This is a genomic window from Paractinoplanes pyxinae (assembly GCF_026626335.1).
Taxonomy (GTDB): Bacteria; Actinomycetota; Actinomycetes; order Mycobacteriales; family Micromonosporaceae; genus Actinoplanes; species Actinoplanes pyxinae.
On record NZ_JAPNTZ010000004.1, the window covers coordinates 1 to 55,559 of the forward strand.

The window sequence follows — 55,559 nt, forward strand, 5'->3', positions numbered from 1 at the left end:
GGGGTGGGGGGGGGGGGGGGGCGGGGGGGGGGGGGGGGGGGGGGGGGGGGGGGGGGGGGGGGGGGGCGGGGGCGGGGGCAGGAAGGGGGTTCGGACCCGCCCGGGGGGGCCCCGGGGGGGGGGGGGGGGGGGGGGGGGGAGGGGGGGGGGCAGCGGGGTCACCGCGCCCAGGCCACTCTGGGAGAGCAGCCAGCCCAGGCCGTGCGGCTCGCTGTCGTCCTCGGCCGGGGCGGGGGCGGAAGACGCCGGCATCGCGGACGTGGGCGGCGTGGTGGGGCCGCTCTTCTTGGTGGCGGCGTCCCAGATGGAGCCGCCCGGTGCGGCCCCGGACGACGGTGCCGCGGAGGACGGCGCGACCGAGCCGGCCGCGTCACGGGCATCGCCGAGGTCGGCGTCGGCGCGTTGCGCGTGCTGGTCCGAGCCGGTGGACGGCGACACCGACCTCGATGGCGCCGGGAACTGGCCCGGAGCGGCCGATGTGGGCTCGGCCGGGCCGGCGTGCTCCGGCTGCGGGTAGCCGGGCGCCTCCGCTTGAGGACGACCCGGCTGAGACGTCGGACCGACGGCCGGGGCCGCTTCGGGCTCGGTCGAGCCGGGCCGGAAGTGTTCCGGCTGCGGGTAGCCAGAGTGCGACTGGGACGACTGGGGGCGGCTCGGTTGGCCAAATTCCGAGTGGCTGGTCTGGGCAGGCGCCGCTTGCGGGCCGCCGGGCCGGGCGTGCTCGGGCCGTGAGTAGCCCGCCCGCGCGGAGGAGGGCTGCTGGCGGCCAGGCTGGGCCGGCGAGGTGGGGTAGCTGGGCTGCGCCGGCGAGGTGGGGTGGCTGGGCTGCGCAGGGGACTGCGGCGCTTGGCCGCGCTGCTCCGGCGACGTTGGCCGGCCGGCCTGCGGCGGGTAGCCGGGCTGCGCCGGCGACGTCGGGTGGCCGGCCTGTGCAGGGGACTGCGGCGCGTGGCCGGGCTGCGCCGGCGACGTCGGCCGGCCGGCGTGCGGCGGGTGCCCGGGCCGTGCCGGCGACGTCGGGTGGCCGGACTGCGCGGGCGAAGTCGGGTGGCTGGGCTGCCCCGAGGTGGGGTGGGCAGGCTGCGCCCAGGACGGCTGTGAGCGACCGGGCTCGGACCACGGTTGGCTCGCCCACGCTGACGGCGGCTGCCGGCGGCTGGGCTGCGGGCCGTCCTGCGGGGCGGACCGCTGGTCCAGGACGGGCTGAGCCGCAGCGGACTGCTCCGGGCGATCGGTGTGCGCGTTCGACGCCTGCGGCCGGCCGGGCTGGGCTGATGCAGGCTGCAGGTGCGTCGGCTGCGGGTGACCGGGTCCGGCCTGAGCTTGGCGGTCGTGGCCGGGCTGGACCGGCGGCCGCTGAGGGTAGGCCGAGTGGTCCGGTGCTGTCTGCGGGCGGCCGGGTTGCGCCGAGCCGGGGACGGACGGCGAACCGGGGCCGGCGGCCGGTGGTGAGACCGGCCGCGCCGGCGTGTGGGGGTAGGTGGGCTCCGGCCCGGACGGGCGGGCCGGCGTGACCCGGGTCGGCTGGGGTGCGGGCCGAGCCTGGGCTGGTGTGCCGCGCTCGGGGGGCGCCGGGCGGAGGTCGAAGGGGACGTCGTCGCGGCCCTCGCGCTGGCCGGGGGCGGGGCGTGCGCCGGGGCGGGACGGGAAGGCGTCGGCCGGTGCGGGGCGGGCGCTGCCGTACACGCCGCTGGCCGGGGAGACGGGGCGGGGGCCGCGGTGCTCGTCGGGGGTGGGCCGGCGTCCGTAGACGGGATCGCCGGACGTCGGTCGCGCGGCGCCGTAGACCCCGGACGATGCCGGGGAGACCGGACCGCTGGGCGTGGCCTGGCCGGCCCCGGTGGAAGAAGGACCAGGTGTGACGGGCACCTGGCCGCCCGGCCGGGACGGCTGCTGCCGGGGGCCGGACTCGCGCATCTGCGCCTCGCGGAACTGGACCGCATCCCGGTAGGAGCCGCCCGTCTGGTGGTCGGGCTGGCGGCCGTACACCGGCGCCGCCCCACGCTGCTGGTCGGAGGAGCCACGCTGCTCGGGCAGCGCGGCCGCCGGCCGGTTCCACAGCGGCTCGTCACGCTGAGCCCCGCCCGCGGAGCGACCAGGCGAGTCAGCGGAGCGAGAGGGCGCGGGAGTGTCAAAGGAGCGGCCCGACGACGAGGAGGAGCGGGCCGGACCGACGAAAGTGCGCCCTGGCTGCTGACGCGGGTGGGCGTCGTCCCCTGAGGCCTGCTCCCGGCGGCCGGGCGTGCCGTCGTACCGGGAAGGATCTTGACCCTCGGGACTGCTGCCGGACGCCTCGTAGACCGGCGTGTGCACGGCCTTGCGGCGGCCGGGATCGCCGGGATAGCGCTGCCCGGGCTGCGGCTCCCATTCCCAGGTGACCTCGTAGACCCAGGCCGGCTGTTCGCCCCAGCCGTCGCCCAGGGAGCTCCAGCCGTTCATCGGGCACCCAGGGTCAGGCCCGGCGATTGGCGACGCTCCGTCACGGCGAACTTCCACTTCTGGTCGAAAATGCGCGGCGGTCCCGCGGAGACCCGGTTAGAGTCGCCGGCTCCGGCACTAGGGGTACAGGGAGTTTAGGGAAGGAGATTAACGGCGTGGACGCGCTTGACGCCAGCGTGCCGGCGATCTCTCCCAGACGTCCGATTAGCGCCTCCGTCGCTACGTTCCGTGCACTGGTGGGGTCGGGTTTCCGGCGCTACGCGACCTATCGGCAGGCCACGCTGGCCGGAACGTTCACCAACATAGTCTTCGGCTTTCTTCGCTGCTACGTGCTACTTGCCGTAGCCGCCGGGGCAGCGGGCGGGGCACCCGGCGGCTACGATGCGCGCCAGCTCGCGACGTTCGTCTGGGTGGGCCAGGGACTACTCAACGTGGTCGGAATCTGGGGCTGGGCCGACCTGGCCGACCGGATCCGTACCGGCGACATCGTGGCCGACCTGGTACGCCCGATCTCCCCGGTGACCGCCTATCTGGCCGCCGACCTGGGCCGGGCGTGTCATGCGCTGCTCACCCGGGTCGGGCCGCCGGTGCTGGTCGGCGCCCTCTTCTTCCCGCTGGCCACGCCGTCTCGCTGGCAGACTGTGCCGCTTTTCGCGGTTTCGGTGCTGCTGGCGGTGATCGGGTCGTTCGCCTGCCGCTACCTGATCAACGCGACCGCGTACTGGCTGAACGACGCCCGCGGCCCGCTCGCCTTCTGGACGCTGGGGTCGGGTGTGCTGGCCGGCCTCTACTTCCCGCTGCGCCTGCTGCCGGAGTGGGCGACGGTCACCCTGTGGGTGGCGACCCCGCTGCCGGGCCTGTTGCAGACGCCGCTGGACGTGCTGATCGAGCGGGATCCGCCGGCGCTGCAGGCCGGTCTGGTCGCGCTGCAGGCGGTGTGGGCCGTGGTCATGCTCGCGCTGGCGCGCTGGGTGCAGCGCCGGGCCGAGCGGCGGCTGGTGGTGCAGGGTGGGTGAATGGCGGGCGTACGCGGCATTGTTCGGCGGGAGGCTGCGCTCAGCCACGGCGTACCGGACGTCGTTCGCCGTTGAACTGGTGACCAATGCGGCGGGCACCTTGATCGACGTGGTCACCGTATTCGTGCTCTACCGGGCGGCCGCGTCGGTGGGCGGGTTCACCCTCGACGAGGCGTTGATGATGACCGGCATCACCGCGTTCGCGTTCGTGCTGGCCGACCTGACCGTGGGAAACATCGACCAGCTCGAGACGTACGTGCGGACGGGGCGCCTGGATGCCGTGCTGGTGCGCCCGCTGGCCGTGCTGCCCCAGCTGATGCTGGCCGACCTGCCGCTGCGCAAGCTCATGCGGCTGGCGGTGGGGATCAGCGTGCTCGGCCTGGCGCTGGGCCGCAACGACATCGACTGGACGCCGGCACGGGCCTTGCTGCTGGTGTCCGCGCCGGTCAGCGGGGCGGTCTTCTTCGGGGCGATCTTCGTGCTGAGCGCCGCCACCGCCTTCTGGTGGGTCGATTCGGGCAAGCTGGGGCACGGGTTCACGTACGGCGGCCGCGACTTCACCTCGTACCCGATCACGGTCTACGGCTCGTGGTTCCGCACCGCCTTCGCGTACGCGCTGGGCTTCGGTTTCGTCAGTTACCAACCCGCCCTGACGCTGCTCGGCCGGCCGGATCCGCTCGGCCTGCCGAGCTGGGCGGGCTATCTGTCACCCCTGGTCGCGCTGGCCGCCGTCAGCGTCGCGGCCGTCGTCTGGCGGTCCGGCGTCCGTCACTACCGGAGCACCGGCTCATGATCGAGATGCGCGAACTGCGCAAGAATTTCACCGTACGGGTCAAAGCCGGCCGCCTCCGCCGGGAGAAACGCGAGGTGGCGGCCGTCGACGGGGTCAGCCTGTCGATCGCCCGGGGCGAGATGGTGGGCTACATCGGCCCCAACGGCGCCGGCAAGTCGACCACGCTGAAGATGCTGACCGGCGTGCTCGCCCCGACCAGCGGCGAGGTGTCGGTGTGCGGCCTGCGCCCGGTTCCGCAGCGCACCCGGCTGGCCCTGCGCATCGGCGTCGTGTTCGGGCAGCGCTCCCAGCTGTGGTGGGACCTGCCGCTGCGCGAGTCGTTCCGCCTGCTGCGGCACGTCTACCGCGTTCCCGCGGCCGAGCACGCGGCCCGCTTGCGGCGCTGCCAGGAGCTGCTCGATCTCGGCGATTTCCTCGACACGCCCGTACGCCAGTTGTCCCTGGGCCAGCGGATGCGGGGCGAACTGACGGCGGCCCTGCTGCACGGCCCCGAGGTGCTGTTCCTGGACGAGCCGACGATCGGGCTCGACGTGGTCAGCAAGCAGGCCGTGCGCTCGTTCCTGGGCGAGCTGGGCCGCGCCGGCGACGTCACGCTCGTGCTGACCACGCACGACCTGGCCGACATCGAACGCCTCTGCCGCCGCCTGGTGGTGATCGACCACGGCCACGTGGTGCACGACGGCACGATCGAGCAGCTGCACGCCCGGTACGGTTCCCGCCGCCGCCTGGTCGCCGACCTCGACACGCCGCTGCCGCCCGGCTTCACCCTGCCCGGCGCCACGCTGACCTCGACCGAGGCCGACGGCCATCGGGTCACCTTCACCCTCGAGTCGATCGCCGCCGGGGCCGCCGTCGCCGCGCTGGTCGGCGCCGTGCCGGTGCGTGACCTCTCGGTGGTCGAGCCGGAGATCGAGGACGTGGTGGCCCGCCTCTACACCGACGTCAGCGGTGCTCCATGACGAGGACGGCCCAGGACGGTTCGAGCGCCTCGTAGTGGTGGGGGACGTCGCCGGGGAAGGTGATGTAGTCGCCCGGGCCCAGCTCGACGGTGTCGCCGTCCGGCCCGGTGCGGATGCGGCCGCCGCCGACCACGATGTGCTCGACGCTGCCCGGGATGTGCGCGGCGGCGTCGCGGGCCGGCCCCGGCTCGAGCTCCATCACGTACAGGTCGCGCCGGGTGTGCGGCGAACCCGCGGCGAGCAGTGTGGCCACGAAGTCGGCCTGGTCGGCCCGCAGCCGGGTCCCCTCGCCGGCTCGGACGACCCGCACCTGAGTTTCGGGTGGCTCGACCAGGCGGCTGAACGGCACGCCCAGGGCCACCCCGAGCGACCACAGCGTCTCGATGCTCGGGTTGCCGGTGCCCGCCTCGAGCTGGGACAGCGTCGACTTGGCCAGCCCGGCCCGGCGGGCCAGCTCGGCGATGGAGATGCCGGTGCGTTCCCTTTCCCGGCGCAGGGCGGCGGCGATGGTGGCGAGCGGGGGCGCCGGTTGCTGCATGTTCGCTCCGTCGATCGATTCGTTCGGTTTGACGAACGCTAGCGACATCGTTCAGTATTTAGAACCATGCGTACGATACAGCGAACGCAAGCCTTCGACCGGGCCCAGGTCCGCGACGCCGTCGCCATCGCGGCGGCCATGGTCGCGGTGGGCGCGTCGTTCGGCGCTATTGCGATCGCGTACGGGCTTCCGACGTGGGTGCCGTTTGCGATGTCCACGATCGTGTTCGCCGGGGGCGCGCAGTTCCTGGCGGTCGGCCTGCTCGCCGCGGGCAACCCCATCGCCGCCGTCTTCGCGGGCCTGCTGCTCAACGCCCGCCACATCCCGTTCGGCCTGGCCATCGGCGGCGCCATGGGCGCCGGCTGGCGCCGCCTGATCGGCAGCCACGTGATGACCGACGAGGTGGTGGCGTTCACCCTGGCCGAGGACGACCCGGCCCGCCGCCGGCGCACCTACTGGCTGATGGGCATCACGCTGTTCACCTCGTGGAACATCGGCACGGCCCTCGGCGTGCTGCTGGGCTCCGCGGTCGGCGACTACGAGGCGCTGGGCCTGGACGCCGCCTTCCCGGCCGCGCTGATCGCCCTGATCCTGCCGTCCCTGCGCGACCGGGCCACCCGCGTCGTCGCCCTCACCGGCACCGCGGTCGCGGTCGTCGCCACGCCTTTCCTGCCGGCCGGCCTGCCCGTGCTGTGCGCGCTGCTGGGCCTGCTCACCTTGATCCGCTTCGGCCGGAGGTCCTGATGCTGCTCGCCGCCATCCTCGTCCTCGGCATCGGCACGTACACGATGCGCCTCGGCGGAGTCATGCTGCGCGAACGCCTCACCCTGTCACCCGCGCTGCAGCGCCTGCTCCCGATGGCCGCCGCCGCCCTGCTGTGCGCCCTGGCCGGCACGGCCACCCTGATGGCCGGCAGCAGCTTCGCCGGCCTGTCCCGCCCGGCCGGCGTCGCCGTAGGCGCCTTGCTGGCTTGGCGGAAGGCGCCGTTCGTCGTCGTGGTGGTCGCCGCGGCCGCGGTGGCCGCCCTACTCCGTCTGGCCGGCGTCAACTAACCGGCGAGAAGCCGGCGCACTCCTCCGGCACCTCGGTGACTTCAGCCGGGCGACTGCCAAGGGCTCGCCGAAGCCCGAGATCAGAGCCACGGTCGCGTAGGTCGGCAGCGTGACCTTCGGTTCGGTCAGGTAGCCGCCGCCATCCACCGTCGCCTCGTACGTCAGGGACTGCGGCGCACCACCGTTGCCTGCAATTGCTCAGCCGTTGCCGGCAGCAGCCCCGCGACTCCCGGCCTTCGCCTCGCCGAGTTCCAGCGTGCCCGTGTAGCGCCATCGCGAAGCTCGGACGCCCGACCGTACCGGCGGCTCACCGCAGCGCCCGTCGTAGCCGTCAGGGGCAGCGGCAGACCGGCCGGGTCGACGTGCCCACGATCTCCGCGTCGGCGCCCTGATCATTACGTGGCCCGGAACGCCTTGGCTCTTGGCGCCTGCCTCCCGCCGTCCCTCGTAAAGCACGGATCTGCGTCAACGGCCCATCGGCAGAGTCGGTGCCGGAATGCCTGTCCCGGCCGGGCGAGTCGCATCTTCCGGCCGTTGTCAACAGGCCGACGAACGCCCATTGCGAAACAGCGCCCGACCCTTGCCAGTCGACGAACAGGGGAAAGTGCAGTCGGTCCCACACAGAGCCCACCGGTCCCACACAGAGCCCACCGGTCCCACACAGAGCCCACCGGTCCCACACAGAGCCCACCCTTCCCAAGGGGGAGCCCCCGCAGTCCATTGTCGTCTTGAGCGCCTTGATCAGGTCACGGCCTGTGGACAACCCCGGAATGTGGATAACTTCGGGCCTAGCGGCGGGCCAGCCAGACCGTGCGCTCGGTGCGGACGCTCAGGTCGGTCCGGCCGGGCAGCCCGGTCACGATCCGGTCGAGGGTGGCCAGCTCGGCGGCGGGCAGCCGGTCCTCGAGGCCGTGGCGCATGCGGCTCAGCGTCACCTGGGCGTAGCGGGCACCAGTCGGGGGCAGGGGCGCGGGCAGCGCGATGTCGAAGTGCCGCTCGGTCACCTCGGCGAAGCCGGCCCGGCTGATCAAGGCGCCCCAGTTCTCGTGCATGTGCAGGCCGGCCTCGTGGCGGCGCTTGTCCATGGCCACGTGGCCGGCGTCCTCCACGGGCTCGTCGGGCGTACCGGTCAGGAAGCGGGGGAACGAGTCGAGCTCGGCCACGACCAGCAGGCCGCCTGGCTGCAGGACGCCGAAGGCCGACGCCAGCGCCCGGGCCGGGTCGGCCATGTGGTGCATCGAGGACGCGGCCCACACGACGTCGATCGGGCCGAGGCCGGGCCAGGGCTGGTCGAGGTCGGCCTCGACGGTGCCGATGCGATCGCCCAGGCCCTCGGCCTCGGCGCGGGCGCGCAGGTGGGCCAGCATCTCGGGGTCGACGTCGAGCGCGGTGACCCGGGCGCCGGGCAGCTCGCGGGCGAGGGCGAGCGAGCCGGTGCCGCTGCCGGCGCCGAGGTCGGCGATGCGGGGCTGGCCGGCGGCCTCGCGGCCGACCCAGGCGATCACTTCGCTGTGGTAGTCGTGCAGGACCTCGGCGTCCAGGTCGAGCATTTCGATCATGTGGTTGTGGGCCATGTCCCGAAGGTAGCCGCGCCTTGCGCCCTTCGCATAGCATCTTGCGTATGAAGCAAGACCAGGATCTGGAGGCGGTCGTCCGCCAGCGCATCCGCGGGCTGCGGGTGGCGCGTGGGTGGTCGCTCGACGAGATGGCCGCCCGTTCGCTGCTGAGCCCGTCGACCCTGAGCCGGATCGAGACCGGCCACCGGCGCATCGCCCTCGACCAGATGGCCGCGATCGCCCGGGCGCTGGGCACCTCGATCGACCAGCTGGTCGAGCCGGTCGGCGACGAGGACGTGGTGATCCGTCCGCACAACCATCCGGAGCGCGGCATCACGACCTGGGTGCTGTCCCGCGGCAGCGGTCAGACGGTGGCCAAGATGCGCATCACCAGAAAGGTGCCGAGCGAGCTACGAGTGCATCCGGGGCACGACTGGTTCACCGTGCTGTCGGGCACGATCGAACTGCGGCTCGGCGACCGTACGATCCTGGTCGGCACGAATGAGGCGGCCGAGTTCTCGACGATGGTGCCGCACGCCTTCGGCGCCCACGAGGGGCCGGCCGAAGTGCTGTGCATCCTCGACCACGAGGGCGAGCGCAACCACTTACAAGGCCCCGAGCGAGACCTCTAGACGGCCTGGCCCAGCTCGACGCGCGGCTTGGGCACGCGCATGCGGCGGAAGGTGAGGCCGCGCATCACGCCGTAGATCTGCAGCGAGCCGACCCGCTGACTGGTCTTCGGGAAGCGCTCGTTGACCAGGCGCTTGACCTTGCGCGAGATGAGCACGCTGTCGATCACCACGCCGACGGCCAGCAGCAGCCACAGCAAATTACTGGCCAGCTGTACGGCGGGGATCTGCACGGTCGAGCCGATGAGCACGATCAACGCGCCACCGAAGAAGTACGTGCCCACGGTGCGGCGGCTGTCGATGATGTCGCGGACCAGGGCGCGCTCCGGGCCGCGGTCACGGGCCAGCAGATAGCGCTCGTCGCCCGCCTTCATGCCGGCCGTGGCCTCGGCCCTTTCCTGCCGCTGCCGCTCGCGCATCTGCTTCAGCTGCTCGCGGCGGTTGGCCGGGGCGGCTGCCTCGGCGCCGACCCGGCGGCCGGTGGCGACCCGCTTGGGTGTGGCCTGGCCGAGCTCTTTCTTGCTGGGCGTGTAGCTCTTCGGGCGCGCCGACGGCGTCACCTCCTCCTCGACTTCCTCGGGAGTGGCGACGTCGGACTGCTTGCGGCGAAAGAGCGAGGGCACGCTCAGAGAGTAGCCAAACGGCGCGGTGTGATTCACACCGCGCCGCTGATAGTGATGAAACTGAGGTGCGTTACAAGCGCTCGACGTGCGCGCCGAGGGCGGCCAGCTTGCCCTCGAAGTCCTCGTAGCCGCGGTTGATCAGGTCCACCCCGTACACCCGGGAAGTGCCCTCGGCGGCCAGCGCCGCGATCAGGTGGGCGAAGCCGGCCCGCAGGTCGGGGATGACCAGGTCGGCCGCGTGCAGCTTGGACGGGCCGGCGATGACGGCGGAGTGCTTGAAGTTGCGGCGGCCGAACCGGCACGGCGTGCCGCCCAGGCAGTCGCGGTAGACCTGGATGGTGGCGCCCATCTGGTTGAGCGCGTCGGTGTAGCCCAGCCGCTGCTCGTACACGGTCTCGTGCATGATCGACAGGCCGCGGGCCTGGGTCAGCGCGACCACCAGGGGCTGCTGCCAGTCGGTCATGAAACCGGGGTGCACGTCGGTCTCGAGCGCGACGGCCTGCAGCTCGTGGCCGGGGTGCCAGAACTTGATGCCACCCTCGACCGGGGTGACGCCCGGCCGGGCCACGCGATCGTCGGTGATCTCGAACTCGCCGCCGATCGAGCGGAAGACGTTGAGGAACGTCATCATGTCGGCCTGACGGGCGCCGAGCACTTCGATCTCGCCCTTGGTCGCGAGCGCGGCGGCGGCCCAGCTGGCGGCCTCGATGCGGTCGGGGATCGGCTTGTGCTTGTAGCCGTGCAGGCGGGGCACGCCCTGGATCTCGATGACCCGGTCGGTGTGCACCGTGATGATCGCGCCCATCTTCTGCAGCACGCAGATGAGATCCATGATCTCCGGCTCGATGGCCGCGTTGCGCAGCTCGGTGACGCCTTCGGCGCGGACGGCGGTGAGCAGGATCTGCTCGGTCGCGCCGACGCTCGGGTAGGGCAGCTCGAGCTTGGCTCCCTTGAGGCCGTTGGGCGCGCTCAGGTGCATGCCCTCGGGCGTCTTGTCGACGACCGCGCCGAATTCGCGCAGCGCCTGGATGTGGAAGTCGATCGGGCGCGGGCCGATGTGGCAGCCGCCGAGGTCCGGGATGAACGCGTGACCGAGGCGGTGCAGCAGCGGGCCGCAGAGCAGGATCGGGATGCGGCTGGAGCCGGCGTGCACGTTGATCTCGTCGGTGCTGGCGCTTTCGACGTTGGTCGGGTCCATCACGATCTCGCCGTCGTCGGCGCCGTCGCTGACCTTCACGCCGTGCAGGCCGAGCAGGCCACGGACGACCTCGACGTCGCGGATGCGCGGCACGTCGTACAGGTGGCTCGGCGACTCGCCCAGCAGGGCGGCCACCATCGCCTTCGAGACGAGGTTCTTGGCGCCACGGACCCGGATCTGACCCTGCAACGGCGTTCCGCCGTGCACGACCAAGACGTCGTCGGTCAACGTAACCTCCAGCCGGTGGGCGCGAGGGGAGCGCCCGAAGATGATCGAGGGGGCAGCACGGGTGGACCTACCCCGTTTCTGCAACCGGGTGAGCATAGCGCTGAGTGACAAGGACGCCAGTCACACAACGCCCACGAGGCCGTGAAAAGCCGACAGTTAAGACAGCGGAAAGAAAACGCCGCGCTGTCCGGATCTTGCTGACTACGGTCGGTTACGGCAGGGCGAGCATCTGGTCGAGCGCGACACGCGCGTACTTGGCCGTTTCCTCGTCGACGGTGATGACGTTCGGCACGCGGCCGGCGACCAGTTCCTCCAGCGCCCACACCAGGTGGGGGAGGTCGATGCGGTTCATCGTCGAGCAGTAGCAGACCGTCTTGTCGAGGAACATGATCTGCTTGTCCGGGTGGGCCAGGGCCATCCGCCGGACGAGGTTGAGCTCGGTGCCCACCGCCCAGGCCGACCCGGCCGGGGCCGCGTCGAGCGCCTTGATGATGTACTCGGTCGAGCCCACGTAGTCGGCGGCCTGGACGACCTCGTGCCGGCACTCGGGGTGGACCAGCACGTTGACGCCGGGCACCCGCTCGCGCACGTCGTTGACGCTGTCGAGTGTGAACCGGCCGTGCACCGAGCAGTGCCCGCGCCACAGGATCATGCGCGCGTTCCGCAGCTGCTCGTCGGTCAGCCCGCCGTGCGGCTTGTGCGGGTCGTAGAGCACGCAGTCGTCGAGGCTGAAGCCCATTTCGAGTACGGCGGTGTTGCGCCCGAGGTGCTGGTCGGGCAGGAAGAAGACCTTGCTGCCCTGCTCGAACGACCAGTCCAGCGCGCGCTTGGCGTTGGACGACGTGCAGACCACACCCTCGTTGCGGCCGACGAAACCCTTGATGTCGGCCGAGGAGTTCATGTACGTCACCGGGACGATGTCGCCGGCGATGCCGAGGTCTTCGAAGTGCTCCCACGCCGTCTGAACCTGGCCCAGCACGGCCATGTCGGCCATCGAGCAGCCGGCCGCCAGGTCGGGCAGGATCACCTGCTGGGCCGGCGTGGTCAGGATGTCGGCGCTCTCGGCCATGAAGTGCACGCCGCAGAACACGATGAACTCCGCGTCCGGGCGGGCCGCGGCCTGCTGGGCCAGCTTGAACGAGTCGCCCGTGACGTCGGCGAACTGGATGACCTCGTCGCGCTGGTAGTGGTGGCCGAGCACGAAGACGCGGTCGCCCAGCGCGGCCTTGGCCGCGGTGGCCCGGGCCACCAGGTCGGGGTCGCTCGGCGCGGGCAGGTCGCCCGGGCAGTCGACGCCGCGCTCGGAGGCGGGGTCGCTGCCGCGGCCCAGCAGGAGCAGCGCGGTGGCGGTGTTCGAGGGTTCGGTCCAGGTCGACGTCACGTCAGCCATCGTCGCACAGCTCGGGAAGGGCATCGGTGGTCGTGAGAGTGGCCTGCCACACTCGTACGCGTGCGCGTGCTGATCTGTCCGGACAAGTTCGCCGGGACCCTTTCCGCTCCCGAGGTCGTCGAGGCTGTGGTGGCCGGCTGGACCAAGCCCGACGAGTTGGTCAGGCGGCCGCTGTCCGACGGCGGCCCGGGGTTCATCGAGGTGCTGGCCGAGGCGACCGGTGGCCGCCGCATCCCGGTGCCGACGGTCGACCCGCTGGGCCGGCCCGTGGAGGGCGAGATCCTGCTGGTCGGGCCCACGGCGTACGTGGAAAGCGCGCACGCCTGCGGCCTGCACCTGCTGACCCCTGAAGAGCGCGACCCGAACTCGGCCAGCTCGTACGGGCTGGGGCTGCTGCTCATGGCGGCGGTCGAGGCCGGCGCGACCGAGGTGGTGATCGGGCTCGGTGGTTCGGCGGTCAACGACGCCGGGGCGGGCATGCTGGCCGCGCTGGGCGCCCCGCCGGTCGACATCGCGGGCTACGCGCTTCCGTACGGCGGCGCCTATCTGAACGCGGCGGCCTCCCTGGGCGGCACGCCCCGGCTGCGGCAGGTGAGCCTGGTCGCCGCGACGGACGTGGACAACCCGCTCACCGGCCTGCACGGGGCCAGCAACGTCTTCGGGCCGCAGAAGGGGGCGAGCCGGGAGGACGTGTACCGGCTCGACGCCGCGCTGGAGCAGTTCGCCGGCGTACTGGAAAAGGCTTTCGGGGTCGAGGATCTGCAGCAGGCCCCGGGCGGGGGAGCGGCCGGCGGGATCGGAGCGGCGCTGATCGCCCTCGGTGGCCGCGTCGTGTCCGGGATCGGCCTGGTCAGCACGGCCATCGGGCTCGAGCGCGAGCTGGACGCGGCCGACCTGGTGATCACGGGAGAGGGATCCTTCGACCACCAGTCGCTGCGCGGGAAGGTCGTGGCCGGCATCGCCAACGCCGCCCGCGACCGTGGTCTGCCCTGCATCGTGCTGGCCGGCCGGAACGAGACGGGCTACCGGGAAGCCGCCTCGGCCGGTGTCACCGAGACGTACTCCCTGACCGAGCACTTCGGCAGCACCGACACCGCGATGAACGAGCCCGCCCGGGGCCTCCGTGAGCTGTCCGAGCGCATCTCTGAGCAGTGGAGCCGGTGAAACAGGCCACCCGGATTGGGAATCATGGGAATCCGGGCTAGCGTTGGCCAGTACGGCAGTATGTCCGCACCTGGCAGGGAGTAACCACGTGACCACTGAAGCGCACACCGAGTCGGTCGAGGCGACCGCCCCGTCCGGCGTCATCCTGACCGACGTCGCCGCGGTGAAGGTCAAGGCCCTGATCGAGCAGGAAGGGCGCGACGACCTGCGCCTGCGCATCGCCGTTCAGCCCGGTGGCTGCTCCGGCCTGCGTTACCAGCTCTTCTTCGACGAGCGCTCGCTCGACGGTGACATCGTCAGCGACTTCGGTGGCGTCGAGGTCGTCGTCGACCGCATGAGCTCGCCCTACCTGGCCGGCGCCACGATCGACTTCGCCGACCGGATCGACGCCCAGGGCTTCACCATCGACAACCCGAACGCGCAGAACTCCTGCGCCTGTGGCGACTCGTTCCACTGATCGCCGCCGCATAGCACGACCCTCCAGCAGGCCGTCCCGTTCACGGGGCGGCCTGCTGGCGTTCACGAGCCGGTAGGCTGCGTACGTAAGCCCCCCGTTCCCGAAATCCCGAGGGCCCACATGAAGATCGCCGTCACCGGCTCGATCGCCACCGACCACCTGATGCACTTCCCCGGGCGGTTCGCCGACCAGCTCATCGCGGACCAGCTGCACAAGGTCTCGCTCTCGTTCCTCGTCGACGACCTGGTGGTCCGGCGCGGCGGCGTGGCGCCCAACATCGCCTTCGGCATGGGCAAGCTCGGGCTGCGCCCGATCCTGGTCGGCGCGGTCGGGGCCGACTTCGCCGACTACCGCTCCTGGCTCGAGCGGCACGGCGTCGACTGCGACTCGGTGCACATCAGTGAGGTGGCTCACACGGCGCGCTTCGTGTGCACCACCGACGACGACCTCAACCAGATCGCCTCGTTCTACGCGGGCGCCATGGCCGAGGCCCGCAACATCGAGCTGGCTCCGGTGAACGAGCGGGCCGGCGGCCTCGACCTGGTGCTGATCGCCGCCAACGACCCGGCCGCCATGGTCCGCCACTCGCAGGAGTGCCGGGCCCGGGGCTACAAGTTCGCGGCCGACCCGTCGCAGCAGCTCGCCCGCATGGACGGCAGCGACGTGCTGACGCTGATCAGCGGGGCCGAATACCTCTTCACCAACGAGTACGAGCGCTCGCTGCTCGAGACGAAGGCCGGGCTCACCTCCGACCAGGTGCTCGACCAGGTGCGCATCCGGGTCACCACGCTCGGCAAGGACGGCGTCGAGATCACCGGCCGCGACATCGAGCGCATCCACGTGCCGGTCGCGCGCGACGTCATCCCGCAGGACCCGACCGGCGTCGGCGACGGCTTCCGGGGCGGCTTCTTCGCGGCGATCTCGTGGGGGCTCGGCCTCGAGCGGGCCGCCCAGGTCGGCTCGCTGCTGGCCGCGCTCGTGCTCGAGTCGGCCGGCGGCCAGGAGTACGACGTGCGCGGCGAGGACTTCGCCAAGCGCTTCGCCGACTCGTACGGCGACGCCGCGGCCGCCGAGATCAAGCAGTTTTTGCCTTCCGGAAGCTGAGCCTGCCTGCGTAACCACCGGGGGTTTCATGGTTTTGGCCGTCTTCGCCGGGTTGCCCGGCGTCGGGAAGAGCACGCTCGCCGCGCGGGTGGCCGCCGAGCTGCCCGCGTGCGTGCTCGCGGTCGACACGGTCGACTTCGCCCTGCAGCGGTACGAGGTGGTCGAGCCGAGGCCGGGGTTCGCCGCCTACGGCGCGGTGGCCGCGCTGGCCGAGGTGCAGCTCGGCATCGGCCACCACGTGATCATCGACGCGGTCAGCCCGGTCAAGGCGGCCCGCCAGCTCTGGGTCGACGTGGCCGAGCGGGCCGGCGTGCCGCTGCGGGTGGTCGAGGTGGTGGTCGGTGACGACGCCGAGCACCGCCGCCGGGTCGAGAAGCGCTACGAGACCCGCGACCACGACGGCGTGCCGGACTGGGTGCGGGTGCTCGAGCGCCAGGCCGAGTACGAGCCCTACCTGGGCCCGCGCCTGGTCGTGGACACCCACCTGGCGAAGGATCCGGTCGGGCCGGTCGTCGAATACCTGAATTAGGTTGTACGTCGTACCTCGAACGCATTTTCGGCCGGAGAACCCAGGTACTCCTGCTTCTTCATGCGGCACCAGGCCGGGATGTCGTTGGCCGCAGCCGGGTCGTCGGCCAGCACGCGTACGACGTCCCCGACCTCGACCTTGCCGATGTTCTGGGCCAGTTTGATCACCGGCAGCGGGCATCGCTGACCCCGGCAGTCCAGCTCGATCACATGCCCGCCTCTCGCCGGATCCCCGCGACGATGCCCGGCAGCACGGCCAGGAACCGCTCGACGTCGGCCTCGGTGGTGCCCCGGTGCAGCGAGACCCGGACGTTGCCGTGGCTGAGCACGCCCATCGCCTCCAGCACATGGCTCGGCCGCAACGTCGACGCCGTGCACGAGGAGCCCGACGAGACGGCGAAACCGGCCCGGTCGAGCGCGTGCAACAGCGCCTCCCCGTCGACGTACAGGCACGAGAAGGTCACCAGATTCGGCAGCCGCTGCTCCGGATCGCCGACCACCTCGACGTCCGGAACCGTCGCCGGCACTCGCTCCCGAATGCGGTCGACCAGCGCTTTCAGGCGTACGGACTCGGTCGCGGCCTCGGCCCGCACGGCCCGCAGGCTCGCCGCGGCCGCGACCACCGCCGGCAGATCGGCCCCGCCGGGCCACTGCGGGCGATAAAGATCATCTTGCGGGTACGGTGAGATCCAGCGCACACCCTTGCGGACCACCAGCACGCCGACGCCCGGCGGACCGCCCCACTTGTGCGCGCTCGCGCTGAGCAAGGACCAGCCCGGCGGTACGTCCGTCCGGCCCACCGACTGAGCGGCGTCGACGAACAACGGCACGCCGGACTCGTCGCAGTAGCCGGCCGCGGCCGCCACCGGCTGCACCGTGCCCACCTCATGACTCGCGCTGATCAGCGACGCCACCGCCACGCCGGGCGCCGAGACGGCCCGCTCCCAGGCGTCCAGGTCGAGCCGGCCCAGGCGGTCGACGGGCACCTCGACGGCCTTGCCCCGGGCCGCCGCGTGCAGCACCGCCGAGTGCTCGATGGCCGAATGCACCAGCGTGTCGCCCTGACGGGAGCGGCCGGCCAGAGCGCCCAGCACGGCCGCCTGCGCGGCTGCGGTGCCCGACGGCCAGAAGGACACCTCATCCGTACGGACGCCCAGAGCCTCGGCGAACGCGGCCCGGGCCGCGTCCGAAAGCTGCTGGGCCCGCCGGCCCGCGGAGTACAACCGGGCCGGATCGGCCCAGCCGTCGGCCAGCGCGGCCAGCAACGCCTCACGCGCCACCGGATGCAAGGGGACGGCCGTGGCCGCATCGAGGTAGGCCGGACCGGCCGGATCGCCCGTGAATTCCACTCTCGAAACGGTATCGTCCGATTGTCGACGGGTATACGCGCGCCACTGAAGATCGGACCCCGCAACGGTGGGACAGGGCCTGGTCGAGTAATGTGCGACCGTCGGTAACGCCTGGCCACTCGTGTCCGTTTCGGGCGGGAGGCGGCGCTGCTAAGGAGGCAAGAGCAGGTGAGCGCAAAAGGTTCGGCCGCACGGCCGCGAGCGGCAGTCCGGGTCGCCGGGCTCGGTCTCGGCGGGTCGTTGCTGCTGCTGGTGCTCTCGGGGTGTTCCGTCGAGGGGGTCGGGGACGCCTTCGGCCACTTCGGATGGCCCGGCAAGGGCATCACCTTGCAGGCCCACAAGATGTACGACCTGTGGATCGCCTCCGTGATCGCCGCCCTCATCGTCGGCGTCTTCGTGTGGGGCCTGATCTTCTGGTGCATCATCCGGTACCGCAAGCGCGGTGACGAGCTGCCCGTCCAGACGCGGTTCAACATGCCGATGGAGGTGCTCTACACGGTCACCCCGGTGCTGATCGTGGCGGTGCTCTTCTACTACACGGCCATCGTGCAGACCGACGTGGACAAGCTGTCCAAGAACCCCGACCAGGTCGTCGAGGTCGTCGCGTTCAAGTGGAACTGGCAGTTCAACTACCGCGACGGCATCGGTGAAGAGGCCAACACCGTCGCGTCGACGGTCGGCTCGTCCGACGTCATCCCGATCCTGGTCCTGCCGACCGGCCGCAAGATCCGGTTCGAGGAGACCAGCAAGGACGTCATCCACTCGTTCTGGGTCCCCGAGATCCTGTTCAAGCGGGACGTCTTCCCGGGCAACGTGCGCAACACCTTCGAGATCACTCTCGACAAGGAAGGCCGCTACGTCGGCCGCTGCGCCGAGCTCTGCGGCACGTACCACGCCTTCATGAACTTCGAGCTGGTCTCGGTCGCGCCCGAGCGGTTCGACACGTTCCTGCAGGCCAAAGAGGGCGGCGCCACCACGCAGGAGGCGATGGCGGCGATCGGCTACACCGGCGACGCGGCCTACGCGACGACCACCGAGCCGTTCAACACGCGGCGCCAGAAGAACGGCTGGAACCAGCGGGACGCGGTCGCCGCGGGCGCCGGCACGGCCGCCACGGCCGGGAAGTAGGGGAACAGCGTGCGCACCGAATACAAGATCTTCGTCGGCGTCGCCGCGTTCCTCTTCGGAGCGGCCATCGTCTACGGCTTCTACACCCGGGGCACCGGCACCCACGTCGAGTGGGTGGGCACGGTCGCGCTGATCCTGTCGGGCCTGCTGTGCTCCATGTGCGGCGGCTTCTTCTGGTTCGTCGCCCGCCGCATCGACCTGCGCCCCGAGGACCGCGAGGACGGCGAGATCGCCGAGGGTGCGGGCGAGATCGGCTTCTTCAGCCCGGGCAGCTACTGGCCGTTCGGGATCGCCCTCTCCGCCACGATCGCCGGCCTGGGCCTGGTCTTCTGGATGTGGTGGCTCGTGGTGGTCGGCCTCATCCTGGTGATCGTCTCTTCGAGCGCCATGATCTTCGAGTACTACACGGGCACCCGGCACCCCGCCGAGCACTGAGCTGAATCGCCGAAGCCCGCGTCCCCCAGGGGACGCGGGCTTCGTGGTTTCTCAGGCCGCGGCGCGGCGTTGCAAGGGGGCTATGCGGCGGGGCGGAGTGTTCAGGCCCAGCCACAGGTGGGCTACTACCGGGGCGACGACCTCGGCGGCGCCGCACCGGGTGCAGATGAGCTCCTCGGCCGGTACCTCGAACATCATGTCGCCGTCGCAGATGATGCAGCGGGGTTCGCGATCGGACACGGGTGGCTCCTCTCTTCGCCGGAAGGTGGATTACCCGAAACTGATTCCGACGCTGCCACGTATTTGGGGCTTTTGGGAGTATTGAGCCCGGCGTGTCCGCTGTGAGAATGCTTATTCGGCCGCTTTGGCCTTCCGGGCCGCCTCGACCCAGCGGGCCAGCTGAGCCGTCGCCGCCCCGGAGTCGATCGTTTCCTGGGCCCGGGCTATTCCGGCCCGCAGCGTGTCCCTCAGGTCGCCGGAAAGGCCACCCTGGGCGGCCAGCGCGGCCGCGGTGTTCAGCACGACGGCGTCGCGGACCGGACCGGGCTCGCCGGCGAACGTGCGGTGGGCCACGTCGGCGTTGAACTTCGTGTCGCCGCCGCGCAGGGCGTCCGGCTCGCTGCGGGGCAGGCCCAGCTCGACGGAGTCGATCAGGTGTTCCTCGACCTTGCCGTTCGCCGCCTGCCAGATCCGGGTCGGCGCGGCCGTGGTGAACTCGTCCAGGCCGTCCTCGCCCCGCATGACCAGCACCGAGTCGCCTCGCGCGGCGAACACGGCCGCCATCACCGGCGCCATGCGCGGGTCGAAGCAGCCCACCGCGGCCGCCCTGGGGCGGGCCGGGTTGGTCAGCGGGCCCAGCACGTTGAAGAAGGTGGGCACGCCCAGTTCGCGCCGGGTGACCGAGGCATGCCGCATCCCGGGGTGGAAGCGGGCGGCGAAGCAGAAGCCGATGCCGGCCTCGTCCACCGTGCTCACCACGCCCTCGGGGCCCAGGTCGAGCGGGATGCCGAAGTGCTCGAGCAGGTCGGCGGTGCCGGTGGTTGACGAGGCCGAACGGTTGCCGTGCTTGACCACCGTCACACCCGAGGCGGCTGTGATGATCGCCGCCATCGTCGAGATGTTGACGGTGTTGGCCCGGTCGCCGCCGGTGCCGACCACGTCGACCGCGCTGGTGCGCACGTTCTCGGGCAGCGTGACCGGGGCCGCGTTGGCCAGCATGGCGTCGACCAGGCCGGCCAGTTCACCCGGCGTCTCGCCCTTGGCCCGCAGCGCGATCGCGAACCCGGCGATCTGGGCCGGCGTGGCGTTGCCGGTCATGATCTCGCCCATGGCCCAGGCGGTGTCGGCGGTCCCTAGTTCCTCGCCGCGCAGCAGGGCGCTCGTCAGATTCGGCCAGGTGCGTGCGCCCATGGCGGGGCCCTCCGGGGATGCGGGTCAGCGGGGGTTGGTCAGGGGATCTGGCCGAGGGTGCCCAGCGGGATCGCGCCGTTGCGGCGGGCCCGGAGCATGGCGGCCACGGTCTGGCCGGTGGTGACCGGGTCGAGCGGCATGACCAGCGTCTGGTCGACCTGGGCGTACGCGGCCAGCCAGCGGTCGGCCGCGCGGGCCAGCACGACGCAGACGGGCGGGGGAGTCGCGTACTCGTCCTTGGTCTGCCGGGCGATGCCCAGGCCGCCGGCCGGGGCCGCCTCGCCGTCGAGCACCATCAGGTCGATCTCGTACTTGTCGAGCAGGTTCCGGCAGTCTTCCCAGGTGGCCGCGTCGGCGAACTCGACCTTGAGGTCGGCCGCGGGACGCACCCCGATCGCCTGCCGGATCCTGTCCCGCACAGCGGGGTCGTCGCTGTAGAGGAGGACCGTGTACTGAGTGACCTGCGCATCGCTCATTGTTTTGTGCCTCGGCTCACGTCGTAGGTGCACGGCGATCGTAACGGACACCACTACGGGGTGTCGGACCCCGGTGCGCGGGTGTCGGCGGGGGCCCCGTTTGTGATCTTGGCGGCATCGTCGCGGGCCCGTCCGGCGGCCTCCTCGGCCTCCTGCCGATCGAGCGCGCGGTCGATCCGTCGGGCCTCGCGTTCGGACTGGCGCACCCACTGCAGGATCAGGATGCCGAGCATCGTGACGCTGACGATCTCGCCGCCGGCCCACAGGATGCCGCCCGCCGTGACCTGGTCGGCCTTGGGATCGGTCCAGCTCAGGCCCAGGCCGTTGTAGTAGTCGCCGGCCAGCAGGGTCGAGCTCTGCATGATCGTCAGGCCGAGCACCGTGTGGAACGGCACCGACAGCACCATGAGCAGGGCGCGGCCGGGGTAGGGCCAGCGGTTGGGCAGCGGGTCGAGGCCCAGCAGCGGCCAGAAGAACAGGCAGCCGGTGACGATGAAGTGGATGTGGATGAACTCGTGCAGCCAGGAGTGCAGCAGCGTCTGCCGGTAGAGGTCGGTGAAGTACAGGACGAACGGGTTGGCCACGAAGATGCCGAAGGCGACCAGCGGGAACGTCAGAACCCGGGCGACCCGGCTGTGCACCACGGCGAGCAGACGCCGCCGCGGCGAGGCGGGCAGCGTACGCAGGGCAAGCGTGACCGGCGCGCCCAGCGCGAGAAAGATCGGGCCCACCATGGACAGCACCATGTGCTGGACCATGTGCACCGAGAGCAGCGTGGTGTCGTACGCCTCGATGCCGGTGACCGTGACGGCCGCGATCGAGCCGAGTCCACCGGCGACGAACGCCACCGTGCGACCGGCCGGCCAGTGGTCGCCCCGCTGCCGCAGCCGGTACACGCCGTAGCCGTACAGCGCGGCCGCCACCACGAGGAACAGGGCGACCAGGCTGCCCAGGTGGATCTCGGTGAAGATCGCACCCGCGGTGAACGGCGGAAGAACAGTATCCCCGCCGGCGGCGGCGAGTGTGGGCATTTCGGCTAGGTGCACCACCCGAGGCTAGGCCTATCCGGTGGCGGCCGGTAATTCCGGGCTGCAACTCGTGCCTGAATTCGACCCCCCGCAGCACGTTGCACTGATCGCGGGGCAATAATGAGCCTCGTGACAGCGGCCTCAGCCATCGACAAGAGCAGGATCCACTCGCTGACGCGACCGAACATGGTGAGCGTCGGCACGATCGTGTGGCTCTCCAGCGAGCTCATGTTCTTCGCGGCACTGTTCGCGATGTACTTCTCGATCCGCGCGGCGGCGCCGGAGCAGTGGGAGCTCCATACCGAAGCGCTCAAGATCCCGTACGCGACGACGTTCACGGTGATCCTGGTGCTCTCCTCGGTCACGTGCCAGCTCGGCGTGTTCGCGGCGGAGAAGGGTGATGTGTTCGCGCTGCGGCGCTGGTTCACCATCACCTTCGTGATGGGCCTGATCTTCGTGCTCGGGCAGGCCAACGAGTACCGCAACCTGGTCCACGAGGGCATCAAGCTCAACGGCGACGGGTACGGCTCGATGTTCTACCTGACGACCGGCTTCCACGGCCTGCACGTCACGGGCGGTCTCATCGCCTTCATCGTCTACATGATCCGTACGACCATGGGTAGGTTCACCCCGGCGCAGGCCACCTCGGCGATCGTCGTGTCGTACTACTGGCACTTCGTGGACATCGTGTGGATCGCGCTGTTCGCCATGATCTATTGGCTGCAGTAGACCCCGCCTTCGTCCATGAGCATCAGGTCAAAACGCAGAGGGATACAACCCATGACTTCTGACACCCCCGCCCGCCGGCGCCTCCGGGTGTTCTCCCGGCGGCGCGGCGCGCCGAGCCGGGCGCGCCGGCGGATCGGCGCGGCGGTGCGCATGCTCGCCGCCCTCGCGCTGGCCGGCGGCGTCTACACCGCTTTCGCCCCGGGCGCGTTCGCCGACGAGCCGAAGCAGCTCTCGGCCACCGCGCTCGAGGGCAAGCAGCTGTACGACAACAGCTGCATCACCTGCCACGGCCGCGACGGCCAGGGTGTCGAGGACCGCGGGCCGAGCCTGATCGGCGTCGGCTCGGCGGCGGTCGAGTTCCAGGTGGGCACCGGCCGCATGCCGATGGTCCGCCAGGAGGCTCAGGCCGAGCAGAAGAAGCCGGTGTTCGACAAGAACCAGACCAAGCAGCTCGGCCAGTACATCCAGGAGCTGGGTGGAGGCCCCCAGCTGCCCTCGGGTGAGCTGGTCGAGAACCTGGACGAGAACCCCGAGGCGATCGCCCGCGGCGGCGAGCTGTTCCGGGTCAACTGCACCTCGTGCCACGGCTTCGGCGGTGGCGGCGGCGCGCTGTCGTCGGGCAAGTTCGCCCCGGCGCTGCACGACGCGACGCCCGAGGAGATCTACGCCGCGATGCTGAGCGGCCCGCAGAACATGCCGGTGTTCGGCGACAACCAGCTCACGCCGGAAGAGAAGCGCGAGATCATCACCTACATCACCCTGCAGCTGCAGGAGGACAAGGACCCGGGCGGCCTGTTCAACCTCGGCCGGTACGGTCCGTCCACCGAGGGTGTCGCGATCTTCCTCGTCGGCATCACGCTTCTGGTCTTCACGTCGCTGTGGATTGCGGGGAAGTCATGACCACGCTGCATCACGACGCGCCCGACGCTCCCGAGCCGGTCGACGTCGACGACCCGCGGCTCAGCCGCTTCGACGTCGTGAAGGAGGGACTGCGCCGCGACGAGATCGAGATCATCACGTACGAGTCGCAGTTCCAGGGCAACAACTCCAAGGCCGAGAAGCGGGTCGTCCGCAACATCGCCCTGCTGTTCATCCTGGCCGGTGTGGCCGCCTTCGCCTTCCTCGGCTTCTACATCTTCTGGCCGTGGCGGTTCGAGCTGGGCCACACGCTGAGCGACTACTACACGCCGCTGCTCGGCATCTCGCTCGGCATCGCGCTGTTCGCGGTCGGCTTCGCGATCCTGGCCTGGGCCAAGAAGCTGCTGCCGCACGAGGTGTCGATCCAGGCCCGGCACGACGGCGCGTCCCCGACCGACGAGCAGAAGATCACCGGCCAGACGATGCTGTTCGTCGGTGACGAGCTCAACCAGGGCGTCCAGCGCCGGCCGCTGCTCAAGGGCGCGATCGGCTTCGGCCTGGCGCCGATCGGCCTGGTCGCGGCGGCCCCGCTGATCGGCGGCCTGATCGAGAACCCGCACAAGGCCGAGCACCCCGACCTGTTCACCACCGGCTTCAGCCCGGCCAAGAACGGCGGCAACCTGGTCCGGCTCACCCGGGACGACGGCACGCCGATCCGGCCCGAGGACGTCAGCACCGGCGGCCAGATGACGGTCTTCCCCGGCATCCCGCACGGCGCCACCAACGAGTACGCCGACTCGCCGACCCTGCTGATCCACCTGCGGGCCGACGACGCGGAGGAGACGCGCAACAACGCCGACGCCGACCGGCGCAACGCCGGGTCGATGTGGGGCAACTATGTCGCGTACTCCAAGATCTGCACGCACGCCGGTTGCCCGGCTAGCCTTTACGAGCAGCAGACGAACCGCCTGCTGTGCCCCTGCCACCAGTCGCAGTTCCTGATCACCCGGAACGCGCAGCCGATCTTCGGTCCCGCCACCCGGCGGCTGCCGATGCTGCCGCTCGGGGTGGACGAGGAGGGCTACTTCGTGGCAACGTCCGATTACAAAGACACAGTCGGACCTGACTTCTGGGAGCGGCCGTGAAGCGCCGAACAGGCAAAGCCGATCTTCAGCAGGCGCCGGTCACCTTCGCCAAGGGCGTAGACGAGCGGTTCCAAGCCTCCACTCCTCTGCGTGCCCTTCTCAACAAGGTCTTCCCTGACCACTGGTCGTTCCTGCTGGGTGAGATCGCGCTCTTCTCGTTCATCATCCTGCTGCTCACGGGCGTCTTCCTGACGCTGTTCTTCGACCCGTCGATGTCGGAGACGGCCTACGAGGGCGCCTACCCGGCGCTGCGTGGCACCGAGATGTCGCAGGCCTACGCGTCCTCGCTGCACCTGTCGTTCGAGGTGCGCGGTGGTCTGTTCATGCGCCAGATGCATCACTGGGCGGCGCTGCTGTTCATGGCGTCGATCGTCGTGCACATGCTGCGCATCTTCTTCACCGGCGCATACCGGAAGCCGCGCGAGGCCAACTGGGTCATCGGCATGGCCCTGTTCCTGCTCGGCTTCCTGGCCGGCTTCACGGGCTACTCGCTCCCCGACGACGGTCTCTCCGGCACCGGCCTGCGCATCGCCTCGGCGATCATGCTGTCCATCCCGGTTGTCGGCACGTGGATCTCGGCGTCCATCTTCGGCGGCGAGTTCCCCGGCCACCTGATCATCGGCCGGTTCTACATCGCGCACGTGCTGCTGATCCCGGGCGGTCTGCTCGCGCTGATCAGCGTTCACCTGGGCCTGGTCTTCAAGCAGAAGCACACCCAGTGGCCGGGCCCGATGCGGACCAACACCAACGTGGTCGGCGAACGCATGTTCCCGCGGTACGCGCTCAAGCAGGGCGGCTTCTTCATGGCTGTCTTCGGCACGGTGGCGCTGCTGGCCGGCCTGTTCCAGATCAACCCGATCTGGCTGTTCGGGCCGTACCGGGCGTCCGAGGTGTCGTCGGCGTCGCAGCCCGACTGGTACGTCATGTTCATGGACGGCCTGGTCCGGCTCATGCCGAATTGGCAGATCTACATCGGCGACTACAGCCTCCCGCCGCTGTTCTGGCCCGCAGTGGTCGGCCTGGGCTTCTTCACCACGGCGCCGATGGCCTGGCCCTGGCTCGAGGCCCGCAAGACCGGCGACAAGCGGATCCACAACCTGCTCGAGCGCCCGCGCGACAACCCCGAGCGGGTCGGCATCGGTTCGATGGCGGTCACCTTCTTCATCTGGGCCACCATCTCCGGCGGCAACGACGTCATCGCCGACAAGTTCCACATCAGCCTCAACGCGATGACCTGGGCCGGTCGTATCGGACTGATCGTGCTGCCCGCGCTGGCCTACTTCATCGCGGTCCGCGTCTGCCTGGGTCTGCAGCAGCACGACCGCGAGGTGCTGGCCCACGGCGTCGAGACGGGCATCATCCGGCGCCTGCCGAACGGCCAGTTCGTCGAGGTGCACCAGCCGCTCGGCCCGGTCGACGAGCACGGCCACCCGGTGCCCATCGAGTACGGCGGCTGGGTCGTCCCGAAGAAGATGAACCGGGTCGGCGCCCTGGCGCCGGCGGTCAAGGGCTTCTTCTTCCCGGTCGAGAAGCCGTCCGAGGCTCCGGTCTCGCCCGGCATGCCGCCGGTCAGCGGCGACACCCGCGAAGAGATCACGTCCGGCCGTAAGTAAGTAACACAGCGACGACGAGGGGCCCGCTTCGGCGGGCCCCTTTTCGTTTGCCGTCGTCCCGCGGCGGATAGCATGGTCGCGACCACTCCGCCCGCCCAGCCGAGGAGCCCGCAGGTGAACACCGCGATCGTGCACATCGACTGCGCCACCGACTCGATTCCCGAGGTCGCCGAGGCTCTGGCCGCCCTCGACGGGGTGAGCGAGGTCTACTCGGTCGCCGGCAACGTCGACCTCATCGCGGTGGTCCGCGTGGCCAAGTTCGACGACATCGCCGAGGTCATCGCGGGCAAGATCTCCAAGACGCCGGGCGTGCTCAACACGGAGTCGCACATCGCGTTCCGGGCCTACTCCAAGCACGACCTCGAGGACGCCTTCGCCATCGGCCTGCCCGACGCCGACTAGCCCTGGCCCTCGCCCGTGCTGGGGCCCTCGTCGGTGATCGGGAACGAGTGGTGCTCGTGGGTCACGAGCCAGCGGCCGTCCTGTTTGCGCAGGCCCAGGCTCAGCCGCAACCGGCGGTCGGGGTGCTCGGCCAGCTCGGCGGGCTCGCCGCAGCGTAGGAGGGCATGGGCGAACGCCACGTCGTCGCCCGCCGTGACCTCGAGCCGGACGATCTCGAAGACGGCGCCGGACTCGATCCAGCGGAAGAACGGCGGCCAGGTCTCGCGATAGGCGTCGATTCCCCGTACGCCGTCCTGCGGCGGTGGCACGTCGAACATCACGATGTCGTCGGCATGGCCGGCCACGACGGCGGGCAGGTCGCCGGCGCGGATGGCGGCCGCCCAGCCTTCGATCAGGTCGGTGATGAGTTTCTCGTCGTCTCGCTGCATGAGTGTGGTCTCCCTTCACCGGTAAGACCGCCGCCGAGCCGCGAACTCATCGGCTCCGCCCGTTCAGACCGGGACGGTGAGGTTGCCCGGGGCGCGCACGGTGCTGGTCAGGGACTCGGTGGGGAGCACCTGAGCGCCGGGCCAGATCACGCAGCGGTGCAGGTTGCCGTCGACCCGCGCCCCGGCGCCGACCACCGAGTTGCTGACCGTGCCAGTGACGGAGGCCGTGGGGTCGATCAGCGAGCCGCCCTGGGTGGCGTGCAGGTTGGCCAGCAGATAGTCGGCCGGGGTGCCGGTGTCGATGTAGACGCCGTCGAAGTGGATCAGCTCGAGGCTGCCCTCGGCCTCGGCCGGGCGCCAGACCGTGCGTACGAGATCGCTCTGCTCGGTCGAGAGGGCACGGACGTAGCGCCAGGGCAGCAGCGAGAAGCCGGTGAAACGGCGGCCGCTGAAGCCGCCCGTGGTGCCGGGGAGGGTCGGCTTGGTGAGCATGCGGACCGTCTCGCCGTCCCAGCCGTCCAGCAGAGCCGCGATGTCTTTGCCGGGCTCGCGGGTGGGATCGGCCAGGTAGGCGTCGGCGTTGCCGACCAGGGCGCCGCGGCCGTCGATCCAGGACTTGAGGCGACCCACGCCGCCCGACGTGCCGACCGGGCCGTCCGGCTCCACCGAGAGGTGGCCGCGGTCGCCGACGTGCCGCACGACCTGGTCGGCCAGGTAGGCGGCGTTGACGGCGACCTCGGCCGGGCCGGTGAGGCCGAGACCGGCCAGCCGGGTCAGCGCCCGGTCGAGCAGCGGCACGTTGCCGACCGGGCACAGGGCCTTCGGCAGCAGCTCGGTGAGCGGCCGCAGCCGCTGCCCCTCCCCGGCGGCCAGGATCACCCCGGCGACGGAAGTCACGCCCGCTCCTCGTCCACGGTGGCCGGGCCACGGTCCGCCTTGGTTCCCGCCGGACGGGCCGCGTCGCGGTCCGCCGTGGCCCTCGCCGGGTCGGCCGTGCCGCGGTCTGCCTTGGTTTCCGCTGGACCGGCCGTGCCGCGGTCCGCGTTGGCCCTCGCCGGGTCGGCCGCGTCGCGGTCTGCCTTGCTTGCCGGTGGGCCGGCGAGGTCGTAGCGGGAGAGGAGGTCGGTCGTGTTGCGCGTCAGGCGGGGCAGGTCGTCGATCGGGAACCAGCCGATGTCGACGATCTCGCCGCCGTCGATGTGGAGGGTGGCCCGGGAGGCGTCGACCGTACCGAAGAAGACGGTGTCGACCACGCCCACGGGGTGGACGATCGCGTTGGGGACGCCCGGGGTCAGGTCGTCGGGGTCGATGCGTACGCCGGTCTCTTCCAGAAGTTCCCGGGCCGCACCGATGGCCGGCTCTTCACGCCGCTTGAGCAGGCCCGCCGGCAGGCTCCAGCCGGCCTTGGAGGGCTGGCGCAGCAGCAACAGGTTGCCCGAATCGGCATCGCGGATCACGGCGACCGCGCCGACCAGATATTTCGGGGCGACCAGGATCACGGCGGCTCGGCGCAGGGGGCTGGGCATGCGATAGAACGCCTGATATGCGTACGCCCGCACGCGCCGAGGAAAACTCACGTCGTCCAGGCTAGCGGGGTGCCGCCGCCCGCCCGGAGGCGGCTCAGTCGGGATGATCGACCAGGGCGATGAGCTGCTCGACCACCGTGTCCGGCTCGAGGGTGCGCTCACACACCGCGACCAGCATGGTCTCGAGGTCGGGGTAGCCCATCTCTTCGGCCAGGCGGCGCAGGGGGACCTCGCTGGCCAGGCCGCGGTCGTGCTTACGCAGGGTCAGCCCGATGGTGGCCCGGCCCAGCCGCACCTTGTCGGCGATGCTGATGCCGGGCTCGTTCTTCTCGTCGAAGTATTTGTTGATCTGAAGCTGGGCCTGGCTCGATTTCACGAAGCCGAGCCACTCGCGACGCGGGCCGCGAGGAGCGTTCGGCTCCACCTCCACATGACCGTCGGTCTCGGAGAAGATCTCGACCACGTCGCCGTCGCGGAGCTGGGAGCTGAGCGGGGCGAGCCGGCCGTTGATCGTCGCGGCCAGACACTGGTCGCCCGTCTGCGGGCTCAGCTCGTAGGCCAGGTCGACCGGAGTGGAGCCGCTGGGCAGTTCGCAGGCGTGTCCGTGGGCGAAGACCGTGATCTGAGCCTCGGCCAGGTCGCACCGCAGCGACGCGAGGAACTGGGCGGCGTCGGTCGTGTCCTGCTGCCAGTCGAGCACTCGTTTCAGCCAGGTCAGCTGGTCGGCGCCGGAGGCCTCGGCGGTTTCCGCGTACTTCGGATACCGGTAGGTCGTGGCGACGCCGTACTCCGAGTAGCGGTGCATCGCCTCGGTGCGGATCAGCACCTCGACCAGGCGCCCGTCGGGGCCGGTCACCGTGGTGTGCAGCGAACGGTAGAGGTTGTTCTTGGGGGAAGCGATGAAGTCTTTGAACCGGCCGGCCACGGGGCGCCACTGGCCGTGGATGGCGCCGAGGGCGGCGTAACAGTCGGTTTCCGGCCCGTCGACCACGACCGCGATGCGGGGCAGGTCGAACGGAACGCTGTGGCCGCCGGCGACCGTGTCTTTCCAGATCGAGTAGTAGTGCCGCGGGCGGGCCGTGACCTCGGCCGTCACCCGCTGGCGGCGCAGCGCCGCCCGGGCCCGGGAGCTGACTTCGTCGAGGTAGTCGTCCCAGCCAGGGCGGTTCTTGACGTGCTCGTCGATGCGCGCGTAGGACTCGGGCTCGAGGTGGAAGAGAACCACGTCGTCGAGGTCGCGCTTGAGGGCCTGGATGCCCAGCCGGTCGCACAGCGGGACCAGCACGTCGAGCGTGGCGGTGGCGATGCGGGCCCGGCTCGCGGGCGAGCGAGCGTCCAGCGTACGCATGTTGTGCAGCCGGTCGGCCAGCTTGATCACCAGGACGCGGACGTCCTTGCCGGCGGCGACGATCATCTTGCGGATCGTCTCGGCCTCGGCCGCCTTGCCGTAGAACGCCTTGTCGAACTTGGTCACGCCGTCGACCAGGTGGGTCACCTCGGGGCCGAAGTCGCCGTGCAGGGCCTCGAGGGTGTAGCTGGTGTCTTCCACCGTGTCGTGCAGCAGTGCGGCGACCAGCGTGGTCGTGTCCATGCCGAGCTCGGCGCAGATCTGGGCGACGGCGAGCGGGTGGGTGATGTAGGGCTCGCCCGACTTGCGCATCTGGCCGCGATGCATGTTCTCGGCGATCGCGTAGCTGCGCCGCAGGACGCCGGCGTCGGCCGACGGGTGCACATTGCGATGAGCCCGGGTCAGCGTCGTCACTGGATCGTCATCGTTGCCGGGCAGGCTCAGGAAGGAGCGCAGGCGCTGTGTGAGCGACATCTCGCGCTCGGAAGTCGGCAGGGCACGTCCAAGGGCGGCGCCGTGGCCGGCGTCGACGTCCACTGGACACCCCCTCACCACCGGGCTGCCGGCCGCACCGCGGGGGACCGCGGGAAACCGGTGGCCAAATCGTCGTGAAGCCCCGCGAACCAGACCCGGGATTTCACTTGCCTTACAGCCTAAGCGAGCGAGCGTCATCCGAACGGTCAGTTACCGATGAGCGAACGGACGAGTCTTTACCCGAAGCGGCCGCCTCGGCCCGGTTGAGCAGGGAAGTGAACCGCGCCGCGCCACGAACCGGTGACACCCAGTCGCCAGAAGTTTCCACCAGCCGGGTGTCCGGCAGTTCGAGCCACGCCAGGATCCGCTCCGTCTCTTCGGCCGAGGCGGCCGGCACCGGGCCTCGTCCGGGGAGGACTGTCTCGGCCGTCAGGCGGACCGCGTCGAGAGTGGGCCGAGGGTGCTCGCGGGGCGGCGAGGTGGCCGCGGCGGCCAGCCGGCCGTGCCGGACGACCACGATCTCCCACCCGCCGATGCCGTCGCGCCGGGCCGCCACGATCTCGGCCAGTCTGGTCATGGCGGCCAGCCGCTGCATGCGGACGGTGGCCCGGAGCAGGGCGATCAATCGGGAGCGCAGGACGGCCGCCTCTTCGTACCGGCGCTTGTCGGAAAGCGTCTCGATCCGGGTCATCAGCGCGTCGACCACCTGGGACGGATCACCGTCGAGGGCCGTGCGGAACGGCAGCGCGGCCGTCACCTCGTACTCCTCCGGGGTGATCTTGTGTTCGCAGGGCGCGGGGCAGCGGCCCAGCTCGGACAGGGCGCAGGCCGGCGTGGGGGTGCGCACCGAGAGCTTGTGGCTGCACTGGCGCAGGGGGACGGCGTCGTAGACCCCGGCCGCGGCCAGCTCGGCCGTCCGGCGCGACGAGAACGGGCCCAGATAGGCCGCGTTGTCGTCGGCCAGGGCGCGGACCACCGACAGGCGCGGGTAGGCCTCGGCCGTGAGCTTGAGCCAGACCACGCGTTCCGGATATTTCGACCGGCGGTTGTAGGGCGGGGAGTGGGCCGCGATCAGGCGCAGTTCGCGCACCTCGGCCTCGAGCGGGTGGGCGCACTGCAGCGCCTCGACCCGGGTGGCGGCGCCCAGCATCTCGGAGATGCGCGCCCGCTTCTCGCTGGCGGTGAAATAACTCCGTACGCGGGTGGCGATGTCTTTCGACTTGCCCACGTAGAGCGGGCGGTCGTCGGCGGCGCGGAAGACATAGACCCCGGGCACGTGGGGCAGGCCGTCGGCGAGGTGGCGCTGGCGGCGCTGGGTGGGGGTGACCGCCTTGGCGAACTCGATCGCATCGCCCACGGTGTGCACCCGGAAGCTGCCCAGCCGCTCGATCAGGCCGTGGAGCACGTCGACCGTGGCCCGGGCGTCGTCGAGTGCGCGGTGGGTGGGCTGGACGGTGGCGTGGAAGAACTGAGCCAGCGTGCCGAGCTTGCGATTGGGCACCTCGTCGCGGGTCAGCGCGCGGCGGGCGACGGCGGCCGTGTCGAGCACGCGGGGGTTGGGCCAGGTGTAGCCGTGCCGGGCGCAGGCCGCCTTGAGGAAGCCGACGTCGTAGGGCGCGTTGTGCGCCACCAGCACGGCGCCGCGCAGGAACTCGAGCAGGCTGGGGAGAACCGACTCGATCGGGGGAGCGGGGGCCAGCATCGCCTCGGTGATGCCGGTCAGGACGGTGATGAAGGGTGGCAGCCGCTCACCCGGATTGACCAGGGTCGCGAATATGCCCAGCTCCTCCCCGCCGCGTACCTTGACCGCCCCGATCTCGGTGATGCCGGCGCCGTCGGCCGCGCCGCCGGTCGTCTCGAGGTCGAGCACCACGAAAGTGGTGTCGGCGAGGGAGAGCGCCGCCGGGTCGACCGACCCGTCGGCGCTGAGAAGCGTGTCCAGAGTGCCCTGGACATATGCCGGTTGTGCCACGGCGGGGAGATTAGAGCGGGGGTATGACAAGAACGGGCGCGGCCGGAGAAAAGATCACTTGCTTCGACAAGCGTTTCTCCGGCTCACGGTGGGAGAATGGGTAGATGTCAGAGCTCCTGCCACCCGGCGACCGCCCCGATCAGGGGGCGGCCGTTCAGGACGGGGAGCTCGCACCCGAGCCGGTTCTGCCCGAGCCTGTGCTGCCCGAGCCGGTCCGCCAGCGCATCACCGTCCTCGCCGCGGCCGCCCTGCCCAGCCTGCCGGCCGACGAGATGCCGGCGCAGATGCGCAAGGTCGCCCGTTTCGCCCCGAATCGCCGGGCTCGGCTCGGCGGGCGTGAGATCGCCGCCCAGCTCGCCGCCGACCCGCTGTTCCGCCAGCGCATCAGCGGCCGCGTCGTGTCCGACACCGGCGACCTGGGGGCCGCCGTCGCCTCCGGCATGGCCCCGGCCGCGGCCGACCCGGTCGAGGTGGCCGCGCTGGCCTACCTGGCCCGTCCCGACGGCTGGCGTGAGCTGGTCGAGGCGGCCGGCCACGCCGTGCTGGCCGAGGCCGACAGTGCGGCCGTCGCCGCCCAGCTGCGCGACGCCGAGCAGCGGGCGGCCCGCGCCGAGCACGACCGGGCCGTGGCCAAGGTCGAGGCGGACAAGCTTCGCGACGAGCTCGCCCGCGTCCGCGAGGAGCTGGGCCAGCTGCGCGAGGAGTCGCGCGCCACGGCCAAAGCGCTGCGCGAGGCCCAGGCCGCCCAGAAACGCGCGAGCGACCTGTTGGCCACCGAGAAGGGGCGCGCGTCGCGCACCGCGGCCGACCACGACTCCGAAATCCGGCGGATGAAGACCCGCCTGGCCGAGGCCGAGGCGCTGGCCGCCACCGGCAAGGCCGCCGCCAAGGACGCCCGCGCCGCCGACGACGCCCGGCTCTGGCTGCTGATCGAGACGATCGGCCAGGCCGCCTCCGGGCTGCGCCGCGAGCTCGCGCTCAACCCGGCCGACAAGATGCCGGCCGACTTCGTGGCCGACGCCGCGGCCGACCGCCCCGGCTCGCCCGAGCGCTCCCAGGCCCGCGCGCAGGACACGGACGACCCCGGCCGCCTCGACCAGCTGCTCGCCCTGCCCCGGGCCCACCTGATCGTGGACGGCTACAACGTCACCAAGCGTGGCTTCGCCGAGATGTCGCTCGAGCAGCAGCGCAAGCGCCTGATCACCGGGCTCGGCGGCATCGCGGCCCAGACCGGGGACGAGGTGACCGTCGTCTTCGACGGGGCCGAGCGGGTGCACGGCCTGCCGCCGGCGCCGCGCGGGGTGCGGGTGCTGTTCTCGCGTAAGGGCGACACTGCCGACGAGCTGATTCGCCAGCTGGTGCGCGGCGAGCCGGCGGGCCGGCCGATCGTGGTCATCTCGTCCGACCGTGAGGTGGCCGACGGCGTGCGCCGGCACGGCGCGTACCCGATGGGGGCGGACTCGTTGCTGCGCCGCCTGTCACGCTCCTGAACTGCCGTTTCCCGTTTTTGTCATACCCCACCCCTACCGTGATGGTCACCGATGGTGGTCGGTCCGCGACGTCCCCAAGATCGCGCCGCCACCCGGGGAGGAGGAGTGATGATCATCGACTGCGGTCGGTGCGACCAGACGTCGGCCGAGTGTTCCGGCTGCCTGGTCGGGGCCCTGATGAACACCCCCGACGGCATCGCCGACCTGACTCCGGGCGAGCTGCGGGCGATCGAGGTGTTCGAGTTGGCCGGCTTCGATGTCGAGCTGCTCGAGACGCCCGAGCCGCCGGTGGTGGTCCCGCTGTACCCGCATGGGCGTCACGTGGCGTGATCGCGAGTCTCTAGGATGGGCGGTCACGGTGCGTTGTGGAGGTGGGGATGAATCGGCTCTGGGCGGCCGGCACGCTGGCGGTCCTACTGATCGCCCTGGCCGTGGTGGCCCTGCTGGTCATCCCGTGGCACCGTCCGCCCGCTCCGCGTCCCGACCAGCTCGACGCCCTGCGGCAGCTGCCGGCCGACAAGGTGGCCCGGGCCCGCGAGTTCCGGTCCGAGCTGCGCCCCGGCAGCTACGCCTCGATGATCCTGGGGCTGGTGATCGCCCTGGTCATCGGCCTCACCCCGATCGGCGCGTGGCTGGTCACCCAGGCCGGCCGGCCGTTCGGCGGGCACTGGCTGGCCCAGGCGGTGCTCGGCGGCTTCCTGGTGGTGCTGGTGTCCGAGGTGGTGACCCTGCCGCTCGCGGCCTGGCGGCACACCATCGTCGTCCGCTATGGCATCTCCACCCAGTCCTGGGGCGCCTGGTCGGTCGACCTGCTGAAGTCGTTCGCGGTCGGCGCGGTCATCGGCGGCCTGGCCCTGGCCGGGTTCTACACGGTCACCCACTTCGCGCCGCGCTGGTGGTGGGCGTTCGGCGCGGCCGGGGCGGCCGGCCTGGTGGTGCTGCTCTCGTTCGTGCTGCCGGTGCTGGTCGAGCCGGTCTTCAACAAGTTCACGCCCATGCCCGACGGTCCCTTGCGTACGGAATTGATCCAGCTGGCCGCCCGTGACGGTGTGCCGGTGAAAGACGTGCTGGTGGCCGACGCGTCCCGGCGCACCAAGGCCGTGAACGCATACGTCTCCGGTCTCGGGCCGACCCGGCGCATCGTCGTCTACGACACCATGCTCACCGAGGCCGAGCCGGCCGAGGTGGTGTCCGTGGCCGCGCACGAGCTGGGCCACGCCAAGGACGGTGACGTCCTGACCGGCACGCTCCTCGGCGCCTTGGGCACGGCGGCTGCGGTCATCGCGCTCTTCCTGCTCGGCTCGTGGGGCTGGCTGCTCAACCGGGCCGGGGCCGACACGATCGGGGAGCCGAAAGCCATCGGCCTGCTGCTGGCCGTGGTCGCGCTGGCCGGGCTGGTCGCCGGTCCGGCTCAGGCCTTCGTGTCGCGGCGCATCGAGGCCCGGGCCGACCAGCACGCGCTCGTCCTGACCGGCGACCCGGCGACGTTCGAGGCCATGCAGCGCCGCCTCGGCACCGTCAACCTGTCCGACCCCGATCCGCCCGCCTGGGAGCACGTCTTGTTCGCGTCACACCCGTCCACGGTGGAACGGATGGCCGCCGCGCGCGCCTTCGCCCGGGGTGACCGCTGATGGGGCGCACGCTGCTGATCACCAACGACTTCCCGCCCCGGCCCGGCGGCATCCAGCAGTTCGTCCACAACCTGGCCGTGCGGCAGCCGGCCGATTCGGTGGTCGTCTACGCGTCCACCTGGCGCGGCGCCGCCGCCTTCGACGCCGAGCAGCCGTTCGAAGTGGTGCGTGAAAAGACGGGCATCCTGTTGCCGACGCCCGCGGTGGCCCGCCGGGCGGCCGAAATCGCGCGTGCCCACGACTGCGACCGGGTCTGGTTCGGGGCCGCGGCGCCGCTTGGCCTGCTGGCTGAGGGCCTACGCCGGCGAGCCGGCATCGAACGGGCGGTCGCGCTCACCCACGGGCACGAGATCGGCTGGGCCGCCCTGCCCGGCGCCCGCACGCTGCTGCGCCGCATAGCCCGCGGCAACGACGTGATCACGTACCTCGGCGACTACCAGCGCACCCGGCTCGACCGGGCCCTGCACGGCCTCACGTCGCTCGAGCGGCTGGCCCCCGGCGTCGACGTCGACGCCTTCCACCCCGGCGTCGACGGCAGCGAGGTCCGCGCCCGGCACGGCCTGACCGGGCGCCCGGTCATCGTCTGCATCTCGCGCCTGGTGCCCCGCAAGGGACAGGACATGCTGATCAAGGCCCTGCCGACGATCCGCCGCCGCGTCCCCGAGGCCGCGTTGCTGCTGGTCAGCGGCGGCCCTGACCGCAAGCGCCTGGCCCGCCTGGCCGTCGAGCACGGCGTGGCCCGCGACGTCGTCTTCACCGGCTCGGTGCCCTGGCCCGAGCTTCCCGCCCACTACGCGGCGGGCGACGTCTACGCCATGCCGTGCCGCACCCGGGCCGCCGGCCTCGACGTCGAGGGCCTGGGCATCGTCTATCTGGAAGCGTCGGCCACCGGCCTCCCGGTCGTCGGCGGCGATTCCGGCGGCGCCCCCGACGCCGTCCGCGAGGGCGAAACCGGCTACGTCGTCGGCGGCACGGACGTCGAAGCCATCGCCGCCCGCCTCACCGACCTGCTGACCGACCACACCAAGGCCAAGGTCATGGGCGCCGCCGGCCGCGCCTGGGTCGAGGCGGAGTGGCGCTGGGAGACCCAGGCCGCCCGCCTGACCCGCCTGCTCGCAGGGACGTAACTCACCGACCTCAGACGGGCACGGCCTGCTGAGCCGGCAGGCTTGGGACCGTGGCCGGTGGCCGGTGGCCGGTGGCCGGTGGTCGGTGGGCGGGCGGGGGCCGGTGACCGGTGAGTGATGGGCGTGGGCCGCTGGGTGAACCGTTGCCGAGTAAGACGCTGAACGGCTGGCGGCTGGCGGCTGGCGGCAAGTGGAGGTGAGTCGTGGGCCGGTCGGTGATTCTGTGAACTGGCGCCGAGCGGGTATGGGTGGCGGGTGTGGGTGGGTCGCGGGCCGGTCGGTGCCTCCGCGAGCTGGCGGCGAGCGTGGGCCGCTGGACCGGCGGGGACGGCTGAGCGACCAGTGCTGGCGTGGGCGGCGGGGCGAGCCGGCGCTGGGTGGGCGCGGTGCGGTGCGGTGCGCGAAGCGCTGGCGGATGCGGTGCGGTGCGGTGCGCGAAGCGCTGGCGGATGCGGTGCGGTGCGCGAAGCGCTGGCGGACGCGGTGCGGTGCGGTGCGCTGCGCTGCTGGGCGCCGCGCGGTGCGCGAAGCGCTGGTGGATGGGGCGCGGCTGGTGGACGCGCGGGCTCGCTGCGGGGCTGGTGTCGTGACATTGTTGTCCTATGGACCTGGTAGGGCTTGGGGTGGTGCTGGCTGTGCTGGTCGTCGGGACAGTGATCGGGCTTCTGCGGCGGCGTAACGACGGCCGGCTGAAGGACTACTCGACGCGGCGCGGCGGCGGAGTGTCGCCTGCGCCCGTCGGCGAGGCGGGGACCGTAGCGCGAAGCACTTCAGGTGCCGCGGCGCTGAGCTCGGGGACCGTAGCGCGGAACACTTCAGGTGCCGCGGCGCTGAGCTCGGGGGCCGTAGTGCGGAGCACTTCAGGTGCCGCCGCGCGGAGCGCTTCGGGGGGCGTGGTGCAGAGCGCTTCGGAGGCCGTGGTGCTGGGCACGCCCGAGGGCGGGGGCGGCGAGGTAGCTTCGGGGGCGGGCGAGGGTCAGGCTGCGCGGGCCGGGGGCTTGGTGGTGGCTGATGTGGGGGAGGAACCGGGCGTGATCGAGGGGGCCGGATCCGATCCGAGTGGGGCTGGGGCTCGGCTGGATGCGGAGCTGTTGCGGGAGCTGGGGGTGGGGGAGGCCAAGGCCACCCTGCTGCAGTTCTCGTCGGCGTTCTGTGCGCCTTGCCGGGCGGTGCGGCGGGTGAGTTCCGAGGTGGCCGCGATCGTGCCGGGGGTGCAGCACGTCGAGGTGGATGCGGAGAGCCACCTCGACGCGGTGCGGGCCCTGGGGATCTGGCGGACGCCTACCCTGCTGGTGCTGGACGGTGAGGGCCGAGTTGCCAAGAGGGCTACCGGCGTACCGGGGAAACCGCAGTTGATTGCTGCTCTGGGTGAGGTTCTTTGACGGCGTCGGGCAGTTCGGGCACCGGGCCGGGGTCGGCGGGTGACGCGGCCGTGGCGCGAGTGAGGGTTCGGGTGCCGGGGACCAGGAACTGGGTGGCGGCCGAGAGGAACAGGACCGCGGCGCAGACGGTGAGGACCTTCGAGGTTCCGTAGGTCGCTTCGAGCGGGCCGGCCAGGACGTTGCCGACGGGCATGGCCAGGAAGCTCGTCAGGTAGTCCCACGAGGAGACGCGGCCCAGCATGCGCTGGGGGACGTTGTCCTGGATCGCGGTCTCCCAGGCCACGTCGAAGAAGATCAGGCCCGCGTAGCCGATGATCGCGCCGGCTATGACGGCGATCAGCTCGGCCGGCCAGACGTAGGCCAGCGCCCACAGCGGCATCAGCAGCAGGGTCAGCCAGCCCGCCCGCAGCAGGCGGCGGGGCTTGAAGCGCAGGGCGACCGCGGCGCCGATGACGCCGCCCAGGCCCTCGGCGGCGGCGATGAAACCGGCGGCCGACGGGCCACCCAGCCGTTCGATGGCGACCACCTGCACCAGCACCAGGATCACGCCGTTGGCGATGTGGTAGACCGTCGCGCCGAACAGGCCGAACAGCAGCCAGTCGCGTTTCGCGATCTCGCGCCAGCCCGCGGCCAGTTCGCTGAGCATCGACGTACGGTCGCCGCGCTCCGCCCGTACGCGAAGAAGCAGTGCCGCCACCATCGAGGCCAGGAAGCTGAAGGCGTTGACGGTGAAGCCGGCCGAGGCGCCGAACGCGGCCACCGTCACGCCGCCCAGCGCGGGACCGGCGATCTGGCTGCCGGTCTGCAGCATGCTCAGGGTGGCGTTGGCCGACTGGCGATTCTCCGGCGGCACCAGCAGCGGGCGCAGCGCGCTGAAGGCGGGGTCGAAGAAGCTGGCGGCGCCGGTCGAGAGTGCGGCCAGGGCCATGAGCAGCGGAAGGTGATAGGCGCCGCCGAAGAACATGACCGCCATGCCGCCTGCCGCCAGCAGGCGTACGAGGTCGGAGGCGACCATGACGTGCTGCGGCTGCAGACGGTCGGCCCACACGCCGCCGAAGAGGGTGCAGACCAGCCGGGCCACGATCGACGCGGCCATGACCAGGCCGAGGTCGCCGGGACCGCCGCCGGCCTGGACGACGGCCACGGCCAGAGCCACGGTCTGGAAGCCGTTGCCGACCCACGAGAGGGTCTGCCCGGTGGCGAGCAGTTGGAAATCGGTGAACCGCATGACCGCAAACTAGTTCACCGTCTAACTATTAGCAATCTAAAAATCAGACGGTGGCACAATGGCGCCATGGATGAGGACAGCGTCGACCAGCACGTGGCCCGGTGGTCGGCCTTCTGGAAGAACGAACCGGCCTTCGCCCCCGAGGTCGAGGGCGCCCTGGTGCGCATGAACTTCATCCAGCGCGAGGCCCGCCGGGCCGACGCCGTCGCCTTCGCCGAGTCCCAGGAGCTCACGGCCGAGGACTACAAGACCCTGCACGTGCTGATGATCCAGCCGTGGCCGATCGAGGCCACCCCGGCCCAGCTGGCCGAGGCGGCCAAGGTCACCCGGGCCGCCATGACCAGCCGGCTCGATCGCCTCGTCACGGCCGAGCTGGTGACCCGCGAGAACGACGAGACGGACCGGCGCCGCGTGCTGATCCGGCCGACCGCGGCCGGGCGGGCGATGTGGAACAAGTACATCTTCGAGGGCATGGCTCGCGATCAGCGCCTGCTGCGGGCCCTCTCGCACGAGGAGCTGATCCAGCTCAACGGCCTGCTGCGCAAGGTCGTGCTCGACCTGGAAAGTTGACCGCGGCGCCGGTGATGCCTCTCACCAGGGCTTTCCGGGAGCGTGGGTGCGACGCTGGGCGGATGGAACTCGACCCCCGGGGTCAGCGCTTCGCCGCCACGCTGACCAGCATCGTCCTCGTCGTCGTGCTGGCGACCGGCTGGGGGTGGCTGGCGCTCGCGCAGACGGTTGTCTTCGCGATCACGGCAGCCGACCCGCGGCGCGGTCCCTACGCGTACGTCTATCGCGCCCTGCTGCTCCCGAGGCTGGGGCCCCCGGCCGAACGCGAGCCGGTGGCGCCTGTCCGGTTCGCGCAGCTGGTCGGTTTTAGCTTTCTGGCTGTCGCGAGTGTCGGCTACCTCGCCGGGCTGACCGCGCTGGGCGTCGTCTTCACCGCGTTCGCGCTGCTCGCGGCCTTCCTCAACGCCGCCTTCGGCCTGTGCCTGGGCTGCGAGGCCTACCTGGCGATCAAGCGCCTGAGCCGTCCTCGAAGCGCCTAGAAACACGACACGCCCGGTGGGGGGACCGGGCGCTGACGTCGTGGTGGAACGGGGATGGTCAGAACTTGGGGGCGTCGGGCGCCTCGAGCAGACCCAGCCGCAGCGCCGTCATCAGCGCCTGAGCCCGGTTGGCGGCGCCCAGCTTCTCGTAGAGCTTCGAGATGTGGGTCTTGGCCGTGGACTCCGAGACGAACAGCTGCTTGGCGATGCCGGCCACGCTCATGCCGTCGGCCAGCAGGCGCAGCACCTGACCCTCGCGGGGGGAGAGCTGCGGGCCCGAGGGGGCCAGCCGGCGCTTCATGGCCTCGGCCAGGTCGGCCGCGGTGAAGGCGCTGGGCGCAGAAGCGGCGTGCCGGGCGGCCGCCACGACCTCGTCGGCCGGGGCCGTCTTGGGCACGAACGCGCTGGCGCCCGCCTCGAGCGCGCCGAACAACTGGTCGTCGCCCGCGTACATGGTCAGGACCACGATGCCCATGTTGGCGTTGTTCTTGCGCAGGGCCTTGGTCGCCTCGAGGCCGCTGCCGTCGGGCAGGCGCAGGTCCATGATCACGACGTCGGGCTGCAGGGCGCCCGCCTGACGGACCGCCTCGGCGGCGGTGGCCGCCTCGCCGACGACCTCGAACTGACGGTCGCGCTCGAATGCGTGTCGCAGCCCCTTACGAATCAAGTCATGATCGTCGACAAGGAGGACCTTGGTGCGCGTCGTCGGCGCCGGACTGGTCGACATGCTCGGGTTACTCCCCTTCTGGAGCGGAAACGCTATTCCGCACGCTATCGCGCCTTGCGGAAGATCCCAGCACTACGGCAACGGTTGTCCCGCTGGGGTGTCGCGGCGTGATCTTCAAACGGCCCCGGATCCGTTCGGCCCGCTCGGCCATGATGGTCAGACCGTAACGACCGTCCGGGCGGTCGTCAGCGAAGCCCCGGCCGTCGTCGGAGACCTCGATCTCGGCGTACGGCGGGTCGACGGTGCAGGTAACCCACAGATTAGAGGCTCCGGCGTGCTTGCGCGCGTTCGTGATCGCCTCTTGGGCGATGCGCAGCAGCTCGGCCTCGGTGGCGGCGGGCAGCCGGGCCGTCGATTCGTCGAAAGTGAAGTGCACCCGCAGGCCGGCCGAGGTGCCGAGCGTACGGGCGTATTCCGCGATGGCCGCGGCCAGGCCGCCGTTGCGATCCACCTCGGAGCGCAGTTCGAACAGGCTCAGGCGCAGCTCGGTGATCACGCGGGTCACCTCGGCGCGCAGGGCTCGCAGCTCCTCGGCGGTCTCTTCGGCGCCCTCGGGCAGGGTCGCCTGCGCGTTGTCGATGCCGTAGCCGACCATCACCAGCTCTTGCGCGACGCCGTCGTGGATCTCACGGGCGAGCCGCTGACGTTCCTCATTGGTGGCCAGCGAGCGCACGTCGTCGAAGAGCAGGGCGGCCTCCAGCCGCAAGGCCGCGGCGTCGGTCACCCAGGTGACCTCGCTGACGGTTTCCTTCGGGTACGCGTTGGCGACGTCGCTCTCGAGGATGACGAGCCCGATCGTGCGGACGCCGGCCACCAGCGGCACGACCAGCGACGAGACGTCCCCGCGGCGGCTCGACCGGGCCTGCGAGCGGCTGGCCACCTGCGGCTGCTGGCTGGCCCAGGCGTCGGCGATGGCGGAGTCGGCGTCGAGCGTGACCTCCCAGTCGACGCGTTCGACACCGGTCTGGGCGAGGACGACGAGCCGGCCGCCGCCGCTGGCCGACAGCACGGCCGCCCGGTCGGACGGCTTGACCAGGCGCAGCTCCTCGAGCAGGTGCTCGGAGATGCCGCCCGGGTCGAGGGTGGCGCCCGGCAGCGATCGGGCCACGCTGCGGAGCTGGGTGAGCAGGCGGGTCGCTTCGGCGTACGGCTGGGGGGTGGGCTCGGACGGCTGCATGAACTGCCGCATGGTGTCGGCGGCGAAGGTGATGATCGCGCCCAGCACCAGCCACTGACCGCTGGCGGCCAGGAAGCCGGGCTGCGTGATCGGGCTGACCTCGCCGACCAGGGTGCCGCCGACGACCATCGCGACGGCCGCCACGCCGAGCAGGGCCGTGCCCTCGGTGGGGCGCCGGCGCAGGGCGGCGGTGAGCAGCGGGACGGCCAGGTAGGGCAGCACCGCCTCGGCGCCGAAGCCCGCGTCCAATGTGTTGTTCAGGTCGCTGGCCACGGCGATCGACCCGGCCGCGAGGCCCGTGATGACGACCTCGGCGAAGCGGCCCAGCGGGGCGAAAAGGTGATGGTCCGGAGCGAGGACCGCGGGCAGCGCGGCCACGGTCAGCAGAGCGATCCAGCCCAGCTGGGCGGGCTCGCCGGTGGCGATCAGCGTCAGCGCCGCGACCAGCGCGAGCATGACGATGCGCGCGGCCACCGCGAGCGGTTGGACGCGCGCGTTGACGTCGGCGAGGAGCGGCACCTGACGGATGGTAGCCGCCTGCTATCCGGATGGCTCGTCCGGCTGGCCCGGCCGCCGGGATTGTCGCAGCCGGGAGGTAGCCTCCACGCATGGCGGACACCTCGACGCAGTCGATCCAGGTCCATGCGCCCCTCGGCCGCGTGGCCACGGTCATCAGCGACTTCGCGCGCTACCCCGAGTGGGCCGAGGCGATGAAGCAGGTGGAGGTCCTCGAGGAGTACGAGGACGGCTACGCCTACCGGGTGCGCTTCGTGATCGACGCCGGGGTGATGGCCGACGACTACACGCTCGAGTACGCGTACGCCGACGATCTTTCCCGCATCGAGTGGCACCTGGTCGAGCCCTCGAAGACGCAGAAGTCCCAGAATGGCTCGTACGACCTGGCCGAGGGGCCCGGCGGCGTCACCACGGTGACGTACACGCTCGAGGTCGAGCTCTCGATCGGCATGCTGGGCATGTTCCGCCGCAAGGCCGAAAAGATGATCATGGACACGGCGCTGAAGCAGCTCAAGCGCCGGGTCGAGAGCCTGCCGGCCGAGTGAGCTGAGCAGCGGGGAGGGTTCGATGGCCGGATCAGCGCGGGAAGAGGCCGAGCGCCTCGTCGCCTCGGTGCTGGCGCGGGCGGTGACGGGTCAGGCGTTCGGCGAGAAGTGGGCCACCGGCGAGCCGGAATGCTGCGTGTGCCCGGTGTGCAAGGCGATCGCGGCGATGCGCGATCCCAGCCCGCAGACGGCGGCGCGGCTGGCCGGCAGCGCGGGTGACCTCGCGGGGTCGGTCGCGGGGCTGCTGCGCTCGGTGTCGGCGATCGTGGGCGAGCGGCCGAAGCCGGCCACGCCGCCCGCGCCGCCGCCGGCCCCCAACGCCGACCAGACGTGGTCCGCGGCGACCAGGTCGGCCCGGCCCGGTGGGGGCCCGGCCGCGGGCACCGGCTCGGCCGCCGGGACCGGCCCGGCTGCGGGCACCGGTTCGGCCGCGGGAACTGGCTCGGCCGCGGGCGCCGACCGCAACAACGCCGACGGTGCGTGGGCGGCGGCCACCAACAGAGGCGACGAGCGGGCTGGGGTTGTGGGCGGCGACTCGTGGTCTGCCGCGACCTCCACCAGTGGCGGCAGCGAGCGGGCCGGGGCTCAGGGCGGTGATCCGTGGTCGGCGGCGACGACCGACAGCGCGGCGGACGCGGCTGCCGACTACGCGGCCGAGCTGGCCACGCGCCGGGCAGCGGCGCTGGCAGCGGCGGCCGAGGCGGAACGCCGCGTGGCCGAGGCGGCGGCTCAGGCCAAGGCGCGCCGCGAGGCGGCGAACGCGGTTAAGGCGGCAGGCGCGGCCGGGACGGTCGCGGGCACGGGGGTGGCGGGCGACACCGCCGCGCCGGGTGGGCCCGGGGCCCGTACCGCACGAAGGTTGGATGTCTGGGCGGCGGCCACCGCTGATGGGGGTGTTGCCTCAGTGGCTTCCGCCCCGACGGTGGATCATGATGTGGCGAGCGGCGACGCGCCCGGAAAGAGCGGCACGGCGCAAGGCGAGGTCGTGGCGTCCGATCATGATGTGGCGAGCGGCGGCGCGTCCGGAAAGAGCGGCGCGGCGCAGGGCGAGGTCGTGGCGCCTGATGCGGTGACTGAGGAAGTGGCGTCCGGGGACACGGGCGCCGAGGGTGGCGGCGGGACGGGCGACGAGGCCCGCGACGACGGCGCGGCGTGAACGGACAGAGGGGACGGGCAGCGTGACGCTGACCATCGGAGTCGACGTCGGCGGCACCAAGGTGGCCGGTGGGGTGGTCGACGAGCACGGCACGGTGCTGGCTTCGAACCGCCGGGACACCCCCGCCGAGGACCCGGCCGGCACCCGCGACACGATCGTCGAGGTCGCGGCCGAACTCGCGCGCGAGTACCCGCAGGCCACCGCCATCGGCATCGGCGCGGCGGCGTGGATCGACGCGCCCGGCGCCACCGTGCTGTTCGCCCCCAACCTGGCCTGGCGCGACGAGCCGCTGCGGGACTACGTGACCAAGGCCGTCGGCCTGCCCACCGTCCTCGAGAACGACGCCAACGTGGCCGCCTGGGCCGAGTTCCGGTACGGCGTGGCCCGGCACGCCGACTCGATGGTGATGATCACCGTGGGCACCGGGATCGGCGGCGGCATCGTGATCAACGGCAAGCTGTGGCGCGGTGCCAACGGCATCGCGGCCGAGCTCGGCCACATCCAGTCGGTGCCCGACGGCCACCCCTGCGGCTGCGGCCGGCTCGGCTGCCTCGAGCAGTACGCGAGCGGCAACGCCCTGGTCCGCTTCGCCCGGGCCGGCGCGCGGCAGGAGCCGGAACGCGCGGCCCAGCTGCTCGAGCTGGCCGGCGGCGACCCGCTGGCGATCAGCGGCCGGCAGATCACCGAGGCGGCCCGGGCCGGCGACGGCGTGGCCCGCGACGCGTTCGCCCAGATCGGCTACTGGCTCGGCGTCGCGATGGCCGACCTGGCGCAGAGCTTCGACCCCGAGATCCTGGTGGTCGGCGGCGGCGTGGTCGACGCGGGCGACCTGCTGATGGGCCCGACCCGCACCACGTACCGCGACCAGCTCAAACAGCGCGGCCGCTTCCCGGTGGCCGACCTCGCGGCGGCCGAGACGGGCAACACGGCCGGCGTCGTCGGCGCGGCCGACCTGGCCCGTCGCGCCTGATGTCCGGCGCGCGGCTGCGAGTGGTCAGCTACAACGTCCACGGCCTCAAGGACGACCGGGCCGCCCTGATCGAGGTCATCCGCGACCTGGCGCCCGACGTGCTGGTCGTGCAGGAGGCGCCGCGCCGGTTCCGCTGGCGGCACAAGTGTGCGGCGCTGGCCGACGACGTGGGCATGGTGGTGGCGGCCGGCGGTCTGCCCTCGCTGGGCAACCTGCTGCTGGTCAGCCTGCGGGTGGCCGTGCACGAGACGTGGTGCATGCGCTATCCGCTGACGCCGGGCCGGCACCTGCGGGGCGCCGCGTTCGTCACCGGTTCGGTGCGCGACGGCCGGTTCACGGTCACCGGCTCGCATCTGGCCACCGACCCGGCCGAGCGACCCGTCCAGGCCGCCCTGTGGAAGGAAGAGCTGAGCCGGGTCGAGGGCCCGGTGATCGCGGCGGCCGACCTCAACGAGGGGCCGGGCGGCGGCGCCTGGCGCACGGTCGAGGACGGGCTGGTCTCGTCGCCCGACGCGGCGCCCACCTTCCCAGCCAAACTGCCGAACCGGCGGATTGACGGCATCTTCGTCACTCCCGACATTTCCATCGAGAAGTACGAGATCGTCGAGTCCGACCGGGCCCGCCGGGCCAGTGATCATCTTCCCGTCGTCGCGGACCTGTTGATCCCTTCCTAGATCTGGCAATATCGCCGGGTGCCCGACACTCCCGACATCGCCGATCGTCGCGACGCCGTGTGCGTCATCGGGGCCGGCGCCAGCGGTCTCGCCGCGATCAAGAACCTGCGTGAGGCCGGGTTCGAGGTCGACTGCTACGAGCGGGAGACGTCGGTCGGCGGCGCCTGGAACTGGCGGCACGACCGCAGCCCGGTCTACGCCGGCACCCACCTGGTCACCTCGCGGCCGCTGACCGAGTTCCCCGACTTCCCGATGCCGGACACGTGGCCCGACTACCCGGACCACAAGCTGGTGCTGTCCTATCTGGAGCGCTACTCGGCCCACTTCGGGCTGGAGGACGACGTCTGGTTCGGCACCGAGGTGGTGTCGGTCGAGCCGGTCGGCGACGGCCGGTGGGACGTGACGACGCAGAGCACCGGCGGCGGCTCGTCGCGGGTGCAGCGGTACGCCGGGGTGGTGGTGGCCAACGGGCACAACTGGTCGCCGGCCCGCCCCGAGATCCCGGGCGACTTCCGCGGCCAGGTGATCCACTCGGCCCAGTACAAAGACCCGGCTCAGCTGCGCGGCCGCAAGGTGCTCGTGATCGGCGGCGGCAACACCGGCTGTGACATCGCGGTCGAAGCGGCGCAGCAGGCGAGCACGGTCTGGCACTCGACCCGGCGCGGCTACTGGCACGCGCCGGAGTACGTCCTGGGCCGCCCGTTCGACCAGATCACCGCCCGGCGGCTGCCGCTGCGGGTGCGCCAGTGGTTCTACCGCCGGGCAGTCACGTTGACGAGCGGCGACCTGACCCGCCACGGCCTTCCGGCGCCGGACCACCAGCCGTACGAGAGTCACCCGGTCGTCAACAGCCGACTGCCGTACTACCTGGGGCTGGGGCGGATCACCCCGGTGCCCGACGTGACCGCCTTCGACGGCGCCTCGGCCGTGCTCGCCGACGGCCGCCGCGTCGAGCCGGAGCTGGTGATCACCGCGACCGGCTACCGGCCGCGCTTCGACTTCCTGGCGCCCGAACTGCTGGACATCGCGGAGGACGGCCGCCCCGATCTGCACCTGCACGCGTTCGCCCGCCGACACCCGACACTGGCCGTGGTGGGGCTGGTCCAGGCCGGATTCGGGCTGTTCCCGCTGGCGCACTGGCAGAGCGTGGCGGTCGCGCGCTGGCTGCGGCTGCGCGTGACCGACCCCGAGCGCGCCACCGCCGTACAGCGGAAGGAATCGACCCGCCCGGTAGCGAGCTGGTCGCGGCGCCGTGTGGTGCCCACTCCGAGGCACTGGTTCGAGGTCGACCACGTCGAGTACCTGCGGGCCGTCGAGGGCCTGCTGCGCGAGATGGAAGCGGCATGAGCGACTGCACCGAGCGGCACCCGGCCGCACCGAAGGACGGCGAGGGCGCATCGTGAGTTCGCCACTGCTGCGCTTCGAGGACTGGACCGATCCGGTGCCTCCGGCCGAGCGTGAGGTCGTCTCGCTCACCGGGGACGCCGACGCCGCCCGCCCGCCGTTGCTGTTCGTGCCGGGGCTCGGTCACGGCGCGTGGGCGTTCGCCGAGCACTGGCTGCCGCACGCCGCCGCCCGCGGCTTCGCGGCACACGCGCTCACCCCGCGACCGGGTGGCGACTTGCGGGCCCAGGTGCACGACGTGGTGCAGGTGGCGGCGTCGCTGCCGCGGCAGGCCGTGCTGGTGGGCCAGGGCGCGGGTGCACTCGTGGTGGCGTACGCGATGGGTCGTTACCCGGTCCGGGCGGCGGTGCTGGCGGCGCCCGTGATGGACGGCTGGCCGACGCTGTGGGCGGCGCTGCGGACCAACCCGTTCGGCACGCTGCCGGCCCTGTTCGGCGGGCGGCTGAGGCTCAGCCGCAAGCAGCTCTTCGGCCCCGAGATGCCGGTCGACCAGGCCCAGCAGTACGTCGAGAGAGTGGCCGCCCGGCCCCGGCGCGAACTGGTCACGCACGAACCCCCGCCCCGCCCGGCCGGCCGGCCGCCGGTGCTGGTGGTCGGCAGCCCGGACGACCGGATCGTGCCGCGGACCTCGCTCGACCGCACCGCCACCCGTTACGGCAGCGCGCCGCTGCTCTTCCCCGGCATGGGCCACGACCTGATGCTCGACGTGGCCTGGGCCGACCCCATCGAGGCCATCCTGGACTGGCTCGACAAGGAATTAGCTCAGTAGGGGGCGAGCCAACTCCAGCTCGGTGAGGTAGGCGCGGGCCCAGGCGTGGATGTCGTGGGTGGTGATGTGGTCGCGCATCGCCTTCATGCGGGTGGCCAGCTCGGCCGGGTCGGCGGCCAAGGCGTGCAGCAGTGTCTCTTTCAGACCGTCCACGTCGTGCGGGTTGACCAGGAACGCGTCCTCGAGTTCGGCCGCGGCGCCGGCGAACTCGCTGAGCACCAGGGCGCCCGTGTCGTCGCGGCGGGCGGCCACGAACTCTTTGGCGACCAGGTTCATGCCGTCGCGCAGCGGGGTCACCACCATGACGTCGGCCGTCTGGTAGAGCGCGGCCAGATCGGCCCGGTCGAACGGCTGGTTCAGGTAGTGGATGGCCGGCTCGCCGACCCGCCCGTACTCGCCGTTGATACGGCCCACCTCGCGCTCGATGCGGTCACGCAGGCCGCGGTAGTTCTCGACGCGCTCGCGGCTGGGCACGGCCACCTGCACCATCACGGCGTCGCGGACCTTGATCCGGCCGTCGCGCAGCAGCTCGGAATACGCGGTGAGGCGGTGCTCGATGCCTTTCGTGTAGTCGAGCCGGTCGACGCTGAGCAGCACCCGCTTGTGCGAACCCAGGTCGTGCCGCAGCCGGTGGGCCTGACCCACCACGTACGGCCGGGCCGAGAGCGACCGCATCTCGGCCACATCGATAGAGACCGGGAAGGCGCCCGTGCGGATCACGCGGCCGTCCAATGTGATCGCGTCGTCGGCGCCGTGCGCACCTAGCAGCTTGGTGGCGAGCTGGGCCACGTTGTGGGCCGCCTGCGGCCGCTGGAACCCGACCAGGTCGGCCCCGAGCATGCCGCGCAACAGCTCGATCCGGCGGGGGAGCTGCATGAACAGCTCGGGCGGGGGGAACGGCACGTGCAGGAAGAAGCCGATCACCACGTCGGGCCGCAGCTCGCGCAGGAGCTGAGGAACCAGCTGCAGGTGGTAGTCCTGCACCCAGACGGTGGCGCCGGGCTCGGCCACCTCGGCCGCGGCCTCGGCGAAGCGCCGGTTGACCGAGCGGTACGACTCCCACCAGCCCCGGTCGAAGACGGGCGGCTCGACCGCGTCGTGATAGAGCGGCCACAGTGTCGAGTTGGCGAAGCCCTCGTAGTAGCCCCGCAACTCGTCGTCGGTCAGCGACATCGGGCGCAGCCGCAGGGTGCCCAGGTCGGGCAGCCGGGCCGCCTCGCCGATCGCGCCGGGCCAGCCGACCCACGTGGCCGGGGTCTGTTCCAGGATGGCGTGCAGGGCGCCGGCCAGGCCGCCGGGACTTCGGCGCCATTCGCACGCGCCGTCGGGGGCGATGTTGTCATCGAGCGGGAGACGGTTGGCCACCACGACCAGCGAGCTCTGACGCATCACCGAAGGTTATCGGATGGCTACTCGCAAGAAGACCGACGAGCGTCGATTAAACATGGTTTTAATTTTCGACGAATGCGTCAGACGACCGCGCCGTCGTCGTAGTCGTCCTCGTCGTCGCCCGAGCGCAACCGCCAGACCAGCATGACCGCGCCCGAGACGATCGCCGCGAAGCCGAGCAGGGTCACGTAGTCACGGTCGATCGGGAGCACCGTCGGGAACAGGAACAGCAGGAAGCCGACGATCACGCTGAGCACGCCGATGACCGCGTACTTCGAGAAGCGGGGCAACGGCGGGGGCGGCGGCGGGACGTACCGCTCGTCCTCGTCGTCCTCGTCGTCGTCGGGCAGGCCGGCGCCGAACGTGTCGAGGCCGTCGAGCAGCGACGGGTCTTCCTCGGGCGGGGCCGGGCGGTCGGTGCGGCGCCGGTTGAGCGAGACGCCGGAGAAGTCGGACGCGTTCGACAGGCCGCCGGTGCGCGGCGGCTCTTTCGGCGCCTCGATGCCCTCGGAGGCCGGCCAGGGCGCGGCGGTGGGGTCGACCGAGGTGTGGAAACCGGCGACGATCTTGGCCCATTCGGCCTCGATGTCGGGCTCGGGGACTGGGGCGGCGGTCGGGTCGGCCGGGGGAGCGGGCGGCGGAGTGGGCGGTTCGCCGCCGGTCGCCTTGTGCAGATGCTCGCGGGCGACCGCGAGATGGGTGCGGTCGACATAGAGACGGTCGATCGGGCGCGCGGGCAGGGTGGTGGCGCGCAAGATGGGATTGAGATCGGCCGTGGGCTGCAGATAGGCCGCGATGCCGCCGGCCGCGAGCACGTCGAGGAGGTGTTCGCCGACGCGTGGATCCACGTCGCCCGCGACCGCGTAATCGGCCGCGTCGAGCCCGTTGTCCCGCCGCCCGCGGCGGGCGCCACCCGCTGTCACCCCTGCACACTCCCTCGCCGACCGTGCCTTGAATGGTGACACGACATGGACAGTCTGCGGGAGTGCGTTGTGGCGCGCCGCCCCGCTTCGTACGCTTCCCCCCAGGCCCGGCCGTCCAGGGAAGGACATCGTGTTCTACTGGTTGCTCAAGTATGTGGTGCTCGGACCGGTGCTGAAGCTCCTCTTCCGCCCCGATGTCCACGGCCTGCACCACCTGCCCCGCACGGGGCCGGTGATTCTGGCCTGCAACCATCTCTCGTTCTCCGACTCGATCTTCACACCCCTGGTGGTCGGGCGCAGGGTGACGTTCGTCGCCAAAGCGGAGTACTTCACCGGTAAAGGCATCAAAGGCTGGCTCATGCGCCAGTTCTTCAGCGGAACGGGGACGATTCCGGTCGACCGTTCGGGCGGCAAGGCGGCCCAGGCGGCCCTGGACACGCTGCTGCGGGTGCTGCGCGAGGGCGGGGTCGCGGGCATCTATCCCGAGGGCACGCGCTCGCCCGACGGCCGGCTCTACCGCGGCAAGACCGGGGTGGCCCGCCTGGTGCTCGAGAGCGGCGCCGTGGTGGTGCCGGTGGCCCTGCTCAACACCGACGAGATCCAGCCCACCGGCACGATGATTCCGACGGTCAAGCGGGTCCGGATGAGGTTCGGCGCCCCGCTCGACTTCTCGCGCTACGAGGCGTCCAAGGGTGACCGCTTCGTCGAGCGAGCGATCACCGACGAGATCATGTTCGAGCTGATGACCATGAGCGGCCGCGAGTACGTCGACGTCTACGCCAGCAAGTTGAAGACGACGATCGAGTCCCCGGTCAATTCACCGACATCCCCGCGCGACGCCGGAGCGCCTGCAGATCGGTGACGACGATGCGGCGGCCCTCGGTGCGCAGCCAGCCGCGGCTGGCGAACGAGCCGATCGCCTGGTTCACGCTCTGCCGGGAGCCGCCCGCCATCTCGGCCAGCTGACTCTGGTTGAGCTCGATCGTGATCATCGGCGCCTGGCTCTCGCCGGCCAGCCGTACGAGCGTCTTGGCCACCCGGCCCGGCAGGTCGAGGAAGACGTGGTCGGTGTTCTGCTCGGTGAGCCGGCGGATCAGCGCGCCGACCGACCGCATCACCGCGTCGAGGATGCGCGGGTTGGCGTGCACCAAGTCGATGAACGCCGACCGGGACAGGCTCAGCGCCTGGCAGTCCTCGATCGCCTCGGCCGAGGCGCTGCGGGCCGACGCGTCCAGAAGGGACACCTCGCCCAGCACGTCGGGCGGGCGGACGACGGTGAGCACCGCGCGCTCGCCGGTCGGCGCGGTGCGGAAGATGGCGACCGCGCCCCGCTTGAGAATGATCAGAGATTCGCCGGGGTCGTGCTCGACGAAGATGATCTGGCCCTTGCGGTACGTGCGCGGCACCGCGGTGGCGATCACCCGCTGACGGACCTCAGGCTCGAGACCGGCGAACATGTCCACTCCGGTCAGCGCGTCGCCATTGTCCGGCATGCGATGGTCCACGGCGTCATCCCTCCCCCGGTGGGAGCCGCGGCGGCGAGTGGCCGCGCCGGCCCCACGACGCGAACGATCACTCTTAGCACACAGCAACCCGCCGGCGCCATTTCTGCGCACCTGCACCGCGAGCGCCTTATAGGATCATTCCGCTCCTGTCGCTATCTGTAAACCTCTCGATGCCAAGAGTGAGCACCGGACGGGGGTCACCCCGGTTGTCCGTCGGATTTACGTCATCTGCCCTGACAATCCCGCGGTGCCGGATGCCGAACTGCTTCGAACGACGCTGCGGGACGAGTGGCATCTCGTCCCCAGCGAGATCACCGCCCTGGACGACGTGCTGCTGTCCCGCGGATGGGAGGTGACCGCCGGGGGTGACCAGTACGTCGTCCGGCTGAGCGACCCCGGCGAACGCCTGCCGGTGGAGGCCGGCCTGGCCGCCGCCGACCATCTGCGCGGGCGGGACATCCCGGCCGGCGAACCGGTGCGCACGTTGTCGGGTGGTCTCACCGCGCAGACCGGGGCCGGGGCATTCGCCGTGCTGCGCCGGGTGCCGGGCCGCCGCCTCGACGGCGCCGACCCGGTCGACCAGCAGTGGTGGGGCGACCGGCTGGGGGCGGTGCACCGGGCGCTGCAGAGCTTCCACCACCCGGGGCTGCGCTCGTGGCAGCCGGTCGACCCTGGCGCCGGCCATCTGGACGCCGAGCCGTGGCTGCGCGGGGCGGTCGCCGACGCGTCGGCCGCGGCCAAGCGCCTCACGGTCACCGACCGGCTGACGTACGGGGTGCTGCTGGGCGACCCGGCCCCGGGCGGCTTCGTGGTCGATCCCGGCACCGGCCGGGCCGGGCTGCTCGACTGCGGGGCCAGCGAGGTCGGTCCGCTGGCCTACGACGTGGCCGCCGCGGTGGTGTACGCCGGGGGAGAGCCGAGGTCGAGCGAGCTGATCGACGGCTACCTGGCGGCCGGGCCGGTCGGGGCGGACGAGCTGCACGCCGTGCTGCCGGTGCTGCTGCGTCTGCGCTGGGCCGTGCAGGCCGACCGGGCGGCTCGCTGGGGATGTGCGGAGGGGCTGCAGCGGGCGAGGACGGCCCTGGAAGAATAGGAAGACGGCCCTGGAAGAATAGGTAGTGATGCCTTACAGATACTTCTACGACTGCGAGTTCATCGAGGACGGGCGCCTGGTCGACCTGGTCTCGATCGGTGTGGTCGACGAGTTCGGCCGCGAGTTCTACGCGGTCAGCACCGAGTTCGACGACAGCCGGGCCATCCCGTGGGTGCGCCGCAACGTGCTCGACAAGCTGCCGTCCCCGTCCGACCCGGCCTGGCGCTCCCGCGAGCGCATCCGGGACGACCTCTACGCGTTCCTGAAAGAGCCGGTGGCCGGGCGCGACGAGCAGATCGAGCTGTGGGCCTGGTTCGCCGCGTACGACCATGTGGCGCTGGCCCAGCTCTGGGGCGCGATGCCGGCCCTGCCCCGGGACATCCCGCGCTTCACCAAAGATCTGCGGCAGCTCTGGGACGACAAGGGCAAGCCCACGCTGCCCACCATGTCGGGCCGGCACGACGCGCTGGTCGACGCCCGGCACAACCTGGCCCGCTGGCGCGCCATGGGCGGCTGAGCCTTCGTTTGGCCCCTCGATTTGCGGGAAGGTCACGAGGCATGACTGACAACGAGCAGGAACGCCGCGACAAGGTCAAAGAGATGGTCAAGGATGCTCGGATCAGCATGCTGACCACCATGACGGCGGACGGCAAGCACGTGAGCCGCCCGATGGCCCTGCAGGACGTCGAGTTCGACGGCGACCTGTGGTTCTTCACGTACTCCGACTCCGACCTGGTCGAGCAGATCGCCGTGCACCCCGAGGTGAACGTGTCGTTCAGCGACCAGAAGCAGAACAACTGGGTCTCCATCGCCGGCCAGGCCGTGCGCACCGACGACCCGGCCAAGGCCAAGGAGCTGTGGAACCCGTTCCTCAAGGCGTGGTTCCCGGATGGCCTCGAGACGCCCAACCTCACCCTGGTCAAGGTGAACGGCGAGACGGCCGAGTACTGGGAGGCCGCGCACAGCTCGAAGGTGATCACCGTGCTCGGCGCGGCCAAGGCGGCCGTAACCGGAAAGACCCCCGACGCGGGCGAGAACGAAACAGTCCGCCTTTAAGCGGGGCGGCTGCATCCGGGCGGCGGGCGGCGACTAAAGTTCGGGTCGCAAGCCCGCCCCAGGCCCGGCAGCGCTGCCGACGTCTGACTCCCTGGGGCTCGACGGCTCAATAGCTTCTCGCAAACCCCGTTACAGGGAGGACGAGCAACATGCGTATCGGCGTGCTCACCGGCGGCGGCGACTGCCCCGGTCTCAACGCGGTGATCCGGGCGGTGGTCCGCAAGGGCGTCGCCGCTTACGGTCACGAGTTCGTCGGCTTCCGCGACGGCTGGAAGGGCCCGCTCGAGGGTCTGACGAAGCCGCTCGGCATCGCCGAGGTCCGCGGCATCCTGCCCCGGGGTGGCACCATCCTGGGCTCCTCGCGCACCAACCCCTTCAAGATCGAGGGCGGCGTCGAGAAGATCAAGGCCAACCTGGCCGAGCAGGGCGTGGACGCGCTCGTGGCGATCGGCGGCGAGGACACCCTCGGCGTCGCCACCAAGCTGAACGACCTGGGCGTCAACGTGGTCGGCGTTCCGAAGACGATCGACAACGACCTCAACGCCACCGACTTCACCTTCGGCTTCGACACCGCGGTCAACATCGCGATGGAGGCCATCGACCGGCTGCACACCACGGCCGAGTCGCACCACCGCACGCTGGTCGTCGAGGTCATGGGCCGGCACGCGGGCTGGATCGCCCTGCACGCCGGTCTGGCCGGTGGCGCCAACGTCATCCTGCTGCCCGAGCGCGAGTTCGACGTGGAGCAGGTGGCCACGTACGTGACCAAGCGCTTCCAGGTCGAGTACGCGCCCATCGTGGTCGTGGCCGAGGGCGCGCACCCGCTCGAGGGCCAGATGGCGCTGCAGAGCCAGGAGCTCGACTCGTTCGGCCACGTCCGGCTGGGCGGCATCGGCCAGTGGCTGGCCGAGCAGCTGGAGGAGAAGACCGGCAAGGAGGCCCGCACGGTCGTCCTCGGTCACATCCAGCGCGGTGGCACGCCGAGCGCGTTCGACCGGGTGCTGGCCACCCGCTTCGGCCTGCAGGCGATCGACGCCGTCCACGAGGGCGACTTCGGCAAGATGATGGCGCTGCGGGGCACCGACATCGTGCGCGTGCCGCTGATCGACGGCACCGGCGAGCTCAAGACCGTGCCGCTGTCGCGCTACGAAGAGGCTGAAGTCTTCTTCGGCAGCTGACGGTTTTGTAGTGAATGTAAGGGGCGGCCGCCGTGGTCGCCCCTTACGTGTCGAAAGGGGCGGACATGAGCGTCGCGGTGATGGGCACGGGCAAGCTGGGCGAACTGGTCCTGGCCGGACTGCTGCGCTCCGGGCGGCCGGTCGACCAGGTGCTGGCCACCGCGCGGCGCCCCGAGCGGGCGGCCGAGCTGGCCGAGCGTTACGGGATCCGCCCGGTGTCCAACGAGTCCGCCGCGGCCCAGGCCGATGTGCTGGTGGTCGGGGTGAAGCCGCAGGACGCCGGCAAGCTGCTGGACGAGGTCCGCGGCCAGGTCACGGCAGCCAAACTGGTGGTGTCACTGTGTGCCGGGCTGCCGACGAGCTTCTTCGCCGAGCGTCTCCCTGACGTCCCGGTCGTACGGGTCATGACGAACACTCCCGCCCTCGTCGATCAGGCGATGTCGGTGCTCTCCCCGGGCGCGCACGCGACCGAGGAGCACATGGCGACCGCCGAGCAGCTTTTCCAGCCGATCGGCCGTACGCTCCGTGTGCCCGAGTATCAGCAGGACGCCGTCACCGCGTTGTCCGGCTCGGGC

The 55,559-nt window shown here is 71.4% G+C and carries 56 protein-coding genes and 2 pseudogenes (1 of these 58 running past the window's edge); 36 read left to right on the plus strand and 22 right to left on the minus strand.

The genetic code is table 11. The annotated features are described in order from the left end of the window. Positions 1–2,675: 2,675 nt before the first annotated feature. From OWR29_RS11180 to OWR29_RS11190, 3 genes are read left to right on the plus strand one after another with little or no spacing between them, the layout of a single operon-like run. Complete coding sequence (locus OWR29_RS11180; RefSeq protein ID WP_267562625.1) at positions 2,676–3,455, plus strand: ABC transporter permease; 780 nt, start codon at positions 2,676–2,678, stop codon at positions 3,453–3,455. After that, on the plus strand, positions 3,448–4,248 hold the full coding sequence (locus OWR29_RS11185) for an ABC transporter permease (RefSeq protein WP_267562627.1): 801 nt from the start codon (positions 3,448–3,450) through the stop codon (positions 4,246–4,248). The genes OWR29_RS11180 and OWR29_RS11185 overlap by 8 nt, the downstream gene beginning before the upstream one ends. Beyond that, on the plus strand, positions 4,245–5,207 hold the full coding sequence (locus OWR29_RS11190; RefSeq protein WP_267562629.1) for an ABC transporter ATP-binding protein: 963 nt from the start codon (positions 4,245–4,247) through the stop codon (positions 5,205–5,207). The genes OWR29_RS11185 and OWR29_RS11190 overlap by 4 nt, the downstream gene beginning before the upstream one ends. Here OWR29_RS11190 and OWR29_RS11195 read toward each other — a convergent pair. After that, on the minus strand, positions 5,191–5,745 hold the full coding sequence (locus OWR29_RS11195) for a helix-turn-helix domain-containing protein (protein WP_267562631.1): 555 nt from the start codon (positions 5,743–5,745) through the stop codon (positions 5,191–5,193). The genes OWR29_RS11190 and OWR29_RS11195 overlap by 17 nt on opposite strands. 66 nt (positions 5,746–5,811) lie before the next feature. Here OWR29_RS11195 and OWR29_RS11200 point away from each other — a divergent pair, with 66 nt between their 5' ends. Together OWR29_RS11200 and OWR29_RS11205 are read left to right on the plus strand one after the other, a co-directional pair. Then, complete coding sequence (locus tag OWR29_RS11200; protein ID WP_267562632.1) at positions 5,812–6,489, plus strand: AzlC family ABC transporter permease; 678 nt, start codon at positions 5,812–5,814, stop codon at positions 6,487–6,489. Further along, on the plus strand, positions 6,489–6,797 hold the full coding sequence (locus OWR29_RS11205; protein WP_267562633.1) for an AzlD domain-containing protein: 309 nt from the start codon (positions 6,489–6,491) through the stop codon (positions 6,795–6,797). The genes OWR29_RS11200 and OWR29_RS11205 overlap by 1 nt, the downstream gene beginning before the upstream one ends. A gap of 788 nt (positions 6,798–7,585) precedes the next feature. Here the strand turns inward: OWR29_RS11205 and OWR29_RS11210 are convergent. Continuing rightward, positions 7,586–8,371 (minus strand): class I SAM-dependent methyltransferase, encoded by a 786-nt coding sequence (locus OWR29_RS11210; protein WP_267562634.1) that lies wholly within the window; start codon positions 8,369–8,371, stop codon positions 7,586–7,588. A 47-nt stretch (positions 8,372–8,418) separates the two neighbouring features. Here OWR29_RS11210 and OWR29_RS11215 point away from each other — a divergent pair, with 47 nt between their 5' ends. Further along, positions 8,419–8,985, plus strand: coding sequence for a helix-turn-helix domain-containing protein (locus tag OWR29_RS11215; RefSeq protein WP_267562635.1), 567 nt, complete (start codon positions 8,419–8,421; stop codon positions 8,983–8,985). On the opposite strand, the gene OWR29_RS11220 is transcribed toward OWR29_RS11215, so the two are convergent. The 3 genes from OWR29_RS11220 to nadA form a co-directional block, all read right to left on the minus strand. Continuing rightward, entirely contained in the window at positions 8,982–9,605 is a 624-nt protein-coding gene (locus OWR29_RS11220; RefSeq protein ID WP_267562636.1) for a DUF3043 domain-containing protein, read from the minus strand. The genes OWR29_RS11215 and OWR29_RS11220 overlap by 4 nt on opposite strands. Positions 9,606–9,675: 70 nt before the next feature. Further along, positions 9,676–11,031 carry a UDP-N-acetylglucosamine 1-carboxyvinyltransferase gene (gene murA / locus OWR29_RS11225; protein WP_324291236.1) on the minus strand — a complete coding sequence of 452 codons (1,356 nt, stop codon included), beginning with the start codon at positions 11,029–11,031 and terminating at the stop codon, positions 9,676–9,678. Positions 11,032–11,242: 211 nt separating this feature from the next. Then, complete coding sequence (gene nadA / locus OWR29_RS11230) at positions 11,243–12,421, minus strand: quinolinate synthase NadA (protein ID WP_267562637.1); 1,179 nt, start codon at positions 12,419–12,421, stop codon at positions 11,243–11,245. 60 nt (positions 12,422–12,481) lie between these two features. Here nadA and OWR29_RS11235 point away from each other — a divergent pair, with 60 nt between their 5' ends. The 4 genes from OWR29_RS11235 to OWR29_RS11250 all read left to right on the plus strand — a co-directional run bounded on the left by OWR29_RS11235 (position 12,482) and on the right by OWR29_RS11250 (position 15,675). Continuing rightward, positions 12,482–13,585 (plus strand): glycerate kinase family protein, encoded by a 1,104-nt coding sequence (locus OWR29_RS11235; RefSeq protein ID WP_267562638.1) that lies wholly within the window; start codon positions 12,482–12,484, stop codon positions 13,583–13,585. An 88-nt stretch (positions 13,586–13,673) separates the two neighbouring features. Beyond that, positions 13,674–14,042 carry an iron-sulfur cluster insertion protein ErpA gene (gene erpA, locus OWR29_RS11240; protein ID WP_267562639.1) on the plus strand — a complete coding sequence of 123 codons (369 nt, stop codon included), beginning with the start codon at positions 13,674–13,676 and terminating at the stop codon, positions 14,040–14,042. A 120-nt stretch (positions 14,043–14,162) separates the two neighbouring features. Further along, positions 14,163–15,146: a carbohydrate kinase family protein gene (locus OWR29_RS11245; protein ID WP_267562640.1), complete on the plus strand. Its 984-nt coding sequence runs from the start codon at positions 14,163–14,165 to the stop codon at positions 15,144–15,146. Positions 15,147–15,174: 28 nt separating this feature from the next. Further along, positions 15,175–15,675, plus strand: coding sequence for a P-loop nucleotide/nucleoside kinase family protein (locus OWR29_RS11250; RefSeq protein WP_267562641.1), 501 nt, complete (start codon positions 15,175–15,177; stop codon positions 15,673–15,675). Here the strand turns inward: OWR29_RS11250 and OWR29_RS11255 are convergent. Both OWR29_RS11255 and OWR29_RS11260 read right to left on the minus strand, forming a co-directional pair. Then, entirely contained in the window at positions 15,672–15,884 is a 213-nt protein-coding gene (locus OWR29_RS11255) for a sulfurtransferase TusA family protein (protein ID WP_267562642.1), read from the minus strand. The two genes, OWR29_RS11250 and OWR29_RS11255, sit on opposite strands and share 4 nt — an antisense overlap. Then, complete coding sequence (locus OWR29_RS11260; RefSeq protein ID WP_267562643.1) at positions 15,881–17,023, minus strand: cysteine desulfurase family protein; 1,143 nt, start codon at positions 17,021–17,023, stop codon at positions 15,881–15,883. Before OWR29_RS11260 ends, OWR29_RS11255 begins: the two co-directional genes overlap by 4 nt. Positions 17,024–17,191: 168 nt before the next feature. On the opposite strand from OWR29_RS11260, the gene ctaC reads away from it, so the two are divergent. Both ctaC and OWR29_RS11270 read left to right on the plus strand, forming a co-directional pair. Continuing rightward, complete coding sequence (ctaC, locus tag OWR29_RS11265) at positions 17,192–18,151, plus strand: aa3-type cytochrome oxidase subunit II (RefSeq protein WP_438872577.1); 960 nt, start codon at positions 17,192–17,194, stop codon at positions 18,149–18,151. A gap of 9 nt (positions 18,152–18,160) precedes the next feature. After that, on the plus strand, positions 18,161–18,586 hold the full coding sequence (locus OWR29_RS11270) for a cytochrome c oxidase subunit 4 (RefSeq protein ID WP_267562644.1): 426 nt from the start codon (positions 18,161–18,163) through the stop codon (positions 18,584–18,586). 51 nt (positions 18,587–18,637) lie between these two features. Here the strand turns inward: OWR29_RS11270 and OWR29_RS11275 are convergent, their stop codons facing one another. From OWR29_RS11275 to OWR29_RS11290, 4 genes are all read right to left on the minus strand, one after another. Beyond that, positions 18,638–18,826 (minus strand): hypothetical protein, encoded by a 189-nt coding sequence (locus tag OWR29_RS11275; RefSeq protein ID WP_267562645.1) that lies wholly within the window; start codon positions 18,824–18,826, stop codon positions 18,638–18,640. Between the two features lie 111 nt (positions 18,827–18,937). After that, positions 18,938–19,996: an anthranilate phosphoribosyltransferase gene (trpD, locus tag OWR29_RS11280; RefSeq protein ID WP_267562646.1), complete on the minus strand. Its 1,059-nt coding sequence runs from the start codon at positions 19,994–19,996 to the stop codon at positions 18,938–18,940. A gap of 38 nt (positions 19,997–20,034) precedes the next feature. Beyond that, positions 20,035–20,472, minus strand: coding sequence for a hypothetical protein (locus tag OWR29_RS11285; RefSeq protein WP_267562647.1), 438 nt, complete (start codon positions 20,470–20,472; stop codon positions 20,035–20,037). A gap of 53 nt (positions 20,473–20,525) precedes the next feature. Beyond that, positions 20,526–21,503, minus strand: a complete 978-nt coding sequence (locus tag OWR29_RS11290; protein ID WP_267563245.1) for a cytochrome c oxidase assembly protein — start codon at positions 21,501–21,503, stop codon at positions 20,526–20,528. Between the two features lie 126 nt (positions 21,504–21,629). On the opposite strand from OWR29_RS11290, the gene ctaE reads away from it, so the two are divergent. From ctaE to OWR29_RS11315, 5 genes are all read left to right on the plus strand, one after another. Next, on the plus strand, positions 21,630–22,229 hold the full coding sequence (ctaE, locus tag OWR29_RS11295; protein ID WP_267562648.1) for an aa3-type cytochrome oxidase subunit III: 600 nt from the start codon (positions 21,630–21,632) through the stop codon (positions 22,227–22,229). Between the two features lie 51 nt (positions 22,230–22,280). After that, the gene (gene qcrC / locus OWR29_RS11300; RefSeq protein ID WP_267562649.1) at positions 22,281–23,129 is read left to right on the plus strand and encodes a cytochrome bc1 complex diheme cytochrome c subunit; all 849 of its coding nucleotides are present in this window, start codon (positions 22,281–22,283) and stop codon (positions 23,127–23,129) included. After that, the gene (qcrA, locus tag OWR29_RS11305; RefSeq protein ID WP_267562650.1) at positions 23,126–24,232 is read left to right on the plus strand and encodes a cytochrome bc1 complex Rieske iron-sulfur subunit; all 1,107 of its coding nucleotides are present in this window, start codon (positions 23,126–23,128) and stop codon (positions 24,230–24,232) included. The genes qcrC and qcrA overlap by 4 nt, the downstream gene beginning before the upstream one ends. Continuing rightward, on the plus strand, positions 24,229–25,845 hold the full coding sequence (gene qcrB / locus OWR29_RS11310; RefSeq protein WP_267562651.1) for a cytochrome bc1 complex cytochrome b subunit: 1,617 nt from the start codon (positions 24,229–24,231) through the stop codon (positions 25,843–25,845). The genes qcrA and qcrB overlap by 4 nt, the downstream gene beginning before the upstream one ends. Before the next feature lie 114 nt (positions 25,846–25,959). Next, positions 25,960–26,247, plus strand: coding sequence for an Lrp/AsnC family transcriptional regulator (locus tag OWR29_RS11315; protein WP_253242087.1), 288 nt, complete (start codon positions 25,960–25,962; stop codon positions 26,245–26,247). A 35-nt stretch (positions 26,248–26,282) separates the two neighbouring features. Here the strand turns inward: OWR29_RS11315 and OWR29_RS11320 are convergent. The 5 genes and pseudogenes from OWR29_RS11320 to OWR29_RS11340 all read right to left on the minus strand — a co-directional run. Further along, a pseudogene (locus tag OWR29_RS11320) lies at positions 26,283–26,675 on the minus strand (YybH family protein); the annotation flags it as partial. A gap of 63 nt (positions 26,676–26,738) precedes the next feature. After that, positions 26,739–27,572 (minus strand): nucleotidyltransferase family protein, encoded by an 834-nt coding sequence (locus OWR29_RS11325; protein WP_267562652.1) that lies wholly within the window; start codon positions 27,570–27,572, stop codon positions 26,739–26,741. A 182-nt stretch (positions 27,573–27,754) separates the two neighbouring features. Then, positions 27,755–28,201: pseudogene (locus OWR29_RS11330) on the minus strand (NUDIX domain-containing protein); the annotation flags it as partial. A 94-nt stretch (positions 28,202–28,295) separates the two neighbouring features. Further along, complete coding sequence (locus tag OWR29_RS11335) at positions 28,296–30,086, minus strand: RelA/SpoT family protein (protein ID WP_267562653.1); 1,791 nt, start codon at positions 30,084–30,086, stop codon at positions 28,296–28,298. Positions 30,087–30,195: 109 nt separating this feature from the next. Next, positions 30,196–31,995 carry a DEDD exonuclease domain-containing protein gene (locus OWR29_RS11340; RefSeq protein WP_267562654.1) on the minus strand — a complete coding sequence of 600 codons (1,800 nt, stop codon included), beginning with the start codon at positions 31,993–31,995 and terminating at the stop codon, positions 30,196–30,198. Between the two features lie 104 nt (positions 31,996–32,099). Between OWR29_RS11340 and OWR29_RS11345 the strand changes: the two genes are divergently transcribed. From OWR29_RS11345 to OWR29_RS11365, 5 genes are all read left to right on the plus strand, one after another. Next, entirely contained in the window at positions 32,100–33,485 is a 1,386-nt protein-coding gene (locus OWR29_RS11345; protein ID WP_267562655.1) for an NYN domain-containing protein, read from the plus strand. 108 nt (positions 33,486–33,593) lie between these two features. Continuing rightward, complete coding sequence (locus OWR29_RS11350; RefSeq protein WP_267562656.1) at positions 33,594–33,815, plus strand: hypothetical protein; 222 nt, start codon at positions 33,594–33,596, stop codon at positions 33,813–33,815. Between the two features lie 47 nt (positions 33,816–33,862). Then, on the plus strand, positions 33,863–35,116 hold the full coding sequence (locus OWR29_RS11355) for a M48 family metallopeptidase (RefSeq protein WP_267562657.1): 1,254 nt from the start codon (positions 33,863–33,865) through the stop codon (positions 35,114–35,116). Then, positions 35,116–36,243 carry a glycosyltransferase family 4 protein gene (locus OWR29_RS11360; RefSeq protein ID WP_267562658.1) on the plus strand — a complete coding sequence of 376 codons (1,128 nt, stop codon included), beginning with the start codon at positions 35,116–35,118 and terminating at the stop codon, positions 36,241–36,243. The genes OWR29_RS11355 and OWR29_RS11360 overlap by 1 nt, the downstream gene beginning before the upstream one ends. 896 nt (positions 36,244–37,139) lie before the next feature. Further along, positions 37,140–37,625 carry a TlpA family protein disulfide reductase gene (locus OWR29_RS11365; protein ID WP_267562659.1) on the plus strand — a complete coding sequence of 162 codons (486 nt, stop codon included), beginning with the start codon at positions 37,140–37,142 and terminating at the stop codon, positions 37,623–37,625. Here OWR29_RS11365 and OWR29_RS11370 read toward each other — a convergent pair. Beyond that, positions 37,570–38,853, minus strand: coding sequence for an MFS transporter (locus tag OWR29_RS11370; RefSeq protein ID WP_267562660.1), 1,284 nt, complete (start codon positions 38,851–38,853; stop codon positions 37,570–37,572). The two genes, OWR29_RS11365 and OWR29_RS11370, sit on opposite strands and share 56 nt — an antisense overlap. Before the next feature lie 66 nt (positions 38,854–38,919). Between OWR29_RS11370 and OWR29_RS11375 the strand changes: the two genes are divergently transcribed. Both OWR29_RS11375 and OWR29_RS11380 read left to right on the plus strand, forming a co-directional pair. Continuing rightward, positions 38,920–39,423 carry a MarR family winged helix-turn-helix transcriptional regulator gene (locus OWR29_RS11375; RefSeq protein WP_267562661.1) on the plus strand — a complete coding sequence of 168 codons (504 nt, stop codon included), beginning with the start codon at positions 38,920–38,922 and terminating at the stop codon, positions 39,421–39,423. A 62-nt stretch (positions 39,424–39,485) separates the two neighbouring features. Then, positions 39,486–39,902: a DUF4395 domain-containing protein gene (locus tag OWR29_RS11380; RefSeq protein ID WP_267562662.1), complete on the plus strand. Its 417-nt coding sequence runs from the start codon at positions 39,486–39,488 to the stop codon at positions 39,900–39,902. Between the two features lie 58 nt (positions 39,903–39,960). Here OWR29_RS11380 and OWR29_RS11385 read toward each other — a convergent pair whose 3' ends face one another. Then, complete coding sequence (locus OWR29_RS11385) at positions 39,961–40,629, minus strand: response regulator transcription factor (RefSeq protein WP_020512124.1); 669 nt, start codon at positions 40,627–40,629, stop codon at positions 39,961–39,963. A gap of 7 nt (positions 40,630–40,636) precedes the next feature. Further along, entirely contained in the window at positions 40,637–42,325 is a 1,689-nt protein-coding gene (locus OWR29_RS11390) for a sensor histidine kinase (RefSeq protein ID WP_438872578.1), read from the minus strand. 89 nt (positions 42,326–42,414) lie between these two features. On the opposite strand from OWR29_RS11390, the gene OWR29_RS11395 reads away from it, so the two are divergent. The 6 genes from OWR29_RS11395 to OWR29_RS11420 are packed head-to-tail and all read left to right on the plus strand — an operon-like array spanning position 42,415 to position 47,840. Then, the gene (locus OWR29_RS11395) at positions 42,415–42,867 is read left to right on the plus strand and encodes an SRPBCC family protein (RefSeq protein ID WP_267562663.1); all 453 of its coding nucleotides are present in this window, start codon (positions 42,415–42,417) and stop codon (positions 42,865–42,867) included. A gap of 22 nt (positions 42,868–42,889) precedes the next feature. Then, on the plus strand, positions 42,890–44,023 hold the full coding sequence (locus tag OWR29_RS48265) for a hypothetical protein (RefSeq protein ID WP_438872579.1): 1,134 nt from the start codon (positions 42,890–42,892) through the stop codon (positions 44,021–44,023). Between the two features lie 22 nt (positions 44,024–44,045). Next, positions 44,046–44,993, plus strand: a complete 948-nt coding sequence (locus OWR29_RS11405; RefSeq protein ID WP_267562664.1) for an ROK family glucokinase — start codon at positions 44,046–44,048, stop codon at positions 44,991–44,993. Beyond that, positions 44,993–45,667 (plus strand): endonuclease/exonuclease/phosphatase family protein, encoded by a 675-nt coding sequence (locus OWR29_RS11410; RefSeq protein WP_267562665.1) that lies wholly within the window; start codon positions 44,993–44,995, stop codon positions 45,665–45,667. The genes OWR29_RS11405 and OWR29_RS11410 overlap by 1 nt, the downstream gene beginning before the upstream one ends. A gap of 18 nt (positions 45,668–45,685) precedes the next feature. Continuing rightward, the gene (locus OWR29_RS11415) at positions 45,686–47,014 is read left to right on the plus strand and encodes a flavin-containing monooxygenase (RefSeq protein WP_267562666.1); all 1,329 of its coding nucleotides are present in this window, start codon (positions 45,686–45,688) and stop codon (positions 47,012–47,014) included. Positions 47,015–47,066: 52 nt separating this feature from the next. Then, positions 47,067–47,840, plus strand: coding sequence for an alpha/beta hydrolase (locus tag OWR29_RS11420; RefSeq protein WP_267562667.1), 774 nt, complete (start codon positions 47,067–47,069; stop codon positions 47,838–47,840). On the opposite strand, the gene OWR29_RS11425 is transcribed toward OWR29_RS11420, so the two are convergent. Both OWR29_RS11425 and OWR29_RS11430 read right to left on the minus strand, forming a co-directional pair. After that, positions 47,829–49,229, minus strand: coding sequence for an alpha,alpha-trehalose-phosphate synthase (UDP-forming) (locus OWR29_RS11425; protein WP_267562668.1), 1,401 nt, complete (start codon positions 49,227–49,229; stop codon positions 47,829–47,831). The genes OWR29_RS11420 and OWR29_RS11425 overlap by 12 nt on opposite strands. 80 nt (positions 49,230–49,309) lie before the next feature. Then, the gene (locus OWR29_RS11430; protein ID WP_267562669.1) at positions 49,310–50,152 is read right to left on the minus strand and encodes a DUF308 domain-containing protein; all 843 of its coding nucleotides are present in this window, start codon (positions 50,150–50,152) and stop codon (positions 49,310–49,312) included. 130 nt (positions 50,153–50,282) lie between these two features. On the opposite strand from OWR29_RS11430, the gene OWR29_RS11435 reads away from it, so the two are divergent. Then, on the plus strand, positions 50,283–51,014 hold the full coding sequence (locus OWR29_RS11435) for a lysophospholipid acyltransferase family protein (protein WP_267562670.1): 732 nt from the start codon (positions 50,283–50,285) through the stop codon (positions 51,012–51,014). On the opposite strand, the gene OWR29_RS11440 is transcribed toward OWR29_RS11435, so the two are convergent. After that, on the minus strand, positions 50,965–51,645 hold the full coding sequence (locus OWR29_RS11440) for a Crp/Fnr family transcriptional regulator (RefSeq protein ID WP_438872588.1): 681 nt from the start codon (positions 51,643–51,645) through the stop codon (positions 50,965–50,967). The genes OWR29_RS11435 and OWR29_RS11440 overlap by 50 nt on opposite strands. A 259-nt stretch (positions 51,646–51,904) precedes the next feature. Between OWR29_RS11440 and OWR29_RS11445 the strand changes: the two genes are divergently transcribed. The 5 genes from OWR29_RS11445 to proC form a co-directional block, all read left to right on the plus strand. Then, positions 51,905–52,750 carry a phosphotransferase enzyme family protein gene (locus OWR29_RS11445; protein WP_267562672.1) on the plus strand — a complete coding sequence of 282 codons (846 nt, stop codon included), beginning with the start codon at positions 51,905–51,907 and terminating at the stop codon, positions 52,748–52,750. A 28-nt stretch (positions 52,751–52,778) separates the two neighbouring features. Next, positions 52,779–53,267 carry a polyadenylate-specific 3'-exoribonuclease AS gene (locus OWR29_RS11450; RefSeq protein WP_267562673.1) on the plus strand — a complete coding sequence of 163 codons (489 nt, stop codon included), beginning with the start codon at positions 52,779–52,781 and terminating at the stop codon, positions 53,265–53,267. Positions 53,268–53,308: 41 nt separating this feature from the next. Continuing rightward, positions 53,309–53,806 (plus strand): pyridoxamine 5'-phosphate oxidase family protein, encoded by a 498-nt coding sequence (locus OWR29_RS11455; RefSeq protein ID WP_267562674.1) that lies wholly within the window; start codon positions 53,309–53,311, stop codon positions 53,804–53,806. 149 nt (positions 53,807–53,955) lie between these two features. Beyond that, the gene (locus tag OWR29_RS11460) at positions 53,956–54,984 is read left to right on the plus strand and encodes a 6-phosphofructokinase (RefSeq protein WP_184952867.1); all 1,029 of its coding nucleotides are present in this window, start codon (positions 53,956–53,958) and stop codon (positions 54,982–54,984) included. A 65-nt stretch (positions 54,985–55,049) separates the two neighbouring features. Further along, on the plus strand, positions 55,050–55,559 hold the 5' portion of the coding sequence (proC, locus tag OWR29_RS11465; RefSeq protein WP_267562675.1) for a pyrroline-5-carboxylate reductase. It continues 291 nt past the right edge of the window; the window shows 510 of its 801 coding nt (coding positions 1–510); it begins with the start codon at positions 55,050–55,052; the stop codon falls past the right edge of the window.

Bases quoted from the DNA above. Each gene is read 5' to 3' on its own strand.
- OWR29_RS11360 (WP_267562658.1), top strand. From the start codon at position 35,116: ATGGGGCGCACGCTGCTGATCACCAACGACTTCCCGCCCCGGCCCGGC.
- OWR29_RS48265 (WP_438872579.1), top strand. From the start codon at position 42,890: ATGGCCGGATCAGCGCGGGAAGAGGCCGAGCGCCTCGTCGCCTCGGTG.
- OWR29_RS11370 (WP_267562660.1), bottom strand. From the start codon at position 38,853: ATGCGGTTCACCGATTTCCAACTGCTCGCCACCGGGCAGACCCTCTCG.
- OWR29_RS11350 (WP_267562656.1), top strand. From the start codon at position 33,594: ATGATCATCGACTGCGGTCGGTGCGACCAGACGTCGGCCGAGTGTTCC.
- OWR29_RS11190 (WP_267562629.1), top strand. From the start codon at position 4,245: ATGATCGAGATGCGCGAACTGCGCAAGAATTTCACCGTACGGGTCAAA.
- OWR29_RS11450 (WP_267562673.1), top strand. From the start codon at position 52,779: ATGCCTTACAGATACTTCTACGACTGCGAGTTCATCGAGGACGGGCGC.
- nadA (WP_267562637.1), bottom strand. From the start codon at position 12,421: ATGGCTGACGTGACGTCGACCTGGACCGAACCCTCGAACACCGCCACC.
- OWR29_RS11345 (WP_267562655.1), top strand. From the start codon at position 32,100: ATGTCAGAGCTCCTGCCACCCGGCGACCGCCCCGATCAGGGGGCGGCC.
- OWR29_RS11395 (WP_267562663.1), top strand. From the start codon at position 42,415: ATGGCGGACACCTCGACGCAGTCGATCCAGGTCCATGCGCCCCTCGGC.
- OWR29_RS11205 (WP_267562633.1), top strand. From the start codon at position 6,489: ATGCTGCTCGCCGCCATCCTCGTCCTCGGCATCGGCACGTACACGATG.
- OWR29_RS11460 (WP_184952867.1), top strand. From the start codon at position 53,956: ATGCGTATCGGCGTGCTCACCGGCGGCGGCGACTGCCCCGGTCTCAAC.
- qcrC (WP_267562649.1), top strand. From the start codon at position 22,281: ATGACTTCTGACACCCCCGCCCGCCGGCGCCTCCGGGTGTTCTCCCGG.
- OWR29_RS11285 (WP_267562647.1), bottom strand. From the start codon at position 20,472: ATGAGCGATGCGCAGGTCACTCAGTACACGGTCCTCCTCTACAGCGAC.
- OWR29_RS11200 (WP_267562632.1), top strand. From the start codon at position 5,812: ATGCGTACGATACAGCGAACGCAAGCCTTCGACCGGGCCCAGGTCCGC.
- trpD (WP_267562646.1), bottom strand. From the start codon at position 19,996: ATGGGCGCACGCACCTGGCCGAATCTGACGAGCGCCCTGCTGCGCGGC.
- OWR29_RS11210 (WP_267562634.1), bottom strand. From the start codon at position 8,371: ATGGCCCACAACCACATGATCGAAATGCTCGACCTGGACGCCGAGGTC.
- OWR29_RS11455 (WP_267562674.1), top strand. From the start codon at position 53,309: ATGACTGACAACGAGCAGGAACGCCGCGACAAGGTCAAAGAGATGGTC.
- OWR29_RS11355 (WP_267562657.1), top strand. From the start codon at position 33,863: ATGAATCGGCTCTGGGCGGCCGGCACGCTGGCGGTCCTACTGATCGCC.
- OWR29_RS11410 (WP_267562665.1), top strand. From the start codon at position 44,993: ATGTCCGGCGCGCGGCTGCGAGTGGTCAGCTACAACGTCCACGGCCTC.
- qcrA (WP_267562650.1), top strand. From the start codon at position 23,126: ATGACCACGCTGCATCACGACGCGCCCGACGCTCCCGAGCCGGTCGAC.
- OWR29_RS11440 (WP_438872588.1), bottom strand. From the start codon at position 51,645: ATGCCGGACAATGGCGACGCGCTGACCGGAGTGGACATGTTCGCCGGT.
- OWR29_RS11245 (WP_267562640.1), top strand. From the start codon at position 14,163: ATGAAGATCGCCGTCACCGGCTCGATCGCCACCGACCACCTGATGCAC.
- OWR29_RS11385 (WP_020512124.1), bottom strand. From the start codon at position 40,629: ATGTCGACCAGTCCGGCGCCGACGACGCGCACCAAGGTCCTCCTTGTC.
- OWR29_RS11425 (WP_267562668.1), bottom strand. From the start codon at position 49,229: ATGCGTCAGAGCTCGCTGGTCGTGGTGGCCAACCGTCTCCCGCTCGAT.
- OWR29_RS11375 (WP_267562661.1), top strand. From the start codon at position 38,920: ATGGATGAGGACAGCGTCGACCAGCACGTGGCCCGGTGGTCGGCCTTC.
- OWR29_RS11195 (WP_267562631.1), bottom strand. From the start codon at position 5,745: ATGCAGCAACCGGCGCCCCCGCTCGCCACCATCGCCGCCGCCCTGCGC.
- OWR29_RS11215 (WP_267562635.1), top strand. From the start codon at position 8,419: ATGAAGCAAGACCAGGATCTGGAGGCGGTCGTCCGCCAGCGCATCCGC.
- OWR29_RS11290 (WP_267563245.1), bottom strand. From the start codon at position 21,503: ATGCCCACACTCGCCGCCGCCGGCGGGGATACTGTTCTTCCGCCGTTC.
- OWR29_RS11380 (WP_267562662.1), top strand. From the start codon at position 39,486: ATGGAACTCGACCCCCGGGGTCAGCGCTTCGCCGCCACGCTGACCAGC.
- OWR29_RS11250 (WP_267562641.1), top strand. From the start codon at position 15,175: ATGGTTTTGGCCGTCTTCGCCGGGTTGCCCGGCGTCGGGAAGAGCACG.